This window comes from Hydrogenophaga sp. (assembly GCF_019635465.1).
Taxonomy (GTDB): domain Bacteria; phylum Pseudomonadota; class Gammaproteobacteria; order Burkholderiales; family Burkholderiaceae_C; genus Hydrogenophaga.
In genome coordinates, this window is sequence record NZ_JAHBZK010000001.1 from 109,336 (window position 1) to 165,639 (window position 56,304).

A 56,304-nucleotide genomic window follows, 5' to 3' on the forward strand; every position below is an offset into this window, starting at 1 on the left:
CACCCTGCACGCCGCGTCCAATGCATCCCCTCGCCTGGTGCTAGTGGTGGACAACGACGAACGCATCCTGACCGCCATGACGGTGCTGCTGCGCAGCTGGGGGCACGACACCCTGGCGGCAAGCTCGTTGGCCCAAGCGAGCCGCCTGCTGGCCACGCCGGCACGTCGGCCTGACGTGGCCTTGGTGGACATGCACCTCGATGCCGACGTCGATGGGCTGCAAGCTGTCGACGCACTTCGGCGTCAGCTGGACACCGACCTGCGCGCCCTCATCATCACCGGCGACACCAGCGCATCGGTGGCGGCCGACATCTCGGCCGCCCATCTGCCTGTCATGCTCAAGCCCATCGATCCCGTGCGTTTGCGCAGCTTCATCGAAACGGATGGGGCCCTGAACGCCACCACACCCACAGGCACCACCGGATAAACGCCTTGTCCCTCGATACCGTCCTGTCCCACAACATCGGCGTTTCACCGCGCACACCGGAACACCCTGACGGTTGCGCCCTGGTGCTCATGGGCGGCGGCGCTCGCACCGCCTATCAAGCCGGGGTGCTGCAGGCCATCGGCACCATGCTGGCGCCCTCAATGACCGGCTTCCCGTTTCGCTGGTTGTTCGGTACATCGGCGGGCGCGCTCAATGCCAGCTTTCTCGCCAGCCACGCATTGAGCGGCGCCGACGCACTGGCCGAACTCTCCAGCTTCTGGCGCGCCTTGCGCTCCGACCATGTGTATCGACTGGATGCGCCCAGCTGGGTGCGGGCCAGTCGCGTGCTGGCCGGCTGGACCTTGTCACGCCAGGTCAAACAGCACCGCGCCCTGCTCGACACCATGCCGCTGGTGGACACGCTGCACCGCGCCATCAACCTGCAACAGCTCGAGCGTGCCTTTGAACAAAGGGCACTGGATGCGCTGGGCGTGACGGCCTCCAGCTACACCACCGGCGAGCACTGGACCTTCTGCCAGACGCCAAGCGACACCGGCCATCAGCCCTGGCACCGCCCAGGCCGGCGGGCCGACTTCCAGCCCATCACCATCGAGCACCTGATGGCCTCCAGCGCGATCCCGTTTCTCTTCCCGGCGGTGCCGCTGTGGGTGAACGGTCGCCGGGAACACTTCGGCGACGGGTCGATGCGCCAGCTCTCACCCTTGTCGCCGGCCATCCACTTCGGCGCCCGGCGCGTACTGGTGATCGGCGTCGGCCAGCCGCAGCGCTCTGGCCTGGTGGCACACAACGAGGGCGAACCCACGGCCGGCACCATCGCCGGCCACGCCATGGCCAGCGTCTTTCACGACACCCTGCAGTCCGACGTCGAACAGACCTTGCGCGTGAGCCAGACCCTGGCCCGGCTGCCGCCCGACCTGGCGGCCGCGTTGCCATATCGGCCGGTCGAGGTACTGGCCATCCAGCCCAGCGTGTCACTCGACGAGATCGCCCTCAAGCATGTGCAGGAACTGCCCATCTCGACCCGCCACACGCTGATGGGCCTGGGGGTGCTGGACACGCAGCGCGGCGCCAACGCCAGTGCCGCGGCCTTGGCCAGCTACCTGCTGTTCGAGCCTGGCTTCGTCCAGGCCCTCATTGCCCTGGGCGAACACGACGCCTGGCGACGACAGGCCGAATTGAAGTCCTTTATGGCACCTGCCGCGGCCGCTGGTGGCACCGGCGCGATGCCATAATCGCCGCCACCCCGTTCTGGAGCCCCTTGATGGAAAGCACACCCCCCAGTCGTGTGCTTTCAGCCCGTTCCACGTTCGCCTGAGCATTGCCCACCCGGGCACCACGGCGGCCGGCCGGCTGAAAGCGCCACCGATACCGCCGGCCGGCACACCGGCCTCCCCCGCAGTCCGTGATCGCAACGCAGGGAGCGCGCCATGCTCAACGTCTTCACCCTGGCCAACGGCCGTCTCTTCCAGGAAGAAATCGAATCCCTGGAAGAGCTCGCAAGGTTCAAACCCATCTGGGTCGACCTGGAGTCACCCACACCCGAAGAGCGCCGCTGGGTCAAACAGCACTTCGGTCTGTCCATCCCCGAAGACGCGATGGACGACGACATCGAGGAGTCGGCCCGCTTCTTCGAAGAGGACAACGGCGAGCTGCATGTTCGCAGCGACTTCCTCATCGACGACGACGAAGACCCGCGCGCGGTGCGTGTGGCCTTCATCCTGAACGAGCACAACGACGCCCTCAAGAGCCGCGGCGTGCTGTTCTCGATTCACGATGAAGACGTGCCGGTGTTCCGGCTGCTGCGCATGCGCGCGCGGCGCATGCCCGGTCTGATCGACGACGCCAAGGACGTGCTGCTGATGCTGTTCGACGCCGACGCCGAGTACTGCGCCGACACGCTCGAAGACATCTACGACGACCTGGAGAAGGTCAGCGCCAAGGTGCTGTCAAGCGAAGCGACCGACGCGACGCTGGGTGAGGCGCTGTCGGGCATTGCGCGCCACGAAGACATGTCGGGGCGCATCCGCCGCAACGTGATGGACACGCGCCGCGCGGTCAGCTTCATGATGCGCAGCCGCTTGCTCAGCGCCGAGCAGTTCGAAGACGCGCGGCAGATCCTGCGCGACCTCGACTCACTCGATGGCCACACGGCCTTCCTGTTCGACAAGATCAACTTCCTGATGGATGCGACCGTCGGTTTCATCAACATCAACCAGAACAAGATCATCAAGATCTTCTCGGTGGCCAGCGTCTCGCTGCTGCCGCCGACGCTGGTGGCCAGCAGCTACGGCATGAACTTCCAGTTCATGCCCGAGCTGGGCTGGACGCTGGGTTACCCCTGGGCCATTGGTTTGATGGTGCTGTCGGCGGTGGTGCCGATGCTGTACTTCCGCCGGCGCGGCTGGTTGAGATAGGCCCACCCCAGTGCCGCACGGGCGGTGCGTCACCCCCTCAAGGGGGCAACACCCGCGGCCCGGCGGCGCCGGTTCCGCGGTGTTTCGCGATGGCTCGGGCTCAAGCCCCCAGCAATCCCGCAACGATCGCCGCGCTGTAGCGGCTCGCCACCTGGGTCAGAAAACGCGGGAAGTCCACGTGCGCCGCGTCGTCGGCGCGGTCGGAGATGGTGCGTGCGACCGAAAACGGCAGGCCGAAGTCCGCACACACCTGCGCCACGGCAGCGCTTTCCATGTCGACGGCAAGTGCGTCGGGCAATTCAGCCTGCAGGGCCTGGCTTTCGGCGGTGCGCGACACGAACCGGTCGCCGCTGATGAGCAAGCCCTGGTGCACGCGCGGCGCCGCCAGGTGAAACGCCCGCACCGCTTCTTCACCGAGTGCATCGGCAGGATGGCCAAGCGTGGTTTCGCAGGCCTGCGCGAGGCGCGCCGTCAGCGATACGTCTGTCTCAAGACGCGAGCGCCCGTAGCCGGGCAGCTCATGGCGCGGGAAGATGGGCGAGGCGTCCATGTCGTGCTGCAGCAGCGTTCTGGCCACCACCACGTCACCCACGTTCACGCCAGGGCCCACCCCGCCTGCCACCCCGGTCATGACGATGGCGCTGACCGCGAAACGTTCGGCCAGCAAGGTGGCGGTGGTGGCAGCGGCCACCTTGCCAATGCCAGAGAGCACCGCCACTACCGTCTGGCCGTGCAAGTGACCTTGCCAGAAGGCACGCCCCGCCACTGTGGTGCGCTGCTCATCCGGCAGCAGGTCCAGCACGGCCTGCAGCTCCTCGGGCAGCGCGCTGATCAGGGCGAGCGTCATCGAGCGCGGGTCACTTGTCGCGCAGTTCGCGGCGCAGGATCTTGCCCACCGGGGTCTTGGGCAACTCGGTGCGGAACTCGATCACCCTGGGTTGCTTGTAGCCGGTGAGGTTGGTGCGGCAGTAGTCGCGCACCTGGGCTTCGGTGAGTGCGGGGTCCTTCTTCACGATGACGAGCTTGACGGCTTCACCGGTCTTGTCGTCGGGCACACCGACGACGGCGCACTCCATCACACCGGCGAGCTGGGCCACCACGTCCTCGACTTCGTTGGGGTACACGTTGAAGCCGCTGACCAGCACCATGTCCTTCTTGCGGTCGACGATCTTGAAGTAGCCGCGCTCGTCCATGACGCCGACGTCGCCGGTCTTGAAGTAGCCGTCGGCCGTCATGACCTTGGCGGTTTCGTCCGGGCGCTGCCAGTAACCGGCCATCACCTGCGGACCCTGGATGGCGATCTCACCCGGCTCGCCCAGCGGCACCTCGTTGCCGTCGTCGTCCAGGCACTTCATGCGCGTGCCCGGCAGCGGCACACCGATGGTTCCAGTGAAACTCTTGCTGTTGGTGGGGTTGCAGCTGGCCGACGGGCTGGTCTCCGACAGGCCGTAGCCTTCGCAGATCGGGCAGCCGGTGCGGTCAAGCCAGAGCTTGGCCACGGCACTTTGCACCGCCATGCCGCCACCCACCGACACCTTCAGGTGGCTCCAGTCCACGAGGTTGAAATCGGGGTGGTTGGCCAGACCATTGAACAAGGTGTTGACCGCCGGGAAGCTGTGAAAGCGGTGCTTGCTCAGCTCCTTGAGCACGGCCGGCAGATCGCGCGGGTTGGGAATCAGGATGGTCTTGCCGCCCACGCGCAGGCTCAACATCATGTTCACCGTGAACGCGAAGATGTGATACAGCGGCAGCGCACACACGCTGGTGGGCTGCTCGTCGGCCGGCACCAGCTTCATGCAGGGGTCGTTCCAGGCTTCGGACTGCAGGACGTTGGCAATGATGTTGCGGTGCAGGAGCACGGCGCCCTTGCTCACGCCGGTGGTGCCACCGGTGTACTGCAGCACCGCCATGTCGTCCGGGCTGAGCTCAGGGCGGCGCAAGGTGGCACGTGTGCCACGCGCGATGGCGTCGTTGAAGCGCACCGCCTGGGGCAGGTTGAAGGCCGGCACCATCTTCTTGACGTTGCGCACCACATAGTTCACCAGCGCGCCCTTGAGCAGACCCAGGCGGTCACCCATGGCGGCCAGCACCACGTGTTTGACGGGCGTGGCCGCAATGCATTGCTCCAGCGTGTGCGCAAAGTTCTCGATGATGACGATGGCCTTGGCGCCCGAGTCCTTGAGCTGGTGCTCCAGTTCGCGCGCGGTATAGAGCGGGTTGACGTTGACCACCACCAGGCCGGCGCGCAGGATGCCCGCCACCGCCACCGGGTACTGCGGCACGTTGGGCATCATGATCGCCACGCGATCGCCTTTGACCAATCCCAGCGACTGCAGATAGGCGGCAAAGGCTTGCGAGAGGCTGTCGGTCTCGCCGTAGCTCACGTCCTTGCCCATGAAGCTGTAGGCCGTGCGGTTGCCGTACTGGCGGAAGCTCTCCTCCATCAGGTGCACCAGCGATGGGAAGCGACTGGCGTCGATGTCGGCGGGCACGCCCTCGGGGTAGGCCGAAAGCCAGGGACGTTGATCGGTGGCGGTCAGCATGCAAAGCTCCTCGTGATGTTGTCTGGGCGGCTCAAACGCGGGATTGTCACCAGGGCGGGCCAGGCTCGCCCGCTGGCTTACCCGCATGCGCAGTCGCACAGGCGCCACCGCGGCGGCGCCTGGCGACGCTCACTCGATCGCCTTGGTCATGTCTTCGACCACCTTCTTGGCGTCGCCGAAGACCATCATGGTCTTGTCCATGTAGAACAGCTCGTTGTCCAGGCCGGCGTAGCCCGCCGCCATGGAGCGCTTGTTCACGATGACGGTCTTGGCCTTGTAGGCCTCCAGGATGGGCATGCCGTAGATCGGACTGCCCTTTTGCAGGGCGGCCGGGTTCACCACGTCGTTAGCGCCCAGAATGATGGCGACGTCGGCCTGTCCGAACTCGCCATTGATGTCTTCCATCTCGAACACTTGGTCGTACGGCACCTCGGCCTCGGCCAGCAACACGTTCATATGGCCCGGCATGCGACCGGCCACCGGGTGGATGGCGTACTTGACGGTGATGCCCTTCTCGGTGAGCTTGTGAGCAAGCTCCTTGACGGCGTGCTGCGCGCGCGCCACCGCCAGGCCGTAGCCGGGCACGATGACCACCGTCTCGGCGTTGCCGAGGATGAAGGCCGCGTCGTCGGCGCTGCCGCTCTTGGCCACACGTTGAACACCTCCATCCGCGGCCGCGGCACCGGCCTCGCCACCAAAGCCACCCAGGATCACGTTGATGAACGAGCGGTTCATCGCCTTGCACATGATGTAGCTGAGGATGGCGCCCGAGCTGCCCACCAGCGAGCCCGCGATGATGAGCATCGGGTTGTTGAGCGAGAAGCCGATGCCCGCTGCCGCCCAACCCGAGTAGCTGTTGAGCATGGACACCACGACCGGCATGTCGGCGCCGCCAATGGGGATGATGATGAGCACGCCCAGCAGGAAGCCCAGCGCGATCACCAGCGTGATGTCGATCCAGCTCTGCGAATGCCAGAAGCCGAAGATGAAGAAGGCGGTGGCCAGGCCCAGCGCCAGGTTGAGTTTGTGCTGACCGGCGAAGGTGACCGGCGCGCCCTGGAACAGGCGGAACTTGTACTTGCCCGACAGCTTGCCGAAGGCGATGACCGAGCCACTGAAGGTGACCGCGCCCACGAAGGCGCCCAGCGCCAGCTCGATGCGGTTGCCACCGGGAATCGGGTCACCGTGGGCCACGATGCCGAAGGCCCAGGGCTCGGCCACCACCGCGACGGCGATGCAGACCGCGGCCAAGCCGATCATGCTGTGCATGAAGGCCACGAGCTCGGGCATCTTGGTCATCTCGACGCGTTTGGCCATGACGGCACCGATGCCGCCACCGACCACCAGACCGCCCAGCACGTAGACCATGCCGGGCCCGGCGCCGCCGGAGATCTGCACGATGAGCGCCGCCGTGGTGAGCACGGCAATCGCCATGCCGGTCATGCCGAAGACGTTGCCACGGATGGAAGTGGTCGGGTGCGACAGGCCCTTGAGCGCCTGGATGAAGCAGACCGAGGCGATCAGGTAGAGCAGGACAGCGAGATTCATGCTCATGCTTTGTCTCCCGCAGGCGCAGCCTTCTTCTCTTTCTTCTTGAACATCTCGAGCATGCGGCGTGTGACCAGGAAGCCGCCGAAGACGTTCACCGCCGCCAGTGCCACGGCCAGCACGCCCATGACCTTGCCCAGCGGCGTCTCGGTGAGCGCCGCCGCCAGCATGGCGCCAACGATGACGATGGCCGAAATGGCGTTGGTGACCGCCATCAGGGGCGTGTGCAGCGCGGGTGTGACGTTCCAGACCACGTGGTAGCCCACGTAGATGGCCAGCACGAAGATGATCAGGTTGATGAGGGTGGGGGAGACGGCATCCATGGGTCAGCCTCGCAGTGTTGGGCCCGTCGGTGCGGGCGGAATCATCCGGAGAGGGGGAATGTTCAGGCGTCCTGACAGGGAGTAGACGCTGCTCTTGACTGCGTCCTTGAGTTGCCGCCCCCAAACAACGTGCGCGGGTGGCACACCGTCGGGCAGGGCATCGCTGATCTGCGTATCCGGCACATCCAGCGGCGACGCGAAGATCACTCGAACATCGACAAAGGTTCCGTTTGAGATCGCGTGGCGACTGGTAACGGAGTAGGCGAGCCGCGACATGGGCACCACGCCCGATGCCCGCAGCGGCTTGACCTGTGGGGTCAGGACTTCAACGAGGCTCTCGCTGGTATAGCGCGGCATCACGGCCAAACACTGCGCAAACGGGCGACCAACGCCCGCATTGCCTTCCCGATGGATTTCCTTGTCAGATCGGCAGTCTGGCGAATAGACCATCTTGGCCGCGCCACCGCCATTGAAACCGTGCGAGTTTGCGCTCACCAGCACAAACGCCTGCGCTCCATCGGCAGAGGCCGCGCGCACATACAGCCTGGTCTGCACGCGCAACGAGCCCGGCTTGTCCCCGCCGTAGGCTTGGCCGCTATCGTCCATCGGAATTTCGGTCCAGCCGTCTTCCGCGAACGCGACCTCCACACGCCCAACCGAAAAATCGCCCGCCAGCAGTGGGCAAGAAACCAATGCCAGGCCACCGAAGGCAATCGCTCGACGCATCCAGGCCATCTGTGCTCGACCCTGCTTCATTGGCGTTTGACCTCGCCGCCCTGCGTCATCAGGCAGGCCACGACGATGTCGTCGTCCATCGGCACTTGCACCGCGGTCGCGTCCTTGGGCAGCACCAGCTTGAGGAAGTCGAGCACGTTTCGGGCGTACAGCGCCGACGCGTCGGCCGCCACGCGCGCGGGCAGGTTGGTCTCGCCGATGAGGGTGACGCCGTGCCTGACCACGGTCTGGTCGGCTTCGGTCAGCGGGCAGTTGCCGCCCACCCCGTTCTGCCCCTTGCCAGCCGCGATGTCCACGATCACCGAGCCCGGCTTCATGCTTTTGACCATCTCCTCGGTGATCAGCGTCGGCGCCGCGCGCCCGGGGATCAGCGCGGTGGAGATCACCACGTCGGCCATGGCCACGCGTTTGGCCACCTCGACCTGCTGGCGCGCCAGCCAGCTCGGTGGCATGGGTTTGGCGTAGCCGCCCACGCCTTCGGCGGCCTCTTTCTCCTCGGCCGTCTCGTAGGGCACGTCGATGAACTTGCCGCCCAGTGATTCAACCTGCTCCTTCACGCTCGGGCGCACGTCGCTGGCCTCGATCACCGCACCCAGGCGTTTGGCGGTGGCGATGGCCTGCAAACCCGCCACACCCACCCCCAGAATCACCACCCGCGCTGCCTTGACCGTGCCAGCGGCCGTCATGAGCATCGGGAAGAACTTGGGATAGGCGTTGGCCGCCAGCATCACGGCCTTGTAGCCCGCGATGTTGGCCTGCGAGGACAACACGTCCATGCTCTGCGCACGGGTGGTGCGAGGCGCTGCCTCGAGGGCAAACGCGGTGAGACCGGCACCGGCCAACTGCGCCAGCCCGTCCTTGTCGAAGGGGTTGAGCATGCCCACCAAGGTGGCACCCGACTTCATCTGTGGCAGCTCGGCCGCTTGCGGCGAACGCACTTTGAGCACCAGATCGGCACCCAGAGCGCCAGCCGCGTCGGTGATCTGCGCGCCAGCGGCTTCGTAGGCGGCGTCGGTGGCGCTGGCGGCCAAGCCTGCGCCGCTTTGCACGCGCACAGTGTGGCCTTGCGCCACCAGCTTCTTGGCCGTCTCGGGCGTGACGGCCACACGGGTCTCGCCCGCCACAGTCTCGGCGGGTACGCCAATGAGCATGGGTGTCTCCTCGCTCGGGGGTATCGGAATGGGTCGGCAAGCTTAACTGAAAGCCTGGTGTCAGCTCATGAGGGGCTGCCCCGACGCCAGATAATTCCGCCATGTCCGAACGATGGAAACCCAGCGTCACTGTGGCCGCGGTGATCGCGCGAGATGGCCGCTACCTGCTGATTGAAGAGCACACGGCCGACGGCTTGCGCCTTAACAACCCGGCGGGCCATCTGGACCCCGGCGAAGGCCTGATCGAGGCCGTGGTGCGCGAGACGCTCGAGGAAACGGCCCACCGCTTCAAACCCACGGCATTGGTCGGCACCTACCTGTCGCGCTTTCAGCGCGGCACGCAAGACGTGACCTACCTGCGCTTTGCCTTCTGCGGCGAGCTGGGCGAGCACCTGGTCGGCCGGGCATTGGACACCGGCATCGTGCGCACTTTGTGGCTCACGCCCGATGAAATCCGGGCCAGCGCAGCGCAGCACCGCAGCCCCCTGGTGCTGCGCTGCATGCAGGACCACCTGGCGGGCTGCGCCTTTCCGCTGAGCATGGTGCACACAGATCCAGGTGTTCAACTGGGGCGTCAGACGGGCTGAGCGGACAGCGCCAGTGTCGCCGCCGCGCCCGGCAGGTGCAGGCTGAAGCAGGTGCCGCGCCCGAGTCGGCTGCGAACCTGCATGTCGATACCCAGCAGCGCGGCGGTGCGCTGGGCGATCACCAGGCCCAGCCCCACGCCGCTGTCGGTCTCGGTGCCGAATTCGCCGCGGAAACGCCGATCAAAGTGCGGATGGTCGCCGTCGAGCGCCAACCCCGGCCCGGTGTCCCACACCTGCAACAGGATGCGCTCTGCCCGTTGGCGGCAAGACACGATGACGCCGCCCTTGTCGGTATAGGCCACCGCGTTCGCCACCAGATTGAACACCACGCGCTGGAGCAGCACCTCGTCGGTGTAGGCAAAGGCCACCGATGGCGTGACGACCCAGCGCAGTCCCTTGGCTTCCGCCTGGGCACCGAACGCGAGATCCACGCGGTCCATCACCTTGTCCAGGCGACAGACCGCCGGCGACGGCTCGAGGGTTCCCGTCTCCAGGCGCGCCACCGTCATCACCGAGTCGAGCAGGCCGTCGGCGGTTTCCAGCGCTGCGTGCATCTGCTCCAGCACCACTTGCGATTGATCGGGTGCGGGGGCGCGTCGCAGCACCTCGGCGGCCAGGGTGACGGCATACAGCGGTTGTCGAAGGTCATGGGCCACGGCCGCCAGGAAGCGCGACTTTTCGTCCTGCGCCTGCCGCGCCAGGCCTCGCGCCAGATCGGCACGCGCGGCCACTTCGCGCTCGCGCTCCAGCGCTAGGCGCTCCACCCGCAAGCGATCGGCCAGTGCAAACGAAAGCAGTACCAAGGCAACGGCGACCGACACCAGGGGCGCGGTCGCCACCCATTGCGACAGTGGCAGGGGCTCGAACCGGTCAATGACCGGAATGAGCAGCCCGGCAACCAGGCACACCCAGGCCGCTGCCACTGGGCGCGAACCTGCCCTGTGACCCAGCACGCCATCGGTGACCATGACCAGCCCCAGCAAGAGGCTCAACACCACCATGGCCCAGATGGACCATTGGCTGACCTCCGCAGGCTGCGTGCCATACATCAACGCGAACAATCCCCAGGCGCCGAGCAGGACCACCGCACCTCTGTCGATGCGCGGAGCAGAACGCACCGTCTTGAGAAACGAACGACCGAACTGAATCAACAGCGCGCACCCCGCGCTCAGCGAAACCATTTCGATGCGCTGGTAGGGCAGCACACCCCCCATCCAGACGCTTTGCGCCAGAAATCCAGCTGCACTGAACAGGTAAACACCCAGCATGCAGAAGGCACCCAGACACCACAGATTGGCCGCGTCCCGAATGCTGGCGCAGGTGAGCAGGTTGTAGGCCAGCAACCCGACCAACACGCCGAAGCACAGGCTGTGCAGCGCGTACTGACGCTGATCGTGTCTGGCCAGCGTGGCCGGTCGCCACAGGCGCACCGGCATGCGCAGATCCCCCTTCACCCGAACGTGCATGTACACCGTGGTGGTGGCGTCGGGAGGCAGCTCCAGAGGAACCACCTGCCAGCGGTGAGGCCAGGCGCGCTCCGAAGGGGAGTGGCCAATGCCCGAGTACAGCCAGCGCGCGGGCTGGGCTTCGGTGCTGCTGCGCACCTCCACCCAGGGCAGTGTCGGCTGCTCGATCACCCAGAACCAATCCACCGGCGCATCTTCTGTGGTGCGCAACTGGACCCGGAACCACACGTCGTGCTCGCCGACACCCAGATAGCCTCGACGTCCATCGCCGGACATGGGAAGAAACTGGGCCACCGTGAGTGCGCCGGGACGGTCGGGTCGCCACTGGCCGCTCACGTCTTCGAAGTAGCTGAGGTGGGGCACGAGATCCACCGTGTCGCTGCGATCAACCACAACCTCGGCAAACGCGCCATCGACACTGGCGTGGGCGATCGTCGCGAGCGTGGCCAGCAGCAAGGCCATGCACGCCAATCGACACGTGGCGACACCCCACATCAGGACCGCCCGGGCAGCCTTGTGACGACTCGTGACCCATCGGCCGCCGAGCAGATCATTCCTAGCCACTGAATCCGTTGTCACAAGGTTCCCTCAAGGCCCCGAGCGCCTGGATGGCACGCCCCCAAATGGTTGGACGTCTGTGCATGCCACTCAATACTGCCTAGGCAGTAGGCTGCTCGCCGGTCCACGGGACAGCCGGCGCCATCTGGACCCGGTGACCAATGGCATTCACCGCCCGGGCAACGCAGCCACTACTTCGCAGGGCGCATGCGGCCAGCAGACGCGCCAACGTACGCTGCCCGCATGAGCACGATGACCGCAACCACCCAGGCGCCCAACGCCGATGAATCCTCACCCTCAGAGGCGCCAGAAGGCTGCGCCCAATGGGTGTTCGACCCTTTCCGACGCTGGCACATGGCCACCTCGGCCGGACCCTGGCTGGTCGAGCCCATTCGCCAAACCATGACGCAGGTGTTCCTGGCGACGCAAGACATCAGCGACCTGGCCAGCCAGATGGAGGCTGTCGGTGCTCCCGTGCACGCCAAAGGCCTGCTCGACGTGCACACCATGGCGAGGGCACTGCGCGAGACCCAGACCCGGCTCGACGACGCACTGCTGGCCTGCGATCGGCTGGGTGAGCTGGTGCAGCACCTGACGAACCTGATGTCCCTGACGCCCCAGCGCGCACGCGCCTGCGATCTGCGTCAACTGCTGACCCAGGCACTCTATGTCGCTCGTTCACTGATGCCGCAGGAATGGCAGGTGAGTCATCACTTTGGAGAGCTGCCACCGGTGTTCGGTGAACCGACCGAGCTGGGCCACGCCTTGCTGGACATGCTGCTTCAGCTCGGCCGCACGCAAGCGACGCCTCCCTTGCTGACCATCGAGGGCGGCAGCCAGGACGGGCTGGTCCGGCTCGCGCTGCGCGCCGAACATGCGACGAACGCGCAGGCCATAGGCCCGGCCCTGGCGTCGGCCATGGAAACCGTGGCCCGCTACCGTGGAACGCTCACCGTTCACGACGTGGACGACGCGCTGGTGCTGAGCTTGTGCCTGCCCGCGACCGCCTGACGCTGCTCGCGCCTGCCCCCATCGCATACAGTGCGGTGCCATGGAGCACCCGATCGCCACCGACCCGCTGCTGCCGCCCGACGCCACCTGGCGGCAGGCGCTGCACAACGAAGTCCACGCCCGACCGTCCGCCCTGATCCGGCTGCCCGCGCTGGTGGTGTTTGTTGCCGTGCTCAACGACGGCGTGGATCGGGAACAGGAGCTGGCGCACCTGCGGCTGCTGCCCGGCCAGGGCGGCCTCCAACCCGAAGACCTTCAAAGCAACTTTCTGCGGCTTCGTCTGGACGGGCGCACACTCAAATGGGAGCGCCACACCGAGTTCACCCGGTACTCACTGGTGCAGCCCTTGCCAGAGGCCGCGGACCTGGGATCAGCGGACGTCGATCTGCTGTCGCACCTGGACCTGCCGCCGCACTGGCTGGCCGACATTCCCGGGCGCACGGTGGCCGCCGTGGAGCTGGCCATGGTGACTGCGCCGCTGCCCGAGCAGACCCCCGACGCGCAAGCCACCCTCATGGGCCCGGCCCAACGCTGGATCGGCGCCCGCACTGTGGTGGCCTCGCAGCTCGGCGGCGGCCACTCATGGGCGGTGACCGATTTCAGGCTGCGCCCCAACGGCTTCGAGCGCATGCTCGTGATCGCCCCGCCGGGCACCAGCGAGACGCGCGCCGGGCGCATTTCGCAGCGGCTGCTGGAGATCGAAACCTACCGCCTCATGGCCTTGCGCGGCCTGCCAGTGGCCAAGGCCCTGTCGCCGGTGCTGGCCGGGGCCGAGTCGCAACTGGCGGCCATCACCGCTGAGCTGGAGCACAAGGCGGCCTCGGAGCAAGCGCTGCTCGACCAACTCATCGCACTGGCCGCGCGCGTGGAACGCGCCACAGCCGAACACACCTACCGCTTTTCGGCCACGCGCGCCTACGACGCCATCGTCACCCAGCGCATCGGCGAGTTGCGGGAACGCCCCATTCCCGGCACGCAGACGATTGGCGAGTTCATGCTGCGCCGCCTGTCACCGGCCATGGCCACGGTGGCCGCTGCCGAGCGGCGGCTGGTGTCGCTGTCCGAGCGCATCACACGCACCAGTGCGCTGCTGCGCACCCGGGTGGACATCGCCACCGAAACGCAGAACCAGGAGTTGCTGGCCAAACTCACCCGCGGGCAGGCCTTGCAGCTGCAACTGCAGACCACGGTGGAGGGCCTGTCGATTGCGGCGATCTCGTACTACGTGATCAGCCTGCTGCTGTACGTGGGCAAGGGCGCCAAGGCCATGGGCTTGCCGATCAACCCCGAGATGGCGGCCGCTGCGCTGGTACCGCTGGTGCTGTGGGCCACCTGGCGCACCACGCGCAAGATCCACGAAAAGCTGGGTGGCTCGCTGCACTCACCGCAGGCGGGCGCTACGCCGCCAGCGCCACCGCCGGGCTGAAGGCCGCGTCGCCCGAGGCGGCCTCGGTCACGATGACGCCGCCGCCCAGGCAAACCTCACCGTCGTACAGCACCGCGCTCTGGCCCGGGGTGACCGCCCATTGCGCCTGGGTGAAGTGAAGGATGAATCCGTCCGGGCCAACCGCGGTCAGGTCACAACCCGCATCGGCCTGGCGGTAGCGCGTCTTCGCGCCCAACCGCCCGGCCGTCGGCGCCTCACCCGCAACCCAGCTGGCGTCGTGTGCGCGCAGGCGCGGGGTCAGCAGCCAGGGGTGGTCGTGGCCCTGCACCGCCCACAGCGTGTTGGTGGCCAGGTCCTTGCGCGCGACGAACCAGGGCGCGTGCTCGCTGCCACCCTTCTGGGCACCCTTGGCTTTGACGCCACCAATGCCCAGGCCCTGGCGCTGCCCCAGGGTGTAGAAGCTCAGCCCCACGTGCTCGCCGATCACGCGACCACGCTCGTCCTTGATGGGGCCGGGCGCGCTGGCGATGTAGCGGTTGAGGAATTCGCGAAACGGTCGTTCACCGATGAAGCAGATGCCGGTGCTGTCCTTCTTCTTGGCATTGGGCAGACCGATCTCGGCCGCGATTCGGCGCACCTCGGTCTTGGGCAACTCGCCCACCGGGAACATGGTCTTGGCGAGCTGGGCCTGGTTCAAGCGGTGCAGGAAGTAGCTCTGGTCCTTCAGCGGGTCCAGACCCTTGAGCAACTGAAAACGCAGGCGGGCGCCATCGCGCGCAATCGCGTGCGATGTTCCATCCGGCCCCACGGGCTCGCCCGTGTCGGCTGCAACGCAGCGGACACGGGCGTAATGCCCGGTGGCAATCTTCTCGGCGCCCAGGCGCATGGCGTGGTCGAGGAAGGCCTTGAACTTGATCTCGGCGTTGCACAGGATGTCGGGGTTGGGCGTGCGCCCGGCCTGGTATTCGCGCAGGAACTCGGCGAACACACGGTCCTTGTACTCGGCGGCGAAGTTGACGTGTTCGATGTCGATGCCGATCACGTCGGCCACGCTGGCGGCGTCGAGCCAGTCCTGGCGGCTGGTGCAGTGCTCGCTGTCGTCGTCGTCTTCCCAGTTCTTCATGAAGATGCCGACGACCTCGTGCCCCTGCTGCTTGAGCAGCCACGCGCTCACCGCAGAGTCGACGCCTCCGCTCAAGCCCACCACGACGCGCTGTTTCGATGCCATGGGGCGGGATTATCCCAGCGCACCCACAACCCCTCGGCGCGTGAGGCCGCGCGGCTTAATCCACGGTTCAGGCAGGCGCCCTTCAATGGCGTCACCCGCATGTGCGGGGGACACATCTGCAAACTCCATGAAATCGCTGTTGATCGCCACGCTGTCACTCACCCTGGCCGGTGCCGCCCTGGCCAGCCCGACCTGCGCTGCTACCAAAGAAGGCTGGAAGAACCAGGAAGAATTCAAGAAGGACCTGGCTGGCCAGGGTTACCAGATCAAGACCTTCAAGGTCACCAAGGGCAATTGCTACGAGATCTACGGCACCGACAAGGCCGGCAAGAAGGTCGAGATCTACTTCGACCCGATCTCCGGCAAGGTCATCAAGGCCGAATGAGCGCCATCCGCCCGCCCGAGCGCGTGTGGGACCCGCTGGTGCGGGTCTTTCATTGGTCGCTCGTGAGCGCCGTTCTGCTCAACCAGTTCGTGCTGGAAGAAGGCGATCCGCCGCACCGTTGGATCGGTTACGCCGCGGCCGCGCTGGTCGGTCTTCGCCTGTTGTGGGGCCTGATCGGCACGCGTCACGCGCGTTTCAGTGACTTCTGGCCCACGCCGGGGCGCGTGCGCGCGCACTTGCACGCATGGCTGCGCGGCGAGCGACCCCATACACCGGGTCACAACCCACTGGGCGCCTTGATGATGCTCGCGCTGATGGCGCTGGTCTTGCTGCTGGGCCTGACCGGCTGGCTGCAAGGCACCGACCGCTTCTGGGGCAACGAGGCGTTGCAGGAGCTGCACGAGGGGCTGGCGAACACCTTGATCGTGCTGGCCGGGCTGCACGCGGCGGCGGCCATCGTGATGGGGCGCATCGAACGCACACGCCTGGTCAAGGCGATGTTCACCGGCACCAAAGAGCACTACTGAGCCCTACCAAGCGCTGCCTGTGGCGACATAGACTCGCCGCATGCAGCGCACCGTCCTCATCGACCCGGCCGACGTCGAGTTCACCGCCATCCGCGCGCAGGGCGCGGGTGGGCAGAACGTGAACAAGGTGAGCAATGCCGTGCACCTGCGCTATGCGGTGCACGCCGCCGCCTTGCCCGAGGCGGTAAAGAACCGCTTGCTGGCCATGAGCGACACCCGGCTGACGCAGGACGGCGTGATCGTCATCAAGGCTCAGAGCAGCCGCAGTCTGGAGCAGAACAAGGCCGACGCCTTGTCGCGGCTTCAGGCCCTGGTCGACGCGGCGGCCATCACCCCCAAGGCCCGGCGCGCCACGCGCCCGACCAAGGCCTCGCGCGAGAAACGTCTTGAAGCCAAGTCAAGGCGAAGCGACGTCAAGCTCGGACGTTCATCCATCCGCGGCCTGGATGGACGGTAGGGACGCTTCCCCCAAACGTTGAGGCCTTAAGGTCCTTTTAGGAAGCGCTTAAGCGCAATTTAGCAGCGCGATCAGTGGGTGTTCGCGAGACTTCATCGCCATGGACGGGTGGCACATGGGGTGTCGCCGGTCCAACAGACGCCGGCACTGGCCGGCCCCGAGGACATCACCATGCAAGTTCATCCCATCGAAACCGCCGCCATCGCCGCCGCTGCCGCCACGGGCGAGGGCCGCTTCAACATCTACGCCAGCATCCACAAGGCGCTGCGCAGCTTCATGGCCGACACGCTGCTGGCGCTGGGCCGCGCTGACGCCAGCGACGACCAGGAGGTGCGCGACGCCTGCGATCGCGTGGTCGAACTGGTCGAGTTCTGCGAGCACCACGTGGCGCACGAGAACCAGTTCATCCACCCGGCCCTGCAGGCCCGTTGCCCGGGCGTTTGCGACGCTGTGGCCGCCGACCACGAGGACCACCTGCGCCACATTGCCCACCTGGGCGACGCTGCGCGCGCGCTGGCCTCGGTGCCTGCGTCGATGCGCCCCGCGGCCCTGCAGGTGCTGTACCTGGCGCTGGCGCTGTTTGTGGCCGACAACTTCCAGCACATGCACAGCGAAGAGACGCAGCACAACGCGGCGCTGTGGTCCACGTACACCGACCTCGAGCTGCTGGCGATCCACGACCAGTTGGTGGGCAGCATCCCGCCGCAGGAGATGATGCTGGTGGCCCGCTGGATGCTGCCGAGCGTGAGCGCGATGGAGCGCACGCTGATGGTCAATGACATGCAGGGCAAGGCGCCGCCCGAGGCGGTCGAGGCCGTCATGGCCGTGGCGCGGCAGCACCTCAACGACCGCGACTGGGCCAAGCTGGCGCGCAGCGTGAACCTGCCCCCGGTGCCAGGCCTGGTGATGGTCTGAGTCAGGCGACGTCGTCGAGCTCGACCGGCGCAAGGGCATCGAAGCGAAAGCACCCGCGCCCTGTCTTTTGCAGCATCAGTGCCGGGCACTGTTCGTTGAGGCGGCGGTGCAGCAGCAGGAGCCGGGCTTCGAGGTTGTCGCTGACGTCCGGCAGCCCGAGTGTGGTGTCCAGCCGCAGCTCGCGGTTGGTGAATTCGCGCCGACCGGCTGCGTGGTCGTTGAGGAGCTTCCACAGAATGGCGCCGGCCACGCCCTTGATCAGGTAGGCGTTGTTGACGAACACGCTGTCGTCGCGGCGGTAGCGCCGCACACGCAAGGGCGCGGCCTGCGCTTCGACGGCTCGGGCATCGGGGCCGCCCGGTGCTTCGTCGCAGGGCTCCTCGGACTCGCGCATGAGCTCGATGCCGGCCGCGATCTGGCCTGCCAGGGCCACCAGCAGGTCTTCGTCCTGGTAGGTGAAGCGCATCTCCTGGTCGCTCTCCACAAACAGCACGCCCACCGTCTGGTCGCCTGAGATCAATGGCACGGCGAGCTGACTGCGCGGCTGGCTCAGACCGGGGTAGGGGATCTCGTGACTCGCTTCAGCGGCCATCTCCTGCCGGATGGCCTGGCTGTAGAGCATCACGGTGGTGAGGTGGTTGATGCGCACCGGCGTGCGCTCGCGCGCCGACACCCCGATCACCCCCTGACCCAGCGCAATCTCGGAACCCACCCCGGAGGTGGCATAGCCGCGGCTGGCCACCGTGTACAGCCGCTGCGCCTGCGCATCCAGGATGAGCACCATGGCGTGCTGAATGCCGAGTTCGCGGCCGATGCTGTCGAGCGAGGCATCCAGCAAGGCGTCCAGCGTGCGCGCCTGGGCCACTTGTTGTACACAGCGGCGCAGCACCAGCAGCCCATCGCGCCTGGGGGGTGGCTCGGGCAGCCCCAGCGGCAATGGCTCGGCGGGCAGGCGTTCGATGGCCAGCACCTGGTGGATATCGGCTCCGCGCAACACGAACACGTCGGCCATGCCGCTGTGCGAGGCAATGCCCGCGAGCTGCGCCTTCATGCTCTCGAACACGGGCCCACCGAGCTCGGTGCGCAGGTAGTTCAGGTGCAAGCGGTAGAAGCGCCCGGTGAGCGGGTGCAGCAGCAGCACCGTGGAGCGCGGATGCGCCAGCAGGTTCTTGCGCGTCTTGTTGAAGAACTGGAACGACAGGGCCACGTGCGCATCGTCGACGTGATAGACCTGCGACAGATAGGCCACATTGGGCGCGCCATCCAGGGCCACGGTGGCCATGATGGCCGGCACCATGCCTTCGAAACACGGACGCACCTCGTCCATGTCGGCGTGCTCGAACGCGGGCAGGTCGTCGCCGGGATTCATGCGAGCCCCATTGCCTGACCGGAGTTTGGCCCAGGCGTCTGATCAAAGGCCTCGTCGGGCTCGAATTCCACCGCGACCAGGTCTTGCGGCTGGTGCGCCAGCATCACCTTGGCCAGCACGCGGGGGTAGCCCAACGCACCGAGCTCGTCCTCCATCGACGCCAGATATTGCGCGAGGTAGGGACTGTCGTCCGGCGTGGCTTCACGGATGCGAAAGCGCCGGCTCTTGAATTGCACTGTGAGGTGGGAGGTGGGCTGGCTGAACACGGCCGCCAGCCGTCCGCTGCTCGACAGGTCGGCCAGCAACTGGCGCGACTGGTTGCGCGCCAGGTAGGCCGTGATGCGGCGGCCCCCGTCGTCGATGCGGCTGCCCACGGCGCGCATGACGCTGGGGTTGAGCGCGTGGTCCCGGCTGCTCACGATCAAGGACACGCCCTTGACCATCATGACCAGGAACTCGGGCTTGAAGGGTGGGGGTGCGGCGTGGTCCAAGGTGGTGGCGGCGCGGAAGGCGCCGATGATAGCCAGCCCGCGGTCTTGTTCCAATCCGATCGGCGACTTGCAATTTCGCACAATCGTGCGTAAAGTTCCCCGCCATGGACGCCAGAACCCAGAAAAGCGAAATGACCCGCGCCGCCATCGTCGGCGCGGCGCTCGATCTGGCCGCGACCGAAGGGATCGAAGCCATCACGCTGCAGGCGGTGGCCGACCGCATCGGCATCTCCAAGAGCGGCGTGTTCTCCCGCGTCGGCTCGCGCGAAGCCTTGCAAAAGGCGGTGATTGAAGAGTTCGGGCGCCGCTTTCTGGCCGACGTGTTCGTGCCCGCCATGCAGGCGCCCAAAGGTCTGCCGCGCCTGCAGGACATCGTGCGGCGCTGGCTGATCCGCTTGCGCGATGTGGAGGTGCACACCGGCTGTCTCTATACCTCCGGCGCGTTCGAGCTCGACGACCGCGAGGGCGAATTGCGCGATCTGTTGCTGGGCGAAGTGACGCGCTGGCGGGCCGCCTTGCGTCGCACGGTGCTGCAGGCGGTGGAAGCCGGTCACCTCAAGCCCGACACCGATCCCGAGCAACTGGTGGGCGAAATCAGCAGCCTGGCCATCGGGCTGGTGCACGACGTTCGCTTCCTGCGCGATGCCCGCGCCGCCGAGCGGGCGCAGGCCACCTGGGCGCGGCTCATCAGGACCTACGAAGCCTGATCGCGTTTGTTCTTTTTTTTGGTCATGTTTCGCACAGTCGTGCGATTTTTGGAGCAAACCCATGAACGACACCTCTCTGCAATCGGCCTCGGCCTTCTACCAGGCCCATCCGGCCACCCGCTGGCTGCGCTGGGGTCTGGGCCTGTCCGAGAAAGTGTGGCCGGCCTTGTCCTTGCGCTGGGCGTACCGCTTGTTCGGCACGCCCTTGCCACCCAAGTGGCTCTACCGGCGCCAGGCCGCTTTGGCGCACTGGCAGGCCAGCGACTGGGCGTTCGAGGACGCCAGCATCACGGTCTACGAACCGCCACCAGGGCCGCACGCGCCCCTCGTGTTGCTCTGCCACGGGTGGGGCGGTCACGCTGCACAGATGCTGCCGCTGGCACAGGCGCTCGCGTCGCGCGGGCTGCGCCCGGTGCTGGTGGATTTGCCGGCGCACGGGCGCAGCCGGGGCAGCACCAGCAACCTGCCCCAGTTCGCGCGGGCCATCGACTACCTGACCGCGCGATTGCAGCAGCAAGGGCACGAGGTCCAGGCGGTGGTGGCCCACTCGCTGGCCGCCAACGCCCTGGCCTACGTGGCGGCCCGCGGCCTGCCGGTGGCGCGACTGGTATTGCTCGCACCGCCGGCCTCGCCCTACGCGTACACGCGCCTCTTTGCCGCCGTGTTCGGACTGGATGAACACACACGCCAACGCTTGCAGCAGCGGGTCGAGACGCGCGAGGGCATCCTGATGCGGCAATTCGAGCCGGCGGCGGTCGGCTCCCGTGTGTGGGTGCCCACCCTCATCGTTCACGACCGCGAGGACCGCATCAACCGCTTTGCCGACGCAGAGGCCTTTCGCGACGCCATCCCCGGCGCGCGCCTGATCGAAACTCAGGGGCTAGGCCACACGCGCCTGCTGCGCGACGAGCACGTTGTTCAATCGGTGGTGGCACACGTCATCGGCGACACGCAGCGCGACGCCTGACACCCGGCTGCGCCCTGCCGCCTCAGCGCGTTGTCTCGCTGGGTGCCCGGCTGTGGATGTTGTTCTCGTCGATGACGATGCGCATCAGGCGCATGAATTCAGCCCGCTGGCGCTCGGTGAGCGGTGCCAGCAACTGCTGTTGCGCCTGAAGCATGGAGGGGATGGCGTCGCTCAGCAGCTGCTCGCCCGCTGCGGTGAGCCAGAGCTGGCGCGCACGGCGATCGGTGGGTGAGGTGCGCCGCTCCATCGCACCCCGCTGTTCCAGGCGGTCCACCACGCCGCCCGTCGTCGATGCATCCAGCGCCACGGTGCGCGCCAGCGTGCGCTGATCGATGCCGGGCTGATTGGCCACCGTCTGCAAAGCTGCGTATTGCACCGGCGTGAGGCCCAGCTCTGCCAACTCCTGCAGAAAGAGACCCACCGAAATCTGGTGCAGGCGCCGGATGTAGTACCCGGGTTGATCGTCGATGTTGACGCTGGCGGGCGTTGATCGTTTCATGGCGGCTCGACGAAGGGAGTGGACATGATGCTATCAGGCCACTTACGATAAGCATACTTATTATTAGCGTGCGCAGCTTTGGACGACGCCATGAACGACCTCGGACGCCTTGAAGACCTTCCCGCAGACTATGTGGCCGCGCTGCGCGAGCGCAACCTGGTGCCGCTGTGGCCCAGTTTGCGCGGCGTGCTGCCGCCACACATTCCGACGCGACAGACGCGGCCCACGCACTGGGCCTATGCCGACATCAAGCCACTGTTGCTCAAGGCCGGTGAGCTGACACCCATCGAGAAGGCCGAGCGCCGCGTGCTGGTGCTGGCCAACCCAGGCCACACGCTGGAGAAGATGCAGGCCAGCGCCGCGCTCTACCTGGGCATGCAACTGCTGCTGCCCGGCGAATGGGCGCCGAGCCATCGCCACACCCCCAACGCGGTGCGCATGGTGGTCGAAGGCGAGGGTGCCTGGACCACGGTCGACGGCGAACGTTGCCCGATGAGCCGCGGCGACCTGATCCTCACGCCCACCGGGCTGTGGCACGAGCACGGCCACGACGGCGATCAGCCGGTGGTGTGGCTCGACGTGCTCGACCTGCCGCTGATGTACTACCTGGAGGTGAGCTACCACCTCAACGGCAGCCGCCAGGAAGTCAAGCCCGGCCGCGGCGACCGCGCCTATGCGCGCGCGGGCGTCGTGCCCACGCCGGTGTTCGGCCGCAGCGGCAAGCGCTACCCCATGCTGCGCTACCCCTGGGCCGATGCGCGTGCGGCCCTGCTGTCGCTGGCAGACGACCAGCCCGACGCCGCCCATGTGCAGGTGACCTACACCAACCCCGAGTCCGGCGAGGACGCCGAGAACGTACTGGGCTTTCACGCCCTGATGCTGCGCCCGGGTCAGACGCTCACGCTGCCGGCGCGCTCGCCGGCCTGCGTCTATCACGTCATCGAAGGCGGTGCGCAGGTCGCGGCGGCGGGCCAGTGTTTCCCGCTCAAGGAAGCCGACACCTGCTGCATCCCGGGCTACGAATCCACCACGCTGATCAATGCCTCGGCGAGCGCGCCCGCGTTCCTCTTCGTGGCCGACGAGTCGCCGCTGCACCGCAAGCTCGGCGTCTACGAAGTGCGCCCTGACAACCAACCCGTGATGCCCTGAGCGTCCATGCCATGAGTGAGTATCTGTTCAATCCGCCCCCCGTCGCCGCCCTGCCCATCCGCGGCGAGTCCACGCTGTTCCCGGTCAACCGGCTGTTCTTCGTCGGCCGCAACTACCACGCCCATGCACTCGAGATGGGCAAACCGGTCGACAAGTCGGTGGAGCACCCGTTCTATTTCACCAAGTCCATCGGCACGCTCACCCCGTCGGGCGCCGCCGTGGCCTACCCCAGCGAAACCCGCAATTACCACTTCGAGATGGAGCTGGTGGTGGCGATCGGCCGCGCCGGCTTTCGCGTGGCTGCGGCCGACGCGCACGAGCTGGTCTATGGCTACGCCGCCGGCCTGGACATGACGCGCCGCGACCTGCAACTCGTGGCGCGGGACAAGGGCCGCCCCTGGGACCTCGGCAAGGACATCGAGGAAGGCTCGGTGTGCAGCGAGATCGTGCCGATGCCGTTCACGGTGATCGAGCGCGGCGGCATCGAACTCAAGGTCAACGGCGAGACCAAACAGCGCTCCGACGTCGACAAGCTGATCTGGAACATCCGCGAGATCATCGAAGACCTCTCGCGCTTCTATCACCTGCAGGCGGGCGACCTGATCTACACCGGCACACCCGAAGGCGTGGGCGCTGTGGTCACGGGTGACCGCATCGAGGGTCAGGTCGAGGGCGTGGGCGAGGTGGCGCTGACCATCGGGCCGGCGGCCTGACGCGGCGCCACCCACAGCGGCCCAAGCGCTGGCTATCATGCCGGCGCATGGCCTCCCCCGACGACACCCCCCGCACGCTGCGCTGGCTGCTGTGGCTGGCGGGCACCTTGTCGTTGGGCCTGGGCATCGTCGGCATCGTGGTCCCCGGCCTGCCCACCACACCGTTCGTGCTGCTGGCCGCGGCTTGCTACGCCAAGGCCTCACCGAGGCTGCACGGCTGGCTGCGGTCACACCGGTTCTTCGGCCCCATGGTGCGCGACTGGGAAGCCCACCGCAGCCTCACCCGCCGCACCAAGCGTTTTGCGCAAGTCACGATGCTGGTGATGGTGAGCCTGTCGGCCTGGGGCCTGCGTGACAGACCGGTGCTGCTGGCGGTGATGCTGGTGGCGGCTGCGGTGGGTGTGTGGGTGGTGGCGCGCATCCCCACGCGCCAGCCCTGAAGCTGCAGCGGCCTGCAAGACCTCGCAACCCGCGCAGCGGCGGCGCGTGGGGGCCGACCGATTCGCCGCCGGGCCGCCCCAAGGCGGATCAGCCCCCTTGGGGGGCAGCGACCCGCGCAGCGGCGGAGCGTGGGGGCCCTATTTCGCCCGCCGCGCCAGCACCTCGAAGGCCGGCAGCGTCTTGCCCTCGAGCACCTCGAGGAAGGCGCCGCCGCCGGTGGAGATGTAGCCCACGTCCTTGTCGATGCCGTACTTGGCGATCGCCGCCAGCGTGTCACCGCCGCCGGCAATGCTGAAGGCGCTGCTCTCGGCAATGGCCTGCGCGATCGCCTTGGTGCCGCCTTCGAAGGCGGCGAACTCGAACACGCCCACCGGGCCGTTCCAGACGATGGTGCCCGCGGCCTTGAGCATCGCGGCCAGCCTGGCCGCTGTCTGCGGGCCGATGTCCAGGATCAGGTCGTCGTCGGCCACGTCGCTGGCCGCCTTGACCGTCGCTTCGGCGTCGGCCGCGAAGCGCTTGGCCACCACCACGTCGCTGGGGATGGGCACGTCCGCGCCGCGCGCCTTCATGGCCGCGATCACGGCCTTGGCCTCGTCCAGCAGGTCGGGCTCGGCCAGGCTCTTGCCGATCTTCAGGCCCGCGGCCAGCATGAAGGTGTTGGCGATGCCGCCACCCACGATGAGCTGATCGACCTTGCTGGCCAGGCTTTGCAGGATGGTGAGTTTGGTGCTGACCTTGGAGCCGGCCACGATGGCCACGAGCGGGCGCTTCGGGTTGGCAAGCGCCTTTGCGATGGCATCCATCTCGGCCGCCAGCAGCGGGCCGGCGCAGGCCACGGGCGCGGTCTCGGCGATGCCGTAGGTGGTGCCTTCGGCGCGGTGCGCGGTGCCGAAGGCGTCGTGCACGAAGATGTCGCACAGCGCGCCCAGCTTCCTGGCCAGTTCGGGCTTGTTCTTCTTCTCGCCCACATTGAGGCGGCAGTTCTCCAGCAGCACCACCTCGCCCGGCGCCACCGAGAAGTCGCCGTCCACCCACTCACCGATCAGACGCACCGGCTGACCCAGCAGCTCGGCCAGGCGCACGGCCACGGGTTGCAGCGAGTCCTTGGGGTCGTATTCGCCTTCGGTGGGCCGGCCCAGGTGCGAGGTGACCATGACGGCCGCGCCGGCGTCCAGCGCCATGCGGATGGCGGGCACGCTGGCGCGGATGCGGGTGTCTTCGGTGATGCGGCCGCTTTCGTCCTGCGGCACGTTCAGGTCGGCGCGGATGAAGACGCGTTGGCCCTTGACGCGGCCTTGCGCGCAGAGGTCGGAGAAGCGGATGAAGGCAGACATGGCAGACGATCCCGGCGAATGGTGGACAAACCCCGGGATTGTAGGAAACGCGCAGCGGCGCTTGCGCGCACCTACCAGCCGAGCCCGATGTGCAGGGGCAGGTAGACAGCCATACCCGCGACGATGGTGCCCAGCACGCCGCGCTGCCAGTAGAACCACGCCGCGCCCGCCAGGGCGGCGTACAGACGCGCGTCCTGCCAGGTCTGCACCAGGCCGCCGTGGCTCATGACGACCTCGGGGATCACCACCGCCGACAGGGCCGCGATCGGCGCGTACTGCAGACCGCGCTGGGCCCAGCGCGGCAGGCTCCAGGGTTGGTTGGAGATGAAGAAGAAGCCGCGGGTCAGCACGGTGACGGCGCCCATGGCCACGATCGTCAGCAGGGTCCAGGGATCGACATCAAGCATGGCCGGCTCCAGGGGGCTGAGGGCGGAACCGCTCCAGCACCAGGCACAGTGTCACCGCGCAGGCGATGGCCACCAGGATGTTGAGCTTGAGCGGCAGGGCCCAGGTCATGACCGCGGCCAGACCCGCGACCGCGGCCGACACCATGCGCAGGCGCGAGGTGGCCAACGAGCACAGCACACCCAGCAGGGCCAGGATGCCGGCGAAGCCCAGCCCCCAGTCGGTGGGTATGGCGTTGGCCAGCGCAATGCCCAGCAGGCTGGTGCCCATCCAGGCGCCATAGTTCACGGCGCAGTTGCCCATGAGAAAGGCCTGCTGCTGCGCGATCTCTTCGCTGGTGTGACCCGGGTGGGGGTAACGCCGGGCAAAGAACACATAGCTGAGGTCGCCCGTGACGTAGCCGGTGGCCAGGCGCTCCCAGCGCGGCAGGTGCATGAGGTAGGGCCGAAGGTGCGCAGAGAACACCACAAAGCGCAGATTGACGCAGAAGGCCGCGGCCAGAATCACCCACAGCGGGGCGCCCGCCGCGATCATGGGTACCGCCGCCAGCTGCGCGCTGCCGGCGTAGACGATCAGCGTCATCAGCACCGCCTCGAACACCGACATGCCGGACTTGACCATGGCCACGCCCGTCATGAGACCCCAGGCCGCGATGCCCATGGCCACGGTGGCCTGGTCGCGCACACCTTCGAGATACTCGGGTCGGCTGCGGTGCTCGCGTTTGAGAAACAGGATCACGCGACATCTCCCAGACGCTGCCCCGCCGCAAGAGGGAAGCCGCGCAGGAAGTCTGCCGCGCCCAGGCGCTTGCCACCGGCGCGCTGCATCTGGGTGAGCCGCAGCGCACCGGCGCCACAGCCCACAACGACGCCCGAGGCGTCGGCGGCGAGCACTTCGCCGGGCGCCCCAACACCCTTGACCGGCACGGCCGCCCAGACCTTGATGGTCTCGTTGCCCTGCACAGTGCTCGCGCCCGGAAACGGATCGAAGGCGCGCACGCGTCGCTCGATTGCCTGGGCAGATAGCGTCCAGTCGATGGCCGCTTCCGCCTTGTCGATCTTGCTGGCGTAGGTCACACCATCGGCCGGTTGGGGCTCGCGATGCAAGCCACCGCAGGCCGCCAGCTCCAGGGCTTCGACGATCAGTCGGCCACCCAGCATGGCGAGCCGATCGTGCAGGCTGCCCGTGGTGTCGTCGCTGCGGATCGACTCGGCCTCGCGCAGCAGCATGTCGCCCGTGTCCAGCCCCTCGTCCATCTGCATGATGGTCACGCCTGTCTGCGCATCGCCGGCCTCGATCGCCCGGTGGATGGGCGCCGCGCCGCGCCAGCGTGGCAGCAGGGAGGCATGGATGTTCAGGCAGCCCAGCCGTGGGGCGTCCAGCACCCAGCGCGGCAGTATCAGGCCATAGGCGGCCACCACCATGACATCGGCCCTGGCTGCGGCGATGGCGTCGGCCGCCATCGCCGCATCGTCGGCGTAGCGGCCGTCGAGCCTGAGCCCACGCGGTTGCGACACGGCGATGCCCTGGTCGAGCGCGAGCTGCTTGACTGGCGAGGCCTGCAGTTTCATGCCGCGACCGGCCGGGCGATCCGGCTGCGTCATCACGAGGGCGATGTCGAAACCCGCATCGATCAGGCGCTGCAAGGCAACGCGGGCGAAATCCGGCGTACCGGCAAAAATGAGGCGCATGGGTGGCAACGGTGGTCACCCATTGCGGGTGAAGAGAGTCAGAGGCGGTCGGACAGGGCGTCGAGCAAGCGCTCGTCGGTGAACATCAGTTTGCGCACCACGCCCTGCGGGTCGATGTGCAGGTGCGCCAGACGCGGGTTGTTGAACTCGAGAAAACGGTAGTTCCAGACCTCGCCCCGAAAACTCCAGACGCGGTCGATCAGGGCCGGCCGACCAAGCTCTCGCAGCACGTCGTCACGGGTCCAGCGATCGACTGCGACGTGCTGCTCGAGCCAGCGGATGTCGAGCACTTGCTGGTTGCGCACCAGACGGCCCGAGCGGTCGAAGTCGAGATTGAAAACCTGCTGGCCGGCCGGCTGGCGCGAGTATTGCCAGCGTTCGCCATCGACCAGCGCGTACCTGCCGGTGGGCTCGCCCAGCAGCGCCTGCACTTCGGTACGCGAACTGCCCAGCGCGACGCGCTCGGGCACTCCTGCGCATGCCACCAGGGCGAGCGCCAGCACCGCCGCCCAGAACAGCTTCATGCGCGCTCGGCCTCACGCTGGGCCTTCACCAGCTTGGACTTGATACGGTTGCGCTTGAGCGGCGACAGGTACTCGACAAACACCTTGCCCATCAGGTGATCCATCTCGTGCTGGATGCACACCGCCAGCATGCCCTGGGCCTCGATGCTGCGCTCAACCCCTTCTGCGTCGAGTGCGCGCACGCGCACTGCCACCGAACGCTCGACGCCGTCGTAGATGCCCGGCACCGACAGACAGCCTTCTTCGCCCTTGCGTGTTTCTTCGCTGGCCCACTCAATCACCGGGTTGATCAGCACCAGCGGTTGGTCGCGCGCTTCGCTGACGTCGATGACGATGAGGCGCACATGAATGTCCACCTGGGTAGCTGCCAGACCGATGCCGTTGGCGTCGTACATGGTGGCCAGCATGCGCGGAATGAGCGCGCGGATGCGGTCATCGACCGCCGCCACCGTCTTGGCCACGGTGTGCAGTCGCGGGTCGGGGTAACGCAGAATGGGCAGCAATTCGGGCGGATTCATGGGGTGATGCAAGCGGTTGCGCCACCGGCCAAAACGACAACAGGCATTGGCACGGTGATGAGCGGAAAGTGCTGTCGCTATTTTCGCCACTTTTGCGACGACGCGAAATTCCCGCCCGCCATAAACATTGCGCTATCAAAGGCTTGCGCGCAGAATCAAAGGCGACTTGTCAAGACTCACGCGCCGTCGGCGACGTTCGAGGGAGCACCTCTCGACGCCTCACCACCGACCCAGCACGTGCTGCCCAGGGGCTCCCGAACATGCCATCGTCCACCCGAGTGTTTTCTTCCATCGCCAGCGCCGTCGCTTGCGTGTGCGCCGCGCAAGTGGCATTGGCCCAGACGGCGGTGGTACCGGCCGAGCAACGCTATCCCGTCACGCCGGCCCAGCGCTCGACCGCAGCACAGGTTGCGCAAGCGGGCGTTCCGCTCTCCGAACTCTCGCCCAACGCCCCAGACAGCTACACCGTCAAGAGCGGTGACACGCTTTGGGACATCTCGGGCATCTTCCTGCGCAGCCAATGGCGCTGGCCCGAGCTGTGGGGCATGAACCTCGATGACATCAAGAACCCCCACCGCATCTATCCGGGCCAGGTTCTGTATCTGATCAAGGCCGACGGCCGTGCCCGTCTGGCCACCAGCCCCGGCAACGGCGAGCCCGGCACGATCAAGGTGTCGCCGCGCACGCGCTACGAATCCCTGGCCGACAGCGCTGTGCCGCCCATCTCGCTGCAATCGATCGAATCCTTCCTCACCGAAGCGCTGGTCGTCGACGAAGACGTGCTCAACCGCGCGCCGCGCATCGTGGCCACCCATGAGGACCGCGTGCTCATCAGCCGGGGCGACCGTGCCTATGCGCGCGCCCTCTCGGCCGACACGCCAGAGGCCGAACCCCTCGCAGTGACCAACGCCCGCTCGGCGGGCTATCGGGTGTTCCGCAACGCCGAGCCGCTACGCGACCCGTCCACCAACGAGATCCTCGGCTACGAGGCCCACTACCTCGGCAAGGCCAACGTCATCCGCAGCGAAACGCGCCGCGACGGAGTCAACGCCAAGGGCGAGAAGATCACCGAGATCGTGCCCGCCAGCCTGGACATCACGGTGGCCAAGGAAGAAATGCGCGTGGGCGATCGCCTGTTGCCCGAGCCGCCGCGCACCTTCACCAATTTCGTCCCGCGCGCTCCCCAGGGCCCGCAGGCTGGCCAGATCGTGTCCGTCTACGGCAACGCCGTGACCTATGCGGCCCAGAACATGGTCGTCTCGATCAACCGGGGATCGCTCAATGGCCTTGAGCCTGGCCACGTGCTGGCGCTGCTTCGCGAGAGCAACATCGTCCCCGACACCACCGACAGCGCCAAGCCGAACCTGCGTCTGCCCGGTGAACGCAACGGCCTGATGATGGTCTTCCGCACCTTCGATCGGGTGTCTTATGCCATCGTGCTCGATATCGCCGACGGCGTGCGCGTTGGCGATCGCTTCACCAATCCCTGATTGCGGATGCCGCGTGACGAGCTGGCCGCCTGGCTGCGGCTGCTCCTGACGCCTGGCCTGGGCCGCGCCACCACGAGGCGTTTGCTGGCCGCATTCGGCTTGCCGCAGGCCGTGTGGGATCAATCCGAGTCGACCTGGGCTACGGTGGTCGGGGGGCCGCTGGCGGCCACGATGACGCGCGAACCCGAGGGCTTCGAGGCGGCGGTTGAAGCCCATGCCCGGTGGCTCGATGTGGATGAAGCCCACCATCTGGTGACGTTGGGCGACGCACGCTTTCCGTCCAACCTGCTGCAACAGGCGGACCCGCCGATCGCCTTGTTCGTGCACGGAAACCTGGACCCTTTGTTGAGCAATCCCTGCGTGGCGATCGTGGGTAGCCGCAATCCCACGCCACAAGGTACGCAGAACGCCCACGCCTTCGGCAAAGCACTGGCGCAGTCGGGACTGTGTGTTGTATCGGGTCTGGCATTGGGCATCGATGGCGCCGCCCACACGGGTGCGCTCGACGGCGGAGGCCCGACCATCGCGTTCGTGGGCACCGGCATCGACCGGGTCTACCCGGCGCGCCACCGGGCACTGGCGCATCGCATTGTCGAACAAGGGGCGCTGGTCAGCGAATACCTGCTGGGCACGCCTCCTCTGGCGCCCAACTTCCCCTCGCGCAACCGGCTCATCGCAGGCGCGTCACTGGGTACTCTGGTCGTCGAGGCCGCGCTGCAATCAGGTTCGCTGATCACCGCCAGACTGGCCAGCGAAATGGGGCGCGAGGTGTTTGCGATTCCAGGCTCCATTCATGCCACACAGGCGCGGGGCTGCCACGCCCTGATCCGGCAAGGCGCCAAGCTGGTGGAGTCTGCGCAGGACGTGCTGGAAGAGTTGCAGCTGGGTGGCCGTACGCCGTCAGACAACCCAGTCGTGATCGACAGCGCGGCGTCGAACCCCCTGCTTGAGGCCATGGGCCACGACCCGGTCGGCCTGGACGCGCTGCAGGCTCGCACCGGCCTGGACACCGCGCACCTGCAAGCGCAGCTGCTCGACCTGGAACTGGCCGGCGAAGTGGCCCGACTGCCCGGTGGCTTGCTGCAGCGACTGAGCGCAGGCTGATCCTGCGCCGGGATCAGGAGGCCAGCAAGCGCTCCGGATTGGCGTCGAGTTTGGCCAGGGCTTCGCGGGTGGCGCGCACGGTGAGCGCTTCCTCTTCGCTCGGCACCAGAAGGCCGGCTTGCAGATACGCAGCAACACGGGCCGACTGCATCAGGTAGCAGCGCCCCGCATTGCTGACGAACAGATAAAGCTGCCCATGCTGGCTTCGCCAGGCCAGTTGCACACTGCCCAGCTTGCCGTTGTGGTCCAGACCGAACCACGAGCCGATCTGCAGCTCGGCCGCCCAGGCACGCATGGCCTCGTTCGGCTGGCTGCCGCCCTGGTTGATGACCTCGATGTTGCTGGCATCCACGCCGGTAATGAGTTCGATGCTGTCCGAGTTGAGGTCGAAGTCGCCAACGCCGCCCTCGGGCAGATAGTCCTCCAGATTGGCCAGCCGCTTGGCCAGGGCATCGAGCTGATTCTGCTCAATCGACTCGGTGCGCGACATGAAGGCGTCTGCCAGGGTGTCGCTGACCTGCTTGATGTGCTGATCCTGCAGCGCCTGCGGAAAACCCAGCAGGCTCATGCCTTTGCGCAGCTGCTGCAGGATGCCTGGGAGTTGCTGGATCACGCGCGCCCGATCTTCGCGATTGGGCTTGGCGCTCGCAGCCCACAGCAGATCGGACGCGGCCTGCTTGAGCGCCTGGGTCTCGGCATGCTTGACGCCTTGCTTGACGCTGGAGACGGCCAGCACGTCCGCCCAGACCTTGAACAGGAAATCGCGCACCTCGGCACGCACCGGCACATCGTCGAGCAGTTTGCGCAGCTCGATCGTGTACTGCACCGACAGCGTCTCTTTTTGCTCGACCTGCTGCGCCACGCTGACGAATCGGCTGGCGCTGCTCTGCTCGCTGAGGTAAGTGGACAAGAACTTCTGGAACTCGTCGTACACGAGTTGAAAGACGCGCCTGCCTGTCTCGGGGTATTGCTCGATGACCTGCACCACCCGTTTGATTTCGGCCTCGAGCGCCGCCGAGCCGACGTTGGATTCGAACCCCATCACGCACGATCCCATGCGGTCGATCAGGCGCCGCGCCGGATGCTGCAGGGCACTGAAGAACTCGGGCTCGGCCAGCGCCACGCGCAGGACCGGGATCTGCAAGCGCGCAAACCACACGCGGATGCTGGGCGGAATGCGCTCTTCGGCCAGGATGGCCTGAAACATCAGCGCCACCACCTCGATCGTCGCTTTCTCGGTTGGGGTGGATGCCGCCTGCTTGAGCTCTTGCGTGCGCTGACGCAAGACGGTGGCGGTGCGCTCGACGGTGGCGGCGTCGGCATACGCCACGCCCGCGCCCGTGGCGACCGGCCCAAGCCCCGCGCCGGTCGTGGGAAACGACACCGGTCGCATCATGGCCTGCTGCAGGCCGGGGGACGGCGGCAGGATCTCCGTGGCTTCAAAGTCCGGCCCAACGCGATCGACCAGCATGCGGCGCAAGCGCCCCACGACCCCTTGCGCCCGCATGCGCGCGCGCGCCAGCGGGGAGGTGCCGGTGAGCATGCGCGTTTCCTCGTGCACGCCGCCGGTGCCAGACGGGGTACCCCGGCCGCTGTGCACCGCGCCACTGCCGTAGCCGCTACCGCGATAGCTCGACGAGGGCGCACCACCTTGGGCACCGGCCTGACCGGGCCCGCCGGCGTCCTGCACACGCCGGAACGGGGCATGGGCGCCCTGGCCACTTTCCACACGTACGGGCGTAGGCCCGGGCGAGGTGCTCGACTGGGGGTTGCGTTTGACCAGCGCCTGCAGGTCGATCTTCTCCATCACCCCGTTGGCCACAAGGTGCGCATTGGCCGACTTGTAGCCGTCCAGCAGCATGGCGGCCAGCAACGGCGCGATCTGGTCCTGCACCAAGGCCAGACCATCGCGCTCAAGCCCGGCGGATTTCCATTGCTCCACCAACAGGCGGGCAAACACGTCCGGCAACAGGATGTCGCTCTTGGAAAGCTCGGTGCGACGCTCCAGGAATTGCACCCGCAGCCGCAGGTCGTTGAGCTCGGAAGACGTCTTGTCGAGCACACGCATGGCGATGCGCGATGCCAGGATCTGGTCGTCAATGGCGCCTTCGGCCACCAGCTCCAGTTGGCCCGAAATGCTGCCCGCCTCGGTCAGCCCGGCGCGCGCCGCCAGGTGCTTCTTCATGGCGGTTCGGCATTCTTCGAGCCAGAGGCCATGGCGCTTCTTGAATGCGCCCCAGGTGTCGCGGCGAACCTGGATTTCAGGTGGTGTGCCGGACGAATCCAGCAAAGCCGTCAGGCGCTGATCGACCAGCTTGATCAGCTCCGGCAGGGTTCGGCCCATGTGCAGCACAAAGCGCTCGCGCGCCTGCTGCGCCAAGGCAAAGCCATTTGCGGGGACTGTCGACGACATCCGGGCAGTATGACACGAAGACCCCCCTTTCCACCCCGGGGAGCCCCGCTCTGCCCCGGGTTGCGGAGCCGACTATGGCGGTTACACCACGGCGCCGGCGTTCGGGTCGTCCGGATCGCCTTCCACCTTGGCCGACTTGACAAGGTCTTCGCGCTTGATGCCCAGCCACATCGCCACGGCGGCCGCCACGAACACCGACGAATAGATGCCGAAGCAGATGCCGATGGTCAGGGCCAGCGCAAAGTAGAACAGGGTGGGTCCGCCAAAGATCAGCATGGACAGCACCATCACCTGGGTGGAACCGTGGGTGATGATGGTGCGGCTGATGGTCGAGGTGATGGCGTGGTCGATGACCTCGCGCGGCGTCATCTTGCGCTGGCGCCGGAAGCTCTCGCGGATGCGGTCGAAGATCACCACCGACTCGTTGACCGAATAGCCCAGCACCGCCAGCGTGGCCGCCAGCACCGCGAGCGAGAACTCCCACTGGAAGAAGGCGAAGAAGCCCAGGATGATGACCACGTCGTGCAGGTTGGCGATGATGGCCGAGACCGCGTACTTCCACTCGAAGCGGAAGGCGAGGTAGATCATGATGCCTGCGATCACCAGGCCGAGGGCGATCAGGCCGTTTTCAACCAGCTCCTGACCCACCTGAGGCCCGACGAATTCCGACCGGCTGAGCGAGACCGTCGGATTCTGGGCCTTGAGGGCTGCGAACAGGGCTTCTGCCTGCTGTCCGGAGGTTTGTCCCTGCACCACGGGCAAGCGCAGCAACACGTCGCGTGAACTGCCGAAGTTCTGCACCGGCACTTCGGCATACCCCAGACCTTCGACCACATGCCGAACTGCAGCAAGGTCAGCGGGTTGCTCGTAGGCCACCTCGACCACCGTGCCGCCGGTGAACTCAACCGACAGGTTCAGCCCGCGGGTGACCAGAAAGAAGACGGCAAGCAAAAAAGTGACGGCCGAGATCGCGTTGAGCACGATAGCGTGCCTCATGAACGGGATGTCGCGCCGGATGCGGAAGAACTCCATGAATGGGCTCCGGAATGAACAGGGTCAGTCGGCCTTGGCCGGGGTGGCGGCGCCGTCGGCGCGCCACACGGTGCCAATCGAAAGGGACTTCAGCTTTTTCTGGCGGCCGTACCAGAAGTTCACCAGCCCGCGCGAGAAGAACACGGCCGAGAACATGCTGGTGACAATGCCCAGGCAGTGCACCACGGCAAACCCGCGCACCGGGCCGGTGCCGAACAGGAGCAGGGCCACCCCGGCGATCAACGAGGTGACGTTGGAGTCAAGGATGGTGGCCCAGGCGCTGTCGTAGCCGGCGTTGATCGCCGTCTGAGGCGACGCGCCCCGGCGCAGCTCCTCGCGCACCCGTTCGTTGATCAGCACGTTGGCATCGATGGCCATGCCCAGTGCCAGGGCCATGGCGGCCATGCCCGGCAGGGTGAGGGTGGCCTGCAACATGGACAGCACGGCCACCAGCAGCAGCAGGTTGAAGCCCAGCGCCAGACTGGAGAACACGCCGAAGACCATGTAGTAGATGCACATGAAAGCCACCACCACCAGGAAGCCCCAGGTCACGCTGTTGAAGCCTTTGGCGATGTTTTCTGCGCCCAGGCTGGGGCCGATGGTGCGCTCTTCGACGATCTCCATTGGCGCTGCCAAAGAGCCTGCGCGCAGCAACAGTGCCGTGTCGTTGGCCTCGACGGTGGTCATGGCGCCGGAGATCTGCACGCGGCCGCCCCCGATCTCCGAGCGGATCACCGGTGCCGTGACCACCTCGCCCTTGCCCTTCTCGAACAGGATGATGGCCATGCGCTTGCCGATGTTGTCGCGCGTGACGTCACGGAAGATGCGCGCACCCTTGCTGTCCAGCGTGAGGTGCACCGCGGGCTGCTGGGTCTGGCCATCAAAGCCAGCCTGGGCATCGGTGAGGTTCTCGCCAGTGAGCAGCACTTCGCGCTTGACGATCACCGGCCGACCGCCGCGCTCCAGGTACCGCTCAGAACCGAAGGGCACCGGCCCGGTGCCACGTTCGGCCGATTGGCCCTCGGTGCTTTCGTCCACCAGGCGCACTTCCAGTGTGGCGGTGCGGCCCAGGATGTCCTTGGCCTTGGCGGTGTCCTGCACGCCAGGCAGTTGCACCACGATGCGGTCGGCGCCCTGTTGCTGGATCACAGGCTCGGCCACACCCAGTTCATTGATGCGGTTGTTGAGGGTGGTGATGTTCTGCTTGAGCGCCTGCTCCTGCACAGCGCGGGCCGACTCCGGACGGATGGTGGCGCTGATGCGGATATCGCTGCCCTCGCCCGACTGAGTGAGCTGCAGCTCTTTGAACTGGGCCAGCACCAGATCGTCGATGGCATTGCGGGTGGCATCGTCGCGCGCCCGCAGTTCGATGGTTGTGCCACTGCGGGTGATGCCGCCGTGGCGGATGTTCTTTTCGCGCAGGGCGTTGCGCAGATCGGTGGCCAACACATCGGCGCGGCGCTCCAACGCGGCCTTCATGTCGACTTGCAGCATGAAATGCACACCGCCGCGCAAGTCGAGGCCCAGGTACATCGGCCGTGCGTGGAAGGCGCTCAGCCATGCCGGCGTACGCGGCACCAGGTTGAGGGCCACCACGTAGGCCGGGTCGGTCGGATCGGGGTTCAGCGCCTTGTCGACGAGGTCGCGGGCCTTGAGCTGCGTGTCGGTGTCATTGAAGCGCACACGCAATGAACCACCCTCGATCCCGATGGCGTCGACCTGCACGGACGCCGCCGCCAGCGCCTGCTCAACGCGCGTCTGGGTGGCTGGTTCGATGCGAACCGTGGCCTTGCCGGCCGAGACCTGTACCGCAGGCGCCTCCCCGAACAGATTGGGCAGCGCGTAGACGGCGCCCACCAGGAGCGTGATCACGATGATCACGTACTTCCACAACGGGTATCGGTTCATGAGAGAGCCTTGGCGATACGTTGGCAGGGGCATCAGCGCGTCGGACCAACCGATCCGCTGATGCCATTCCCCAAAAGGGGAAAGGGCCGGCACTGCCGGCCCGAACAGGCAATTGGCTTACTTCATCGTGCCCTTGGGCAGGACCTGCACGACGGCCGTGCGCTGCATCTGAACCTCCATGCCGTCGGCAAGTTCCACGCTGACGTAGGTTTCACCCAGCTTGGTCACCTTGGCCAGGAAGCCGCCAGCGGTGACGATCTCGTCGCCTTTGGCCAGCGCTTCGATCATCGACTTGTGCTCCTTCTGCCGCTTCATTTGCGGGCGAATCATCACGAAATAGAGCACCACGAACATCAGCACCAGCGGCAGCAGGCCGAGCAAGGTGGACTCGGAACCACCAGAAGCGGCTTGGGCGTAGGCAGGGGAAATCAACACGGGCAGTCTCCAGCTGGGTCAAAACAGCCCGCGATTGTATGCCGCAGGGGTATCCCTGCCGACTCAGGCGACCTGGCGCGAGCCCTCGGTGGCCTCGTCACGCCAGCGCACCAGCAGGGCGTCGCGGCGCGCCGCCACAGCACGCGCGTTGCGCTCCTTCACGTGGCCGAAGCCCTTGATCTGCTCGGGCAATCGCGCGATCTCGACCGCCAAGGCATGGCGCTCAGGCTGCAGTTGCGCCAGCACGCGCTCGATGTCGGCACGGTACTGCTCGATCAGGGCGCGCTCCATGCGGCGTTCTTCGGTCCGGCCGAAGATGTCGAAAGCGGTGCCGCGAAGCCCCTTGAAGCGGGCCAGCCAACGGAATGCCGTGAACATGAAGGGTCCGAAGGGGCGCTTGATGAGCTCGCCGCGTTCGTTCTTCCTGGCCAGCAACGGCGGCGCCAGGTGGACCTTGAGCGAGAAGTCACCCTCAAACTGGGCCGCGATCTTCTGGTGGAAGGCCGGGTCGGTGTGCAGGCGCGCCACTTCGTACTCGTCCTTGTAGGCCATGAGCTTGAACAGATTGCGCGCAACCGCTTCGGTCAGCGCGGTCTTGCCCAAGGTGGCTTCGGTCAGGCGCACCCGCTCGACAAAGGCGCGGTAGCGCTGGGCATAGTCGCTGTTCTGGTAGCCCGTGAGGAATTCGACGCGACGCTCCAGCAACTGCTCCACCGTCTCGCGCTTGCGGAACTGGATCACCTGAGCGGTGGATTGGCCCAGGCCACAAGCTGCGAGCACGGCCTGAAGATCGTGCGCAGCCCGGCGCCCCCACTCAAAGGCGGCCTTGTTCTGCTCCACCGCCACAGCATTGAGCTCGATGGCCCGCATGAGAGCGGCCTGCCCAAGAGGGATCCAACCCTTTTGCCAGGCGAAGCCCAGCATCAAGGGGTTCGTATAGAGACTGTCGCCCAGCAAACGGGTGGACAGCGCCTCCGCGTCCACCACGCCGATCGCCGTCTGACCCAGGTGGTTGACCAAGGTGTCCACACAGGCTTGCGCCGGATTGAGCCAGTCGGGGTTGTGCACAAAGGCCGCCGTGGGCGTGGCATTGCTGTTGAGTGCCACATGGGTGCGGCCCTCGCGCACGCGCTGCCAGGTCTCTTTGTTGGCGGCCACGATCGGGTCGCAGCCGATGATCAGATCGGCCGAAGCTGCCGACACGCGCGTGGTGCGGATGTTGTCCTGGCTTGCGCCGATGAGCACGTGGCTCCAGGTGGCGCCGCCTTTTTGCGCCAGGCCCGCAGCGTCCTGCGTGACGATGCCCTTGCCTTCGAGGTGAGCGGCCACGCCCAGCAGTTGCCCGATGGTGATGACGCCAGTGCCACCCACGCCGGCAACGATCACGCCCCAGGCGTCGGAGGACAGGGTCGGCAAGGTCGGGTGCGGCAGCGTGCCACCAGTCCATTCGATCTGCGCGGCACCTTTCTTCTTGCGCAGCTGGCCGCCATCGACGGTGACAAAGCTGGGGCAGAAGCCTTTGACGCAGGAGAAGTCCTTGTTGCAGGTGCTCTGGTTGATCTGGCGCTTGCGACCGAACTCGGTTTCCAGTGGCTCCACAGACAGGCAGTTGGATTGCTCACCGCAATCGCCGCAGCCCTCGCAGACCAGTTCGTTGATGACCACACGCTGGGTGGGCTCGACCATGGTGCCGCGCTTGCGGCGACGGCGCTTTTCGGTGGCGCAGGTCTGGTCGTAGATGATGACCGTGGTGCCTTCGATCTCCCGGAACTCGCGCTGAACAGCGTCCAGCGTGTCGCGGTGCTGAATCGCAATGCCGGCAGGCAGGCTCTGAACGCCGCTGTACTTCTCGGGCTCATCGGTGACGATGGTGATCTTCCTGACCCCTTCGGCGCGCATGCTTTGCGCGATCTGCACCACGCTGTGGCCCTCTGGCCGCTCGCCCACCTGCTGGCCACCGGTCATGGCCACGGCGTCGTTGTAGAGGATCTTGTAGGTGATGTTCACCCCGGCGGCGATGCTCTGGCGGATGGCCAGGATGCCGCTGTGGAAGTAGGTGCCGTCGCCCAGGTTGGCGAACATGTGCTTGTCGGTGCTGAAGGGCTGCTGACCCATCCATGGCACGCCTTCGCCACCCATCTGGGTAAAGCCCACGGTGGCGCGATCCATCCAGATCGACATGAAGTGGCAACCGATCCCCGCCATGGCGCGCGAGCCCTCGGGCACCTTGGTGCTGGTGTTGTGCGGGCAACCCGAGCAGAACCACGGCTGGCGCTCTGCGCCCGGCACGCCCTGGGTAATGAGCGTCTGCAGCGACCGCTCCTGCGCGTCGAGGATGGCCAGCTGCGCATCGATGCGGGCCATCACGTCTTCGGGCAGGTCGCCCAGACGCTTGAGGCGCTTGGCGATGGCGCGCGCGATCAGCGCCGGCGTCAGATCGGCCTTGGCGCGCAGCAACGTGTTGGCGCTGGGGTTCGGGCGCGACCACTCGCCGCCGCTGTAGTCACCCTCGTCCTGGTCAAACTTGCCAAGCACATCCGGGCGCACATCGGCGCGCCAGTTGTAGAGCTCTTCCTTGATCTGGTACTCGATGACCTGGCGCTTCTCTTCCACGACCAGAATTTCGCGCAGGCCGGTGGCGAACTCGCGCGTGGTCTGGGCCTCCAGCGGCCACACCACCGAGACCTTGTGCAGGCGAAGGCCGATGCGTCGGCAGGTGGCATCGTCCAGCCCAAGGTCGATCAGCGCCTGGCGCGTGTCGTTGTAAGCCTTGCCACTGGCGATCACGCCAAAGCGGTCATTGGGGCCGGCAATCACGTTGTGGTTGAGGCGGTTGGCGCGCACGTACGCCAGCGCGGCATACCACTTGTGATCAAACAGGCGTGCTTCCTGATCGATCGCGTTGTCGGGCCAGCGAATGTGCAGGCCACCCGGTGGCATGTCGAACTCGGGCAGCACGATCTGCACGCGCTCGGGGTCGATCAAAGCGGTGGAGCTGGACTCGACGATTTCCTGGATGGTCTTCATGCCGGCCCACACACCGGAGAAGCGGCTCATCGCAAACGCATGCAGACCCAGGTCCAGGATTTCCTGCACCGTCGCTGGGAAGAACACCGGCAGGCCGCAGGCCTTGAAAATGTGGTCGCTCTGGTGCACCGCGGTTGAACTCTTGGCGACGTGGTCGTCACCGGCCACGGCAATCACGCCACCCCAGGGGCTGGTGCCCGCCATGTTGGCGTGCTTGAACACGTCGGAACAACGGTCGACGCCTGGGCCCTTGCCGTACCAGATGCCAAAGACGCCATCAAAACGGTTGGTGCCAGGTGGCGCAAAGCCCAGTTGCTGCGTTCCCCACAACGCGGTGGCCGCCAGCTCCTCGTTCACGCCGGGCTGGAACACCACGTTCTGCTTCTTCAGATGCGGCGCCGCCTTTTGCAACGCCTGGTCATAGCCGCCGAGCGGCGAGCCGCGATAGCCGCTCACAAAGCCCGCGGTGTTCTTGCCCACCAACGCATCGCGCTGGCGCTGCAGCATGGGCAACTTCACCAGCGCCTGCACACCGCTCATGAAGGCCCGCCCGTGGTCAAGGGCGTACTTGTCGTCAAGGGTGACGGTCTCGAGGGCCTTGCGGATGTGCTCGGGCAGCGGCGCGTTCATGTGGGGGTCTCCTGTGGGTGGGGCCGGCGCCTTGTGAGCGCCAGAGCGTCGACAGGACGCGGGTGCGGTCCAGTCTGCCGCGCAGTGTATGACCGAGTTCGCGACAGGTGTTTGCGTTTCATAACCCGAATCGCGATGATTCAGAAACGTTCTTTCTGAAAATACCCCTACATGACAACAATCGACAAGTTTGATCTGGCGATTCTGCAAGAACTGCAAAGTGACGGCCGCCTCACCAACGCCGAGCTGGCCCAGCGCGTGGGCTTGTCCGCGGCCCCCTGCTGGCGCCGGGTGCGCGCACTGGAAGAAGCCGGCTTCATCAAGGGCTACCGCGCCGTGCTCGACCGCGAAAAACTGGGCCTGGGTGTGCTGGCCTTCGTGCGACTGGACGCCGACCGCAACAGCGGCGACCTGACGCGCCAGATGGAGCGGGCCATCCGCGCCATCCCGGAGGTGGTGGCCTGCCACTACATCAGCGGCTCGGGCACCTTCGAGTTGCAGGTGGTCAGTCGCGACCTGAACCACTTCAGCACCTTCGCCCGCGAGGTGCTGCTCAACCTGCCGAACGTCAAAGACCTGCACACCAGCTTCTCACTGGGCGAGGTCAAGGCCGACGGAGCACTGCCTTTGACTCAATGGCTGTCGCAAAAAGGACCACACACGGCAAAAGCCGCCCAAACTTGAGCGGCCTTTTCATCCATTTGTGCGAGAATTTCGACCGCTGGGTCAAGAAGCCGGTTCAAGTCATTGAAAAACGTGACTTTTTCGACTCTGATGGATTGCCTGGGGAGTCGGCGGTGCCTACCATGGCGCCACCTGTAGGAAAGCAGTACTTCAATCGAAAGTACACAGTCCAGCCCAAACCGTCCATCCGAAGGAATTTTTGTGAACAAGAACCTGCTTCTGAAATCCGTCCTGGCGCTGGCTGTGGCCAGCCCGCTGCTGGCGTCTGCCGAGTCCGATCTCACGGTTGGCGCCGGCTCTGCCACTGCCAAACTGAATCTGCGCATTGTCATTCCGCGCGTCCTGTTCCTGGGCGTGGGCACCGGTTCAGGCACCCCGCTGGCCGACAACAACACCGTTGACGAAATTGCGTTCGACTACACGGCGAACCCCCTTGCTGTCGGTGCAGGCGCTGGCTCGCCGGCCTCATCCATCACCAACGGCGGCGTGGTGCCGGTGCGGGTCTACGGCAACGACGGTCAAATCACCATCACGGCCACCAACCCGACCAACCTGACCAGCGGCACCGACACGATTGCCTTCTCCGACCTGTCGGTCTCCTCCAGCAGCGCTGCGCTGCCAGCACCTGCATTTGACGGCGGCACCAGCCTGCCAACCGTGGCCGGCCGTGTGACCAACCAGACCGCCAACTGGACCTACAGCTATGCCAACACCGCCACCCCGGCGTTTGGCGCTTACACGGGGACGGTCACCTACACCGCGACCATGCCTTGAGATATTGACAATCCCTTGCCGGACAGGTGGCCCAGACCATCCCGGCAATTGCCACGGAGGGTTGCCCATCGCTGCCCTCCGTTCGCTTTTTAAGAGCCGCTGTTGACGATGCCCCAACGCCACGTTGCGCTACGTTTGCTGGCCGCCTTGACGCTTGTGTTGAGCGGCTCGAGCGCTGCTTTTGCCTGGTCGCTCACCATGAGCTCGGCCAGCCGTCGGGTTTATCTTCACGTGGGCAATGGCGTTGAGGCAGGGGACAGCGGCACCATCAATGTGGTGTCGGTCACCGTGCCCAGCAATCAGCTGGGCAATGGCACACCGCTGGCCATGACCAGCAACAGCACCCAGTCCCGTAGTCTGCAGGGCGACAACTACCTGACCTGCCCGACACCCGCCAGCCAGTTGCTGATCGGCGCGTCTTACCAGCGCAACAACGCCGGTGGCGGCTCCGCGCCCATGAGCGCAACGCTGAGCGTCTCGTCGCCGGCCACGCTGATCAATACCTCGGGCGACAGCATCCCGATCTCCGAAGTCAGCTGGACGGTGAGCGCCCCCGGCAGTTCGGTGCCCAACATCATCCCGGCGGGCACCTACAACGGTGGCACCCAGTTTCTGGCCACCATCCCCGCCAACACCTACATCGAGAACTGCCACTCGTTCAGCTACGCCAACTCGGCGGTGCGCGCCGCAGGCACGTACACGGCCACGATCACCTACACCGTCACCAGCCCATGATGCCCCTGCTGCGCTGGTTCTCGATTGCAGCGATGTTGTGCGCCATTGGATCGGCCATGGCCAACCCGATCCGCCTTGACGACTCGCTGACGCACACGGTGCCGCCCAACGCGCAAATGCAGTGGCGTGGCCTGACGGCCCCACGCGACGGCGCCGCCGCCATGGAGGCCTGGGTGCGCGTCAATGTGCGTGTCGACACGCGGCCAGTGGCCAACCGCTCGGGCAAGCTCTACCTGGTGCTGGATCGCGACGAAAGCTCGCAGCTCGAGGCCACCTGGACATCGCAAGGCAAACTGCTCGCTGGACGCGTCACCTCGGGCGAACGCACCGTGGTGTTCGTCGGTACCATGCCTGACGGCACGCTGGAGGACCAGTTACTGATGCGCTTGCGCTCAGGCGCCGACTGGCAAGCCAGCACCCGACGCCTGCAATTTCACTTCGAATTCGATGCCGATTGATCAGCACTTTCGACGCCTCGTGACCTGCGCGGCATTGGCCGCCGCCAGTGCGGCACAGGGTCAGGGGTTCTCGGCCTTCATCTCGCCGCCCAGGTTCTCGTTTCAGGTCCAGCCCGGCCAGACCTCACGACAGGTGTTCGAGATCCAGCACGTGGGCCAGATTCGTGGCAGCTATCGGGTCTACACCAACGACTGGACTTTCAACGCCAATCAATCGGTGACCTTCAGCGATGCACTGACCGCCGACAGCTGCCGCCCATGGGTGGCCATCGAACGCCGAGAACTGTCCATCGACCCAGGCTCACGCTACCGCTACCGATTCGAGGTGTCGCCCCCTGCCGATGCCCAGCCTCGCGAGTGCCGCTTCGCCTTGATGGTGGAAGGCCGCGATCCCACTGGTGGCAACGTTCAGGCCAGCGGACGCATCGGGGTGATCGTGTACGTCGCCGTGGGCGATGTGGCCCCACGACTGGCGGTGGTCGGCTCGCGTGTGCAGACCATCCAGGGCAAGCCAACACCCGTCATCGACGTGCGCAACACCGGCAACGCCCATGGCCGTCTGGAAGGCTTTCTGGCCGGCACCGACGCCACCGGCAAGTCGTTGGAATTCGGCCCGGCGGATCTGCCCATCCTGCCAGGCGAAACGCGTTCGATCGCTCTGGTTGCGCTGGGTGAGGGCAATCAGCCGGCGCCCGAGGTCCGGTTTCCCGTTCGCATCCAGGGGGGCCTGGAGTGGGGCGACAAGCAACGCCTGCCCATCGACATCCGATTCGCACCATGAGGAGTGCGCGGACGGGCCATCCTCTGTCGCGCCGCCTCCCTACCACCGTTCTGGCGCTGTGCCTGAGTGCCACCGCCTGGGCGCAGCTGCCCACGCAAGCCTCGCCATATGTCGACCGCGAGATCCAGGGGCTGACCCCCGAGGCCGACGACGAGGGGCCTGCCCCGAACTACGACACCACTGGCTGGCCACGCTACCTGCGTCTGGAAACCCGGGCGTCCACATCCCCCTTCGACAGCGAAGGCAGCGCCTGGCTGGGCTTTGGCGGTTATGGGCAGATCGAGACACCCAACCACGGCGCCATTTCGTTCGACGGCCAGTACGCGCCCCGCAGCGGTGGCGGCACCTTCACGCTGCGCCAACGCGGCCTGCCCATGGGCGATGGCTGGATCGGCAACCACGAACTGGGCGTCATCAACGCGCTCGCACCGGACATCACCCGCCTGCCCTCTCGCGTATTCGTGCCTTCGGCCTACTTGCGCGGCGTGGGCGGCGAATGGATCAACGCCGACAAAGGATTGCAGCTGCAACTGGGCAGCGGCGAGCCTGGCCGCCTGGGCGTCCTGCCTGAAACGCGCTTCGACGCCACCGGTGGCCGCCGCCACACCGCCGGCCTTCAGTGGCGCCAGGCCGGCGACGCCACCAGCGGCCTTCGCGCCGGTTGGTCGATGGCCGTGCAGCACGAATCCGCCCGCGACGTGCGCGATCTCGCCAACAGCTCTGGCGCCCGCTTCGACGCCGATGCCTCGCGATTGACCTTGCGCCACGACGACGCCGACCTGCGCTGGCAGGCGCAGTGGCTGACGTCGCAACGCACCGACAAAAGCCGTTCGACCCAGGGTGGCTGGTTCGACGCCGAGTGGGGCAACGGCGCCTGGGCCCATGGCAGCGGCTTCTACCGGCTAGACGACGGCCTGAGCTGGGCTGGCCAGCCCATGGCCAGCGACCTGGAAGGCGTGTACCTGCGCAGCCGATACACCCAACGTCGGTGGTCGGTCGATGGCTCGCTGGACTTGTTGCGCTCGGTCAGTGGTCGCAGCAGCGGGGGGTACTACGCCAATGCCAATGCGCGTTGGCGCCTGTCGGGCACCGACAGCGTGGGCGGCGGCCTGGCCCTGCGCCAATTGGGGGATCGCGACTGGAACACCTACCTCGACTGGCGCAGTGCGAATGATTGGGGCCCCACCGGTCTGCGCCTTGAACTTGAAGGCGGCGAACGCCGACCGGATGTGCTGAGGTTGCTGCACGACCAGGACTGGCAGGTCTCTAACGACTGGTCGCTGTCCACCACGCTCGGCCTGGCCCGCTACGGCCGTGATCCATCAAGCGGCACGGGCGACGGCACACAAGTCTCCGGCGCGCTCAACATGAATGTGCCGCTGGGCAGCCGCGCTGGCGTGCGGGGCAGTCTGCAAATGGAGCAAGGCCCGGGCAGCCAGCGGCGGGAAAGCCTGAACCTGGGCGCCAACTGGCGAATCGACACGCACTGGTCACTCGAAGGCAGTTGGGTCTGGAGCAGCGGGCGAACCAGCCAGGCCTTCACGCTCGATCCGCTCGCCCCTCCGATCACGATCGACAACACCTTGTCCAACCGCGCCTTCTACGTGGCCCTGCGCTATGAGCTCGAGGCCGGCAGCCGCAGCGTGCCCCTGGGCGGGCGCGCCGCCGACGGTGGCGGGCGCATCGACGGCGTGGTGTTCTTCGACGAGAACCGCAACGGCCGCCAGGAGGCCAACGAAACCGGCGTACCCAACGCCACCGTGTACCTGGACAACCGCTACGCCGTGCGCACCGACAGCCAGGGCCGATTCAGCTTCCCGTTCGTGGCCACCGGCCAACGGGCCGTGACCTTGCGCGGCGACTCGCTGCCGCTGCCGTGGAACGTGGTGGGCGACGGCAGCACCGCGGCCGATGTGCCGTTGCGCGGCACGGTGCAACTCAGCCTGCCGGTACAACGCGCGGAATAAGGGGCGCCTATCGTCGGAACTGACCCCGAAAAAGGGTTCAAGTCCGGCGATTGCAGGCCGATAGTGGGGCATGACCCGCTCGGCCCGCACCCTCCTGATGCTGATTGGCCTCGCGCTCCCGCTGAGCGCGTTGCCCGAATCGCGTCTGGTCACGGGCAGCGGCCAGTCGGCCAGCGCCACGGTCAAGTTGCGCGTTGTCGTGCCACCCATCGTGCGTGTGCTGGGCAACCAGCACCCGGCGGCCATTGCGGTGGCAGACGGTTCGGCCCAGCAGGAGCTGGAGGTACTGACCACCATGCGCCAGGGCTTTTGCGCCGTGTTGAGCCTGAACACCACCGGCGTGCGCCAATGGTCGGTGCAATCGAACAGCGCCGGTGTGCAGGTAATGCGAGCCGGTGACGGCTACCGGGTATGCGCACCCCGCAACGGGCGCTACCGCGTCGCGCTGGAACACCGCTTCGAACTCGACGTTGCAGGCTCGGCGCTGACCACGGCCCAGTTGCCCTGGCCGGTGCAAACCGAGCTGAGCGCGCTCTAAGCGCTGCCCATCACTGCACCTTGGGCCACAGCGCCCACAACTGCAACGGCTGCTTGAGCGCCGCCGCCAGCTTGAAGGCTTCGTCGTTCCAGCCACCCCAGCCGGTGAACAGATCCGCGCGCACCGCGCCCTGAATGGCCCCGCCCGTGTCCTGTGCCAACACCAGGCGCTGGGTGTTGAGCACCGGACCTTGCGTGGCCAGCCAGACCGGTGTGCCGTAAGGGATGCTCAGCGGGTCGACCGCGATCGAGCGGCCCGGCGTCAAGGCCACGCCTTGCGCGCCGCGCGGCCCGAAGAAGGCGTCGAAGTCGCTCAAGGCCTCTTCGCGAAAGAACACCGTGCGCGGGTTGCTCCAGAGCATGTCGTTGAGGCGCTGCGGGTTCTGACGCGCCCAGGCCTTGATGGCGTCCCACGAGGCCTCGCGGATGGCGCCCTGGTCAAGCAACCATCGGCCCACACTTTGATAGGGCTGACCGTTGTGCGCGGCATAGGCCAGCCGCACCGGCACCACGCGCCCATCGGGTTCGCGCACCAGCAAGCGGCCCGAGCCCTGGATCTGCAGGATCAGCGCATCAATGGGGTCGGCCAGCCAGGCGATGGCGCGGCCCCTGAGCGCGGCCTGCGCCTCGGGCGAGGTGTCGATCTGCTGGCGGGTGTACCAGGCCTGCCCGTTGACCAGGCCCGGTGGCGGCGCATACAGCGGCACACGCTGGGTGGCGGTGGGAAGGCGCGAGGCCTCGAGCACCGGCTCGTAGTAGCCGGTGAGCAGCCCCTCCGGCGCGCGCCCGTCGACCTCGACCACGCGGTAGGGCTGCAGGCGTTGCTGCACCCAGGCGCGTTGTTCTTCGGGCGAACCGATGGCCAGGGGGCGGGCCTGCGCGCAGAGGGCTTCGAAGCCCGGTGCGGGCTTCTCGCAGCCGCGCAGCAAGGCGTTCCAGGCTTCGTGCAAGGCGTCCTGGCCCCAGCCCGGCAGGTCCTGCCAATCGACGGCCACCCAGCGGCTGCGGGCACGCTGCTGCACACCGGGCGCGGGCACAGGGCGAACGGCGGGCACGCTGGCCACGCTTGGCGCCGGCTCGGACACCACCACCGGCGCGCTGCCGCAGGCGACGAGGCTCCCTACAATGGCCAGCGCCGCGACCCAGGCCGCGCCACGGCCCCAACCCCTGCTGTCCATGACCCTGTTGTTGCTCGAAGCGCTTGGCGCACTGATTCTTCTGGTGTTCATCGTGTGGTGGACCATGTTCTCCGGCCGCAAGAACGGCGAGTTGCCACCGGAAGTGCAACGCGAGAAAAGCGGCGACGACCCGGCAGAGCCGCCCAAGCGCTGAGGGTTCCCGTCACGCGCAAGGGCATCAACCAACGCGCAACAGATTGGCCAGCTCGACCGCGGACTTCACGCCCATCTTGTCGAACACGCGCGAGCGGTGTACTTCCACCGTGCGCACGCTGATCTGCAGCTGATCGGCCACCAGCTTGTTGGGCAGACCGGCCACCACCAGGTTCATCACATCGCGCTCGCGCTCGGTGAGGCTGTCCAGGCGCTGCTGCAACCCGCGCTGCACCGCGCGCTGGGCCAGCTCCCCAGCCGACTGGCGCAAGGCCTGCTCGACACGATCAACCAGCGCGTTGTCGGAGAAGGGCTTCTCACAGAAGTCGAAGGCGCCGCGCTTGACCGCTGCCACCGCCGTGGGCACATCGGCATGGCCCGAGAGGAAGATGATGGGCATCGTGGCCTGCCAGGGCAGGGTGCGCAGCTGCTCGAACAAGGCCAGCCCGCTCATGCCCGGCATGCGCACATCCAGCAGCACGCAGCAAGGCGTCTGCGGCTCGCCGCGCACGACGGCGGCCTCGGCCAGAAAGGCCTCGGCGCTGTCGAACCCATCGCTGACCAGGCGGCGCGTGCGCAATAGCCAGGCCAGTGCGTCGCGCACGCCGGCGTCGTCGTCGACGAGGTAGATCTTCGCGTCGGGGAAATCGGTCATGCGCGAATGATAGGTGTCGCTCAGTGCGGCCTCAGGCAGCCGCAGCAGCAGCGCCTGCCTCTTGCGCCGACGTCACTGGCGCCTGGGCATCGACCGCCGGCAAGGTGAACGAGAAGCGCGTACCGCGCGGTGGCTCTGGCTCGTAAGACAGCGCACCGCCGTGCTGCTCAACCACGGTGCGGCACAGGCTCAGACCCAGACCCATGCCGTCGGCCTTGGTGGTGAAGAAGGGCGTGAACATGCGCTCGGCCACCTCGGGCGGTAGCCCCTGGCCATGGTCAATGACATCGAAGCGCACCCAGCCCGCTGCGGCCGCCTGCGGGCCGGGCGCCGGCGCCACGGCCACGCGCAGCGTGCGCAGGCCGCTGGCGGTGGGTGGGTCGCCCAGCGGCATGGCCTGCATGCCGTTGCGCGCCAGGTTGAGCAAGACCTGCTCGACCATGGTGCGGTCGCAGTGCACGTGGGGTGTGCCCGCCGCCACGTCCAGCACCAGCCGGATGCCCTGCTTCTTGGCCTGCAGCGACAGCAGGGTGGCGATGCCGTCGATGAGCTGCGAGGGCGCCACACTCTCGCGCACCTGGTCGCGACGTCGCACGAAGTCGGCCACGCTGCGGATGACGCGCCCGGCACGGTCGGCCTGCTCGGCGATGCGCCGGATCGCGCCTTCGATGTCGCTCGATGGCACGGCCGCATCGTGCTGCAGCAGGTTGAGGGTGCCGCTGGCGTAGCTGGCAATGGCCGCCAGCGGCTGGTTGAGTTCGTGGCTGATGAGCGTGGCCATCTCGCCCACCGTGGCCAGCCGGGCCGTGGCCTGCAGCTTGTCCTGCGAGGCCCGGTTGAGGTCTTCGACCCGGCGCTGTTCGGTGAGGTCGATGATGGCGCTCATGTAGCCGGTCTGCACGCCCTGAGCGTCGATCAGCGGGGCCTCGATGATGAGCACGGGAAAGCGCGTGCCGTCGCTGCGCTGGAACACCGACTCGTAGCCTTCGCGCGGCAGCGTCTGGCCAGCCAGGCGCACCGCCTGGCGCTGCTGGTACTCGTCAACCAGCTCAGGCGGCCACCACGGCGCGGGCAGACCGGTGCCCACGAGCTGCTCGGTACTCAGCCCCACCATCTGGCAGAACGCGGGATTCACATAAGTGATGCGCCCAGTCATGTCGCGCGCGCGCAAGCCGGTCACCAGCGAATCCTCCATCGCCTTGCGAAAGGCCAGCGCTTCGGCCGCACGCTGCTCGGCCCGCTGGCGCCGCCGCGTGTCGCGCGCCAGCAGGTACAGCACCACCAGCAGGGCCAGCGAAAGCGCACCCACCACCGCGGTGAGCACGTTGGGAAACAGGCCCATGGCGCGGCGCGGGCTTTCGATCTGCAACAGGAGCGTGTGGCCTGGCAGGTCGAGCAGGGCCTGCGAGCGCAGCGTGCGGCGCGGATCGTTGAGCATGCTGTGCACCGCCAGCCGTGTGCCATCGACCTCGATGAAGCTCAGCCCGCGACCGCGCTGCGCCGGCATGTCGGTGAGCTCGGACAGCATGCCCTGCAGCGAGTAGGTTGCAATCAGGTAGCCGCGCGGCTTGCCGGTTTCGGTGACGGGCAGGCACAGCTCCATGACCTCCATGCCGCGGCCGTCGCGCATGGGCCAGAAGTAGCTCGACGAATAGGCCGGGCCGGACTGGCGGCGCGCGACGTCGCAGGCCTGGCGCACCTCCGGCAGCGCCTGACCGCGCGGGAGCATGTCGAACACGTCGGGCGTGTAGGGCGAGAGCCGGTGGGTCAGCAAGCGCAGGTTGTTGTCGCGCCATTCCAGTCGCACGATTTCGCGGCGCTGGGTCAGCACCTCGGCGGCTGGCGCGTCCCAGCTGCGCGGCGACGGCGAGAACGCGTGCAGCGATTGCAGCGTCTGCACATTGCGCAGCAGACCGCTGCGGATCTCGCCGGCCACGGCCTGGGTGTCCTGATCGAGCGCCGCCTGGTCGCGGCCCACCTCGTACTCGGCGGCCAGAAACACCAGCACCGTGAGCAAGGCCCCCACCAGCAGCAGCAGGGCACCCCACAGGGGCCAGCGCGGTGATCGCATCAAGGCCTGCTCAAGCTATTTTCCAAGTGCGAACAGGCCCTAGCGCAAGACGCGGTGCTGCAGCGAGGGCAGTTGTTCGCGCACCTGTTTGACGCGGGCCATGTCGATATCGGCCAGCACCACGCCCGGGCCCTCGGCCTGCATGGCCAGCACCTGGCCCCAGGGGTCGATCACCATGCTGTGGCCCCAGGTGCGGCGGCCGTTCTCGTGCACGCCGCCCTGCGCGCTGGCGATGACGAAGGCCTGGTTTTCGATGGCGCGCGCGCGCAGCAACACCTCCCAGTGGGCCGAGCCGGTGGTGTAGGTGAACGCGGCCGGCACCAGCAGCACCTCGGCCGCCAGCGTCTGGTACAGCTCGGCAAAGCGCAGGTCGTAGCACACGCTTTGGCCGATGCGCCAGGACTGGCCGCTTTTGTCGCGCAAGGCAAAGCTGGTCGGGGTGTCGCCGGCCTTGAGCACCGCGGCTTCGTCGTAGCGTTCGCGGCCGTTGTCGTAGCGGAACAAATGGATCTTGTCGTAGCGGCTGATGCGCTGGCCCTTGGCATCGAAGGCCAGCGAGGCATTGGCCGCGTGACCCGGGTCTTCCGTGGCCATCGGCAAGGTGCCGCCCACCACGCACAGCTTGAGGTCGCGCGCCGCATCGCTGAGGAAGTCCTGGACCATGCCCAGGCCCTCGGTCTCGGCGATGACCAGCTTGTCTTCGTCCTTCATGCCCATGAAGCAGAAGTACTCGGGCAACACCGCCAGTTCGGCACCGCCGGCGGCGGCCAGGCGCAGCAGGCGCAGGGCTTCACTGAGGTTGGCGTCCAGGCTGATGCCCGAGACCATCTGGATGGCGGCGACTTTCATGGTGGGTTCCGTGGCAGCGTGCGGGACAAGGCGTTGGAGCTTACTACAGCGTCGGGCTCTGCGCAGGGGCCGGTGCCGAGCGCGCCACCTTGTCGACCTGCGGATCGCCCCATTTGCCGGTCACGCGAAATTCCTGCGTGGCCGCGCTCTGCAAAGGCTGGCGCAACAGGAACTGCGCCAGGAAGGTGCCGATGCCCACCGCCGGGTTGATGGCCGAGGCGATCAGCGAGGCGGTGCCGGCATTGAGCTCGGGCACCACCACCACCTTCAGGTCCTGCGTCTCCTGGCCCAGGTCGGCCGAGCCCTCCAGCAGCACCGCGGCGTTGACGCCCTTCATCTGCAGGTTGTTGGTCGAGACCACGCCGGATTCGATGGCAGCGTCACCGCGTACAAAGTCGAAGGCAAAGCCCTCTGAGAACACATCGCGAAAGTCCAGCGTAAGCCGCCTGGGCAACGCCTGCAGGCTCAGCACGCCGAGCAGGCGACCGGCACCCGGCTCGGCCTTGAGAAACTGCCCGCGTTCGAGATCGAGGTGCAACTGACCGCTGAGGGAGGCGTGGTCGAACGACATGGGTGTGCCCAGCCAGCCAATCGTGCCCTCCAGGCGACCGCGGCCGCCCCGCACCAGGCCCGTGGCGCCGAAACGCTCCAGCAAGGCACCGCTGTCCTGCAGCGCCAGCTTGAACTGCAGGGCGGTGCGGCGCTGGGCGGCGGCTGTCGGGCCATCGCTTTGTGCGCCCACCGGCGCCCAATTGCCACTGGCGGTGAGCTGCGCCTCCGGCAAGGTGGCGCGCAGCGCGTTCAGACGCCACTCCCCCACCCGCGTGGGACCGCCGCGGTTGACGGCGTCGATCTCCACGCGGCCCAGCGAGCGTTCACCCCAGCGCAACTCGTCGACCGCGATGTCCAGTGCGGGCACGCTGGAGGGTTGCTGCAGCAGCCGATCGACCTCGCGCGGGGCGGTGGGCGACAGGCTCAGGCGGGCCAGGCGCGCGTACACGCTGCCGGCACCCGAGCCACTGGCGGGGCGGAATTCGACGTAGCCATTGAGCTCGTCCGCATCGACACTGGCGCGCCACACGCTGCCCAGGCGCGACGCGCCCAGCAACAGGCGATGAAAGCGCCGCCCCTCGACCACCAGCCCGTCGGCTTGCAGGCTCACGCGCGAAGGCATCAGTGCGTCCATGGCGGCGTCGGCCCCCGACGACTGGGACAGCAAGCGCTGCCAGGCGTCCACATCGAGTTCGCCCACCCGGGCCTGCAGCACCACGCCCTGATCGGGCAATCGGTCGCGCTCGCCCACCGGCAGGCCAACGGCGACGCTGCCGCGCGCAGGGCCGCTGCCTTCCAGCGGTCGCTCCAGCAGCAGGTCGATCACCTGCGCCGTGCTCGGGCCCACGGTGAGCGACACGCGCTGCTGCGCGGCGCGCCCGCCCGACGCGGCCTGCAGCGCGCTGTCCCATCGCATGGGCCAGATCGCCTCGGGCGCCTTGTTCAAGGGCGCTGGCAGGTCCAGCCCCATGCCCTGCAGCGAACTGGTGATGCGCAGGTCGGGCACCGGGCCGCGAAAGCCGAGTTGCGCGGTGTAGGCGGTTGACCCGCTCAAACGGGCCAGCCAGGGGGCGGCCTTGGCGCCCGGCCCGTCGCGAAGGCCGTCGCGCAGACCGGCTGCGGTGGCAACGCCCTGGCCGCGAAACTGCACCAGCGCCCGCCCGTCGGCATCGGGGCGCAGGCTGCCATCAAACAGCAGCTCGCCGCCATAGACCTGGGCGCGCGCGCCGGTGAACGCGAAGCCGGCTTCGGTGAAGGACAGGGTGCCGCGCGTTTTGCCCAGCAAAGGCGACGACGGCGCAATGCGCAGGTCGGTGCCGTCCAGGTGCACCTGACCCCGCACCTGCGATTTGGGCAGGTCCTCCAGGGGCAGCTCCAGCGACAGGTCCACGCTGGCCGGCCCGCTGGCCACCGCTTCGCTCAGCGCGCCCGCGGTCCACACATTGAGCGGTGTGCGCTGCACATGGCCCAGCAGCGCGGCGGCGGGGCCACTGGCCTTCAGGCCGACCTTCACCACCGGGGCGTGGGCGAGGTCCGCAATGGTCACCGAGCCTTGCTCGATGCGAACGCCCGCTGCGTTGGCCAGACCACCCGCCACATCGCTCACATGCATCGCGCCGCGGTCCAGCTCGAAGCGGGCGGTGGCGCCGCGCACGCCGGGCCACGGCAGATCGCCCGGGCGCGGCAGAAACGCGGGCAGGTGATCGAAGTCGACCCCTTCGAGCTGCGCCGCAATGCGGAACACGCCGTCGGCGTTCTGCGGCTGGTCGAACGGCATGTCCCAGAGATCGCCCTGGATGCGCACGCTGGCCTGGCGCGAGGTGCCGGCCAGCACCGCATCGCGCACGTACTGGCGCGCGTGTTCGTTGACCACCAGCGGCAGGTACCGGTGCACCGCCGTGCCATTGGCCCGGGTGAGCTGACCCGTGAGATCAAGCACCCCCGGAAACCGTGCGTGCGAGGAGCTCTTGCCGGGGTCGGCCGTGTGCCAGCTGCCGCGCGCACTGCCTTCGGTGTCGGCGTTGGCGAAGCTGGCGTCGTCCAGATCCACCTTCACCTGCTCGCCGTCGATGCGCCAGCGAAACCGGGCGTCAAAGCGGTCAAAAGCAATGCGCGATTGCTCGAACACATCGGGGAAGTCCAGCACTCCATCGCGCAGCGCCACCTGGGCGCTGCCGCCGTTCTGGTCCAGGTCGAAATCGATGTTGCCGCCTTCGATGCCTGGGCGCCCGGGCAGCGGAAAGCGCCCGCTGATGGACATGCGTCCGCTTGGCTCGCCCTTGAGCACCAGGCCGGTGACACGGCCCTTGGCGCGGGCCACCACACGCTCGGCCAGCGGGCCGCTGCCGCGGGCCTGCCACAGCAGGTCCAGGGCCTCGAGCCGGCCCCTCGGCTGCAGGCGGGTCAGCCAGCCGCGCGCCTCGGCGGGCAGGGGCAGGCGCTCGGCCAGGGCCGACAGGGTGGCCAGCTCGACGCCTTGCGCTTTCACCGCCGTGCGAGGCCCCTGGCGCTCGCGCGCATACAGATGTTCGATGGCGACCTGCGCGCCCACCCAGTCCAGCCCCTCGGTTGTGCGAAACGCGAGCCGATCGGTGCTGGCCTGCCAGCCGCTGGCCGAGCGCGACGCCTCCAGGCGCCCGTTCACGTACTGCAAAGCCATCGCGGGCAGATCGGCGCCCAGCTGCAGGTCAACGTCGCTCAGCGCGGCATCCAGCGTGAGGCCGTCGACCATGCCGTCGCGCACCCGCGCCCAGGCCCGCAGCGCGCCCTGGCCACTGCGCACCTGCACGCCCCATTCGCTCAGGTCGACGCGCTGGCGCAGTTGCGCCACGTCCACCCGCTCGAAGCCGGCAAACAGCTCGCCGCTCCAGTCGTCCCAGGGGTTGGCGTCGGGCGCGGCAGTGGGCAGGCGCAGCAAGGGTTCGCTCAGCTGGGCGCGCAGCGTGAAGCGATCGCCCCACTGCGCAGGCGGGGTCGCGTCCAGGCGCAACTGGTGCGAGCGCGCGCCGTTGCGCACGATGACATCGAGCTGGCTCAAGGCCAGCGGCGGCAGGTCGCGCAGTTCGTCGTGCCAGCGCACCGCTCCGCCCCGGATTTCGATGCTGCTCTGATCGAAGAACCAGCGTGCGGCCGAGCCGTCACCGTCGGCCCCACTGGTCACGTCGATGCCAGCCACCTCGATGTGGCCGTCGCTGCGCCGGCGCACGTCGAGCACCGGCTGGTCGATGCGGACGGATTCAAAGGCGCCGCGCCAGAGCGAGGCCACCGAGACCGACGCCTTGACCAGGGGCAAGCGCAAGGCCTCGCCGCCGCTGGCGTCGAGCAGCTGCACCTGGTCGAATTCAAAGCTGGGCACCAGGGGTGGCAGCACGCGGTCGGCGGCCTTGACCGCCCGGATGGCGCCGATGCGAACCTCTACCCCGACCGCCTCGCTGGCCCATCGCTGCAGCTCGGGGCGCCAGTTTTCGATCCGCGGCACAATCCACGCCTGCAAAACGAACCAGCTCAGGATGAAGATGCCCCAGAGCCCGGCGAGCAGCCACAGCAGCACGCGCAGTCCACGGGCCCACAGCCGCAACCCGCGGCCGGCCGAAGCACTGCCAGCGTCGCTACTGCCACGGTGTGGTCGGGATCGCATCATGTCCATCGCGAATTATGACGAGGCATCCTGTGCCAGGTTCCTGACGGGATGAGCCACGCGTGTCAACGAATGTGAACACCCCTGCGCAGACAGCGGCGATCAACGCCGACGCCACCCACTCGCGCTTCGTGCAGCGCGTGCGCCGCCGCTACGCCGACGAACTGACCTGCCTGCCACCGGGAGCGCTCGACAAGGACGGCATGCGCCTGGGCTTGCGAGCCTTGCAGGCACGTGGGCTGGCGCTGCCGGCGGCACTGCGTGTGCTGCGCCATGCCGTGCTGGAACGCCTGGTGGTGCTCGACACCGAGCAGCAGGCACCTCTGACCGACGTGACGCACGCGGTGACCTGGCTGGCCGAGCTGGCGCTGGACGAGGCCTGCCAGCTGGCCTGCAGCGAACTGGATGGTCTGCACGGCGCGCCCATGCGCGACGACGGCCGCGGCCGCGCCCAGCTGTGGGTGATCGGCATGGGCAAGCTGGGCGCGCGCGAGCTCAATGTCTCCAGCGACATCGACCTCATCTACATCTACGACCACGACGGCGAGACCGCCGGCAATGCCGACGGGCGCGGGCGCATCAGCAACCACGAGTACTTCGCCAAGGCGGTCAAGCACATCTACCAGACCGTGGGCGACACGACCGAACACGGTTGCGTGTTCCGCGTGGACCTGGCCTTGCGTCCCAACGGCAACTCGGGCCCGAGCGTGGTCTCTCTGGGTGCGCTGGAGGAGTACTTTCTG

General features: G+C 67.1%; 53 protein-coding genes (2 of these 53 cut by a window edge). 26 read left to right on the forward strand and 27 right to left on the reverse strand.

All coding sequences use genetic code 11. The features are described 5' to 3' along the window. The 3 genes from KF871_RS00620 to corA form a co-directional block, all read left to right on the forward strand. On the forward strand, positions 1-427 hold the 3' end of the coding sequence (locus KF871_RS00620; RefSeq protein ID WP_291136758.1) for a hybrid sensor histidine kinase/response regulator. 1,382 nt of this gene lie to the left of the window's left edge; 427 of the gene's 1,809 nt are visible here — the last part of the coding sequence; its start codon lies beyond the left edge, outside the window; its stop codon occupies positions 425-427. Between the two features lie 5 nt (positions 428-432). Continuing rightward, entirely contained in the window at positions 433-1,680 is a 1,248-nt protein-coding gene (locus KF871_RS00625) for a patatin-like phospholipase family protein (protein WP_291136761.1), read from the forward strand. 195 nt (positions 1,681-1,875) lie between these two features. Next, positions 1,876-2,862 carry a magnesium/cobalt transporter CorA gene (gene corA / locus KF871_RS00630; RefSeq protein ID WP_291136763.1) on the forward strand — a complete coding sequence of 329 codons (987 nt, stop codon included), beginning with the start codon at positions 1,876-1,878 and terminating at the stop codon, positions 2,860-2,862. Between the two features lie 100 nt (positions 2,863-2,962). On the opposite strand, the gene KF871_RS00635 is transcribed toward corA, so the two are convergent. From KF871_RS00635 to KF871_RS00660, 6 genes are all read right to left on the reverse strand, one after another. Continuing rightward, positions 2,963-3,709 carry a 5'-methylthioadenosine/adenosylhomocysteine nucleosidase gene (locus KF871_RS00635; RefSeq protein WP_291136766.1) on the reverse strand — a complete coding sequence of 249 codons (747 nt, stop codon included), beginning with the start codon at positions 3,707-3,709 and terminating at the stop codon, positions 2,963-2,965. 10 nt (positions 3,710-3,719) lie between these two features. After that, positions 3,720-5,405, reverse strand: a complete 1,686-nt coding sequence (locus KF871_RS00640) for a long-chain-fatty-acid--CoA ligase (protein WP_291136769.1) — start codon at positions 5,403-5,405, stop codon at positions 3,720-3,722. Positions 5,406-5,534: 129 nt separating this feature from the next. Further along, the gene (locus KF871_RS00645) at positions 5,535-6,959 is read right to left on the reverse strand and encodes an NAD(P)(+) transhydrogenase (Re/Si-specific) subunit beta (protein WP_291136772.1); all 1,425 of its coding nucleotides are present in this window, start codon (positions 6,957-6,959) and stop codon (positions 5,535-5,537) included. Then, entirely contained in the window at positions 6,956-7,276 is a 321-nt protein-coding gene (locus tag KF871_RS00650) for an NAD(P) transhydrogenase subunit alpha (protein WP_291136775.1), read from the reverse strand. Before KF871_RS00650 ends, KF871_RS00645 begins: the two co-directional genes overlap by 4 nt. A 3-nt stretch (positions 7,277-7,279) precedes the next feature. Further along, positions 7,280-8,032 carry a hypothetical protein gene (locus KF871_RS00655; protein WP_291136777.1) on the reverse strand — a complete coding sequence of 251 codons (753 nt, stop codon included), beginning with the start codon at positions 8,030-8,032 and terminating at the stop codon, positions 7,280-7,282. Further along, positions 8,029-9,162: a Re/Si-specific NAD(P)(+) transhydrogenase subunit alpha gene (locus KF871_RS00660; RefSeq protein WP_291136778.1), complete on the reverse strand. Its 1,134-nt coding sequence runs from the start codon at positions 9,160-9,162 to the stop codon at positions 8,029-8,031. Before KF871_RS00660 ends, KF871_RS00655 begins: the two co-directional genes overlap by 4 nt. Positions 9,163-9,263: 101 nt before the next feature. On the opposite strand from KF871_RS00660, the gene KF871_RS00665 reads away from it, so the two are divergent. Beyond that, positions 9,264-9,749, forward strand: coding sequence for an NUDIX hydrolase (locus KF871_RS00665; protein ID WP_291136781.1), 486 nt, complete (start codon positions 9,264-9,266; stop codon positions 9,747-9,749). Here the strand turns inward: KF871_RS00665 and KF871_RS00670 are convergent. Next, positions 9,737-11,677 carry a sensor histidine kinase gene (locus KF871_RS00670; protein WP_291136784.1) on the reverse strand — a complete coding sequence of 647 codons (1,941 nt, stop codon included), beginning with the start codon at positions 11,675-11,677 and terminating at the stop codon, positions 9,737-9,739. The two genes, KF871_RS00665 and KF871_RS00670, sit on opposite strands and share 13 nt — an antisense overlap. Positions 11,678-12,016: 339 nt before the next feature. Between KF871_RS00670 and KF871_RS00675 the strand changes: the two genes are divergently transcribed. Continuing rightward, on the forward strand, positions 12,017-12,784 hold the full coding sequence (locus tag KF871_RS00675; RefSeq protein ID WP_291136787.1) for a hypothetical protein: 768 nt from the start codon (positions 12,017-12,019) through the stop codon (positions 12,782-12,784). 40 nt (positions 12,785-12,824) lie between these two features. After that, entirely contained in the window at positions 12,825-14,210 is a 1,386-nt protein-coding gene (locus tag KF871_RS00680; protein WP_291136790.1) for a DUF3422 family protein, read from the forward strand. Here the strand turns inward: KF871_RS00680 and mnmA are convergent. Continuing rightward, the gene (gene mnmA, locus KF871_RS00685; protein ID WP_291136793.1) at positions 14,182-15,399 is read right to left on the reverse strand and encodes a tRNA 2-thiouridine(34) synthase MnmA; all 1,218 of its coding nucleotides are present in this window, start codon (positions 15,397-15,399) and stop codon (positions 14,182-14,184) included. The genes KF871_RS00680 and mnmA overlap by 29 nt on opposite strands. Before the next feature lie 127 nt (positions 15,400-15,526). Here mnmA and KF871_RS00690 point away from each other — a divergent pair, with 127 nt between their 5' ends. The 4 genes from KF871_RS00690 to KF871_RS00705 all read left to right on the forward strand — a co-directional run bounded on the left by KF871_RS00690 (position 15,527) and on the right by KF871_RS00705 (position 17,683). Beyond that, complete coding sequence (locus KF871_RS00690; RefSeq protein ID WP_291136796.1) at positions 15,527-15,784, forward strand: PepSY domain-containing protein; 258 nt, start codon at positions 15,527-15,529, stop codon at positions 15,782-15,784. After that, positions 15,781-16,311 carry a cytochrome b/b6 domain-containing protein gene (locus KF871_RS00695; RefSeq protein WP_291136799.1) on the forward strand — a complete coding sequence of 177 codons (531 nt, stop codon included), beginning with the start codon at positions 15,781-15,783 and terminating at the stop codon, positions 16,309-16,311. Before KF871_RS00690 ends, KF871_RS00695 begins: the two co-directional genes overlap by 4 nt. A 40-nt stretch (positions 16,312-16,351) precedes the next feature. Beyond that, positions 16,352-16,768: an alternative ribosome rescue aminoacyl-tRNA hydrolase ArfB gene (arfB, locus tag KF871_RS00700; protein WP_291136802.1), complete on the forward strand. Its 417-nt coding sequence runs from the start codon at positions 16,352-16,354 to the stop codon at positions 16,766-16,768. Positions 16,769-16,939: 171 nt separating this feature from the next. Further along, positions 16,940-17,683 (forward strand): hemerythrin domain-containing protein, encoded by a 744-nt coding sequence (locus KF871_RS00705; protein ID WP_291136805.1) that lies wholly within the window; start codon positions 16,940-16,942, stop codon positions 17,681-17,683. Between the two features lies 1 nt (position 17,684). Here the strand turns inward: KF871_RS00705 and KF871_RS00710 are convergent, their stop codons facing one another. Both KF871_RS00710 and KF871_RS00715 read right to left on the reverse strand, forming a co-directional pair. Beyond that, positions 17,685-19,052, reverse strand: a complete 1,368-nt coding sequence (locus tag KF871_RS00710; protein ID WP_291136808.1) for a GAF domain-containing protein — start codon at positions 19,050-19,052, stop codon at positions 17,685-17,687. Further along, a complete protein-coding gene (locus tag KF871_RS00715) occupies positions 19,049-19,543 on the reverse strand; it encodes a hypothetical protein (RefSeq protein WP_291136811.1) in 495 nt (164 codons plus the stop codon). The genes KF871_RS00710 and KF871_RS00715 overlap by 4 nt, the downstream gene beginning before the upstream one ends. A gap of 104 nt (positions 19,544-19,647) precedes the next feature. On the opposite strand from KF871_RS00715, the gene KF871_RS00720 reads away from it, so the two are divergent. Then, positions 19,648-20,250 (forward strand): TetR/AcrR family transcriptional regulator, encoded by a 603-nt coding sequence (locus KF871_RS00720; protein ID WP_291136814.1) that lies wholly within the window; start codon positions 19,648-19,650, stop codon positions 20,248-20,250. A 61-nt stretch (positions 20,251-20,311) separates the two neighbouring features. Continuing rightward, complete coding sequence (locus KF871_RS00725) at positions 20,312-21,217, forward strand: alpha/beta fold hydrolase (RefSeq protein ID WP_291136817.1); 906 nt, start codon at positions 20,312-20,314, stop codon at positions 21,215-21,217. A gap of 22 nt (positions 21,218-21,239) precedes the next feature. On the opposite strand, the gene KF871_RS00730 is transcribed toward KF871_RS00725, so the two are convergent. Then, on the reverse strand, positions 21,240-21,716 hold the full coding sequence (locus tag KF871_RS00730; RefSeq protein ID WP_291136820.1) for a MarR family winged helix-turn-helix transcriptional regulator: 477 nt from the start codon (positions 21,714-21,716) through the stop codon (positions 21,240-21,242). Between the two features lie 90 nt (positions 21,717-21,806). Here KF871_RS00730 and KF871_RS00735 point away from each other — a divergent pair, with 90 nt between their 5' ends. Genes KF871_RS00735 through KF871_RS00745 form a run of 3 tightly spaced genes read left to right on the forward strand, consistent with a single transcriptional unit; the run spans position 21,807 to position 24,018 of the window. Beyond that, the gene (locus KF871_RS00735; protein WP_291136823.1) at positions 21,807-22,865 is read left to right on the forward strand and encodes a cupin domain-containing protein; all 1,059 of its coding nucleotides are present in this window, start codon (positions 21,807-21,809) and stop codon (positions 22,863-22,865) included. An 11-nt stretch (positions 22,866-22,876) separates the two neighbouring features. Continuing rightward, positions 22,877-23,578 carry a fumarylacetoacetate hydrolase family protein gene (locus KF871_RS00740; protein WP_291136826.1) on the forward strand — a complete coding sequence of 234 codons (702 nt, stop codon included), beginning with the start codon at positions 22,877-22,879 and terminating at the stop codon, positions 23,576-23,578. A gap of 47 nt (positions 23,579-23,625) precedes the next feature. After that, positions 23,626-24,018, forward strand: a complete 393-nt coding sequence (locus tag KF871_RS00745) for a YbaN family protein (RefSeq protein ID WP_291136829.1) — start codon at positions 23,626-23,628, stop codon at positions 24,016-24,018. Positions 24,019-24,156: 138 nt separating this feature from the next. Here KF871_RS00745 and KF871_RS00750 read toward each other — a convergent pair whose 3' ends face one another. From KF871_RS00750 to def, 6 genes are all read right to left on the reverse strand, one after another. Beyond that, a complete protein-coding gene (locus KF871_RS00750; RefSeq protein WP_291136832.1) occupies positions 24,157-25,353 on the reverse strand; it encodes a phosphoglycerate kinase in 1,197 nt (398 codons plus the stop codon). Positions 25,354-25,424: 71 nt separating this feature from the next. Further along, on the reverse strand, positions 25,425-25,760 hold the full coding sequence (locus KF871_RS00755) for an AzlD domain-containing protein (protein WP_291136836.1): 336 nt from the start codon (positions 25,758-25,760) through the stop codon (positions 25,425-25,427). Continuing rightward, positions 25,753-26,490 carry an AzlC family ABC transporter permease gene (locus KF871_RS00760; protein WP_291137379.1) on the reverse strand — a complete coding sequence of 246 codons (738 nt, stop codon included), beginning with the start codon at positions 26,488-26,490 and terminating at the stop codon, positions 25,753-25,755. Before KF871_RS00760 ends, KF871_RS00755 begins: the two co-directional genes overlap by 8 nt. Positions 26,491-26,492: 2 nt before the next feature. After that, positions 26,493-27,449: a methionyl-tRNA formyltransferase gene (fmt, locus tag KF871_RS00765; protein ID WP_291136840.1), complete on the reverse strand. Its 957-nt coding sequence runs from the start codon at positions 27,447-27,449 to the stop codon at positions 26,493-26,495. A 38-nt stretch (positions 27,450-27,487) separates the two neighbouring features. Continuing rightward, positions 27,488-27,973 carry an outer membrane protein assembly factor BamE gene (gene bamE, locus KF871_RS00770; protein WP_291136843.1) on the reverse strand — a complete coding sequence of 162 codons (486 nt, stop codon included), beginning with the start codon at positions 27,971-27,973 and terminating at the stop codon, positions 27,488-27,490. Beyond that, on the reverse strand, positions 27,970-28,491 hold the full coding sequence (gene def / locus KF871_RS00775) for a peptide deformylase (RefSeq protein WP_291136846.1): 522 nt from the start codon (positions 28,489-28,491) through the stop codon (positions 27,970-27,972). The genes bamE and def overlap by 4 nt, the downstream gene beginning before the upstream one ends. A 260-nt stretch (positions 28,492-28,751) precedes the next feature. Here def and KF871_RS00780 point away from each other — a divergent pair, with 260 nt between their 5' ends. Together KF871_RS00780 and dprA are read left to right on the forward strand one after the other, a co-directional pair. After that, positions 28,752-29,981: a LysM peptidoglycan-binding domain-containing protein gene (locus tag KF871_RS00780; RefSeq protein ID WP_291136849.1), complete on the forward strand. Its 1,230-nt coding sequence runs from the start codon at positions 28,752-28,754 to the stop codon at positions 29,979-29,981. A gap of 6 nt (positions 29,982-29,987) precedes the next feature. Continuing rightward, positions 29,988-31,085, forward strand: a complete 1,098-nt coding sequence (gene dprA / locus KF871_RS00785) for a DNA-processing protein DprA (protein WP_291137383.1) — start codon at positions 29,988-29,990, stop codon at positions 31,083-31,085. A 13-nt stretch (positions 31,086-31,098) separates the two neighbouring features. On the opposite strand, the gene KF871_RS00790 is transcribed toward dprA, so the two are convergent. From KF871_RS00790 to KF871_RS00810, 5 genes are all read right to left on the reverse strand, one after another. Next, entirely contained in the window at positions 31,099-33,498 is a 2,400-nt protein-coding gene (locus tag KF871_RS00790; protein WP_291136852.1) for a DUF1631 family protein, read from the reverse strand. A gap of 81 nt (positions 33,499-33,579) precedes the next feature. Beyond that, positions 33,580-34,530, reverse strand: coding sequence for a protein translocase subunit SecF (gene secF / locus KF871_RS00795; protein WP_291136855.1), 951 nt, complete (start codon positions 34,528-34,530; stop codon positions 33,580-33,582). A 24-nt stretch (positions 34,531-34,554) separates the two neighbouring features. Beyond that, positions 34,555-36,438, reverse strand: coding sequence for a protein translocase subunit SecD (secD, locus tag KF871_RS00800; RefSeq protein ID WP_291136858.1), 1,884 nt, complete (start codon positions 36,436-36,438; stop codon positions 34,555-34,557). A gap of 117 nt (positions 36,439-36,555) precedes the next feature. Beyond that, on the reverse strand, positions 36,556-36,873 hold the full coding sequence (gene yajC / locus KF871_RS00805; protein ID WP_291136861.1) for a preprotein translocase subunit YajC: 318 nt from the start codon (positions 36,871-36,873) through the stop codon (positions 36,556-36,558). 63 nt (positions 36,874-36,936) lie between these two features. Continuing rightward, positions 36,937-40,530, reverse strand: coding sequence for an indolepyruvate ferredoxin oxidoreductase family protein (locus KF871_RS00810; protein ID WP_291136864.1), 3,594 nt, complete (start codon positions 40,528-40,530; stop codon positions 36,937-36,939). A 171-nt stretch (positions 40,531-40,701) separates the two neighbouring features. Between KF871_RS00810 and KF871_RS00815 the strand changes: the two genes are divergently transcribed. From KF871_RS00815 to KF871_RS00845, 7 genes are all read left to right on the forward strand, one after another. Next, positions 40,702-41,214 carry an Lrp/AsnC family transcriptional regulator gene (locus KF871_RS00815; RefSeq protein WP_291136867.1) on the forward strand — a complete coding sequence of 171 codons (513 nt, stop codon included), beginning with the start codon at positions 40,702-40,704 and terminating at the stop codon, positions 41,212-41,214. 201 nt (positions 41,215-41,415) lie between these two features. Further along, positions 41,416-41,988 carry a hypothetical protein gene (locus tag KF871_RS00820; RefSeq protein ID WP_291136870.1) on the forward strand — a complete coding sequence of 191 codons (573 nt, stop codon included), beginning with the start codon at positions 41,416-41,418 and terminating at the stop codon, positions 41,986-41,988. A gap of 102 nt (positions 41,989-42,090) precedes the next feature. After that, positions 42,091-42,723, forward strand: coding sequence for a hypothetical protein (locus KF871_RS00825; RefSeq protein WP_291136873.1), 633 nt, complete (start codon positions 42,091-42,093; stop codon positions 42,721-42,723). Further along, positions 42,720-43,181 (forward strand): hypothetical protein, encoded by a 462-nt coding sequence (locus KF871_RS00830; protein ID WP_291136876.1) that lies wholly within the window; start codon positions 42,720-42,722, stop codon positions 43,179-43,181. Before KF871_RS00825 ends, KF871_RS00830 begins: the two co-directional genes overlap by 4 nt. Continuing rightward, positions 43,171-43,962 (forward strand): hypothetical protein, encoded by a 792-nt coding sequence (locus KF871_RS00835; protein ID WP_291136879.1) that lies wholly within the window; start codon positions 43,171-43,173, stop codon positions 43,960-43,962. The genes KF871_RS00830 and KF871_RS00835 overlap by 11 nt, the downstream gene beginning before the upstream one ends. After that, positions 43,959-45,929 (forward strand): SdrD B-like domain-containing protein, encoded by a 1,971-nt coding sequence (locus KF871_RS00840; protein ID WP_291136882.1) that lies wholly within the window; start codon positions 43,959-43,961, stop codon positions 45,927-45,929. Before KF871_RS00835 ends, KF871_RS00840 begins: the two co-directional genes overlap by 4 nt. Positions 45,930-45,999: 70 nt before the next feature. After that, complete coding sequence (locus KF871_RS00845; protein WP_291136885.1) at positions 46,000-46,467, forward strand: hypothetical protein; 468 nt, start codon at positions 46,000-46,002, stop codon at positions 46,465-46,467. 10 nt (positions 46,468-46,477) lie between these two features. Here the strand turns inward: KF871_RS00845 and KF871_RS00850 are convergent, their stop codons facing one another. After that, the gene (locus KF871_RS00850; RefSeq protein ID WP_291136888.1) at positions 46,478-47,710 is read right to left on the reverse strand and encodes a murein transglycosylase A; all 1,233 of its coding nucleotides are present in this window, start codon (positions 47,708-47,710) and stop codon (positions 46,478-46,480) included. Here KF871_RS00850 and KF871_RS00855 point away from each other — a divergent pair. Further along, the gene (locus KF871_RS00855) at positions 47,643-47,798 is read left to right on the forward strand and encodes a hypothetical protein (RefSeq protein ID WP_291136891.1); all 156 of its coding nucleotides are present in this window, start codon (positions 47,643-47,645) and stop codon (positions 47,796-47,798) included. The two genes, KF871_RS00850 and KF871_RS00855, sit on opposite strands and share 68 nt — an antisense overlap. A gap of 24 nt (positions 47,799-47,822) precedes the next feature. On the opposite strand, the gene KF871_RS00860 is transcribed toward KF871_RS00855, so the two are convergent. The 4 genes from KF871_RS00860 to KF871_RS00875 are packed head-to-tail and all read right to left on the reverse strand — an operon-like array spanning position 47,823 to position 55,564. Further along, positions 47,823-48,452 (reverse strand): response regulator, encoded by a 630-nt coding sequence (locus KF871_RS00860; protein WP_291136894.1) that lies wholly within the window; start codon positions 48,450-48,452, stop codon positions 47,823-47,825. 31 nt (positions 48,453-48,483) lie between these two features. Then, on the reverse strand, positions 48,484-50,523 hold the full coding sequence (locus tag KF871_RS00865; RefSeq protein WP_291137386.1) for an ATP-binding protein: 2,040 nt from the start codon (positions 50,521-50,523) through the stop codon (positions 48,484-48,486). 39 nt (positions 50,524-50,562) lie between these two features. After that, positions 50,563-51,372 carry a carbon-nitrogen hydrolase family protein gene (locus KF871_RS00870; protein ID WP_291136897.1) on the reverse strand — a complete coding sequence of 270 codons (810 nt, stop codon included), beginning with the start codon at positions 51,370-51,372 and terminating at the stop codon, positions 50,563-50,565. 43 nt (positions 51,373-51,415) lie between these two features. Further along, on the reverse strand, positions 51,416-55,564 hold the full coding sequence (locus tag KF871_RS00875; RefSeq protein ID WP_291136900.1) for a YhdP family protein: 4,149 nt from the start codon (positions 55,562-55,564) through the stop codon (positions 51,416-51,418). Between the two features lie 59 nt (positions 55,565-55,623). Between KF871_RS00875 and glnE the strand changes: the two genes are divergently transcribed. Then, on the forward strand, positions 55,624-56,304 hold the beginning of the coding sequence (gene glnE / locus KF871_RS00880) for a bifunctional [glutamate--ammonia ligase]-adenylyl-L-tyrosine phosphorylase/[glutamate--ammonia-ligase] adenylyltransferase (protein ID WP_291136903.1). Its footprint extends 2,073 nt past the window's final position; 681 of the gene's 2,754 nt are visible here — the first part of the coding sequence; the start codon lies at positions 55,624-55,626; the stop codon falls past the right edge of the window.

Excerpts from the sequence above, each read along its gene's own strand:
- KF871_RS00855 (WP_291136891.1), top strand. The coding sequence starts at position 47,643 with ATGACCCTGTTGTTGCTCGAAGCGCTTGGCGCACTGATTCTTCTGGTG.
- KF871_RS00755 (WP_291136836.1), bottom strand. The coding sequence starts at position 25,760 with ATGCTTGATGTCGATCCCTGGACCCTGCTGACGATCGTGGCCATGGGC.
- KF871_RS00690 (WP_291136796.1), top strand. The coding sequence starts at position 15,527 with ATGAAATCGCTGTTGATCGCCACGCTGTCACTCACCCTGGCCGGTGCC.
- KF871_RS00665 (WP_291136781.1), top strand. The coding sequence starts at position 9,264 with ATGTCCGAACGATGGAAACCCAGCGTCACTGTGGCCGCGGTGATCGCG.
- corA (WP_291136763.1), top strand. The coding sequence starts at position 1,876 with ATGCTCAACGTCTTCACCCTGGCCAACGGCCGTCTCTTCCAGGAAGAA.
- KF871_RS00815 (WP_291136867.1), top strand. The coding sequence starts at position 40,702 with ATGACAACAATCGACAAGTTTGATCTGGCGATTCTGCAAGAACTGCAA.
- KF871_RS00705 (WP_291136805.1), top strand. The coding sequence starts at position 16,940 with ATGCAAGTTCATCCCATCGAAACCGCCGCCATCGCCGCCGCTGCCGCC.
- KF871_RS00640 (WP_291136769.1), bottom strand. The coding sequence starts at position 5,405 with ATGCTGACCGCCACCGATCAACGTCCCTGGCTTTCGGCCTACCCCGAG.
- KF871_RS00745 (WP_291136829.1), top strand. The coding sequence starts at position 23,626 with ATGGCCTCCCCCGACGACACCCCCCGCACGCTGCGCTGGCTGCTGTGG.
- KF871_RS00750 (WP_291136832.1), bottom strand. The coding sequence starts at position 25,353 with ATGTCTGCCTTCATCCGCTTCTCCGACCTCTGCGCGCAAGGCCGCGTC.
- KF871_RS00810 (WP_291136864.1), bottom strand. The coding sequence starts at position 40,530 with ATGAACGCGCCGCTGCCCGAGCACATCCGCAAGGCCCTCGAGACCGTC.
- KF871_RS00650 (WP_291136775.1), bottom strand. The coding sequence starts at position 7,276 with ATGGATGCCGTCTCCCCCACCCTCATCAACCTGATCATCTTCGTGCTG.
- KF871_RS00790 (WP_291136852.1), bottom strand. The coding sequence starts at position 33,498 with ATGTCGTCGACAGTCCCCGCAAATGGCTTTGCCTTGGCGCAGCAGGCG.
- KF871_RS00830 (WP_291136876.1), top strand. The coding sequence starts at position 42,720 with ATGATGCCCCTGCTGCGCTGGTTCTCGATTGCAGCGATGTTGTGCGCC.
- KF871_RS00865 (WP_291137386.1), bottom strand. The coding sequence starts at position 50,523 with ATGCGATCACCGCGCTGGCCCCTGTGGGGTGCCCTGCTGCTGCTGGTG.
- KF871_RS00635 (WP_291136766.1), bottom strand. The coding sequence starts at position 3,709 with ATGACGCTCGCCCTGATCAGCGCGCTGCCCGAGGAGCTGCAGGCCGTG.
- fmt (WP_291136840.1), bottom strand. The coding sequence starts at position 27,449 with ATGCGCCTCATTTTTGCCGGTACGCCGGATTTCGCCCGCGTTGCCTTG.
- KF871_RS00645 (WP_291136772.1), bottom strand. The coding sequence starts at position 6,959 with ATGAGCATGAATCTCGCTGTCCTGCTCTACCTGATCGCCTCGGTCTGC.
- KF871_RS00675 (WP_291136787.1), top strand. The coding sequence starts at position 12,017 with ATGAGCACGATGACCGCAACCACCCAGGCGCCCAACGCCGATGAATCC.
- mnmA (WP_291136793.1), bottom strand. The coding sequence starts at position 15,399 with ATGGCATCGAAACAGCGCGTCGTGGTGGGCTTGAGCGGAGGCGTCGAC.
- KF871_RS00780 (WP_291136849.1), top strand. The coding sequence starts at position 28,752 with ATGCCATCGTCCACCCGAGTGTTTTCTTCCATCGCCAGCGCCGTCGCT.
- KF871_RS00695 (WP_291136799.1), top strand. The coding sequence starts at position 15,781 with ATGAGCGCCATCCGCCCGCCCGAGCGCGTGTGGGACCCGCTGGTGCGG.
- KF871_RS00730 (WP_291136820.1), bottom strand. The coding sequence starts at position 21,716 with ATGAAACGATCAACGCCCGCCAGCGTCAACATCGACGATCAACCCGGG.
- KF871_RS00740 (WP_291136826.1), top strand. The coding sequence starts at position 22,877 with ATGAGTGAGTATCTGTTCAATCCGCCCCCCGTCGCCGCCCTGCCCATC.
- KF871_RS00735 (WP_291136823.1), top strand. The coding sequence starts at position 21,807 with ATGAACGACCTCGGACGCCTTGAAGACCTTCCCGCAGACTATGTGGCC.
- KF871_RS00840 (WP_291136882.1), top strand. The coding sequence starts at position 43,959 with ATGAGGAGTGCGCGGACGGGCCATCCTCTGTCGCGCCGCCTCCCTACC.
- KF871_RS00845 (WP_291136885.1), top strand. The coding sequence starts at position 46,000 with ATGACCCGCTCGGCCCGCACCCTCCTGATGCTGATTGGCCTCGCGCTC.
- secD (WP_291136858.1), bottom strand. The coding sequence starts at position 36,438 with ATGAACCGATACCCGTTGTGGAAGTACGTGATCATCGTGATCACGCTC.
- KF871_RS00835 (WP_291136879.1), top strand. The coding sequence starts at position 43,171 with ATGCCGATTGATCAGCACTTTCGACGCCTCGTGACCTGCGCGGCATTG.
- arfB (WP_291136802.1), top strand. The coding sequence starts at position 16,352 with ATGCAGCGCACCGTCCTCATCGACCCGGCCGACGTCGAGTTCACCGCC.
- KF871_RS00860 (WP_291136894.1), bottom strand. The coding sequence starts at position 48,452 with ATGACCGATTTCCCCGACGCGAAGATCTACCTCGTCGACGACGACGCC.
- bamE (WP_291136843.1), bottom strand. The coding sequence starts at position 27,973 with ATGAAGCTGTTCTGGGCGGCGGTGCTGGCGCTCGCCCTGGTGGCATGC.
- KF871_RS00680 (WP_291136790.1), top strand. The coding sequence starts at position 12,825 with ATGGAGCACCCGATCGCCACCGACCCGCTGCTGCCGCCCGACGCCACC.
- secF (WP_291136855.1), bottom strand. The coding sequence starts at position 34,530 with ATGGAGTTCTTCCGCATCCGGCGCGACATCCCGTTCATGAGGCACGCT.
- KF871_RS00850 (WP_291136888.1), bottom strand. The coding sequence starts at position 47,710 with ATGGTCCACCACACGATGAACACCAGAAGAATCAGTGCGCCAAGCGCT.
- KF871_RS00875 (WP_291136900.1), bottom strand. The coding sequence starts at position 55,564 with ATGATGCGATCCCGACCACACCGTGGCAGTAGCGACGCTGGCAGTGCT.
- KF871_RS00660 (WP_291136778.1), bottom strand. The coding sequence starts at position 9,162 with ATGCTCATTGGCGTACCCGCCGAGACTGTGGCGGGCGAGACCCGTGTG.
- KF871_RS00720 (WP_291136814.1), top strand. The coding sequence starts at position 19,648 with ATGGACGCCAGAACCCAGAAAAGCGAAATGACCCGCGCCGCCATCGTC.
- KF871_RS00655 (WP_291136777.1), bottom strand. The coding sequence starts at position 8,032 with ATGAAGCAGGGTCGAGCACAGATGGCCTGGATGCGTCGAGCGATTGCC.
- KF871_RS00670 (WP_291136784.1), bottom strand. The coding sequence starts at position 11,677 with ATGGCCTTGCTGCTGGCCACGCTCGCGACGATCGCCCACGCCAGTGTC.
- KF871_RS00725 (WP_291136817.1), top strand. The coding sequence starts at position 20,312 with ATGAACGACACCTCTCTGCAATCGGCCTCGGCCTTCTACCAGGCCCAT.
- def (WP_291136846.1), bottom strand. The coding sequence starts at position 28,491 with ATGAATCCGCCCGAATTGCTGCCCATTCTGCGTTACCCCGACCCGCGA.
- KF871_RS00870 (WP_291136897.1), bottom strand. The coding sequence starts at position 51,372 with ATGAAAGTCGCCGCCATCCAGATGGTCTCGGGCATCAGCCTGGACGCC.
- KF871_RS00710 (WP_291136808.1), bottom strand. The coding sequence starts at position 19,052 with ATGAATCCCGGCGACGACCTGCCCGCGTTCGAGCACGCCGACATGGAC.
- dprA (WP_291137383.1), top strand. The coding sequence starts at position 29,988 with ATGCCGCGTGACGAGCTGGCCGCCTGGCTGCGGCTGCTCCTGACGCCT.